The sequence below is a fragment of the Paenibacillus sp. FSL H7-0756 genome, assembly GCF_038006765.1.
In the GTDB taxonomy this organism is placed as follows: domain Bacteria; phylum Bacillota; class Bacilli; order Paenibacillales; family Paenibacillaceae; genus Paenibacillus_AQ.
In genome coordinates this window covers 518,816-576,486 of sequence record NZ_JBBOVT010000002.1, presented here as the reverse complement: position 1 = coordinate 576,486, position 57,671 = coordinate 518,816, and the positions used below count along the sequence as shown (strand labels likewise).

The window sequence follows — 57,671 nt, the reverse complement described above, 5'->3', positions numbered from 1 at the left end:
CTGAACGGACTCGGTTATGGCTTGGAGCAAGCCGGGTGGGATGAACGTCCGCTCTATATCGGTGCTTGGGACGCGCCATTCAGCGTTACGGAGGACGGCAAGCTGACCTATTTCTCAGCGGATATCACCCCGTCGGAATATTTGCGGCTGTTCACCCGTCTGTACGGGGAAGGGGCCGTAGAGTGGTATGATTACGGGGCCGAAAAGCTCATCAACCTGAAGAAGTTCCTGGAGGTCCTGCGGCGTCATCCGGAGCTTCCAGTTTTGGTACAGCTTGACCTGTTTCATATGCCTTATCAAAAAAGAACGTTTCAAACCATGCATCAGCCCCATTTTGTCATCGTACACGGAATGCGGGGCGATCAATTCATGGTATACGACCGCTATTTTGAATGGGAAGGGTTTGTGGCCGAGAGCCATGTACACGATGCTTTTCTTAGCAATGAGCTGGGCGGGGGACTGCTGCTTCATCCCGAATGGCTCCATGCGCCGGACGCTCACGAGGTGGCGAGAATCTTCGAGGATACGATAGAGGCCGATCCGGGGGAACGGTCGCTAACCGGCATGGTGAGGCGGAGGATTATGCAGACGGTGGAGTCGCCCGATAGGTATCCGCCCGGGGCCTTGAAGGATGCTGTATCCCAGCTCGGCATCCTCGCCAAACGCAAATACAGCTACGGGCTGCTGTATCAATATTTTTCGGAAGCGCTTAATCAAGGTACGGAGCTGTATCAGGAGCAGCTGGAAGGATTCATAAGAATGTGGAGTACGCTCGCATACCTGGCGATCCGTACGTCCATGCCGGGACGAACCGGGGAAATCGGACTGCTGGTCGATAAGGTGGAGCAGCTGCACAGGACGGAGCAACAGCTGAAGGAGGAATTGATCGATGTCTATCATCGCTGGAAACCCCGATTTGCATGCGGAGTGCAGACCTAGGGTGGGCTGCTTCGACGGCCATTCCCCCCGGTTGAACGAACGGGTGATTGATGACCAATGGACAGGGTATCTGGCTGAATATACGGAGCTCATCCGAATTCCGCCGGTACGCTTTGCCAAGATCTTCGGGGGTTCGCTTCGCCAGTTTTCCAAGCAGCCGATGTCTTCGCTTCCGCAAGCCTCGGAGCGGCTGGCCCGATTATGCGAGGAATACGGAATCGATACGCTGTATGTGAACGCTCCTTATTTCATGCCTTTCTTAATGCTGGTTCGGAGCTTCGCCAAGCTTCCGCTTCGCTTCATGGTTATCGCCCATTCCGTCGCATCCGCCCGTTGGCTGACAACCTGGCTGTCCTGTGCGCCTTGGATTACAGAACAGGATGTGCTGCTTGCCAGTACGGAATCTTGCAGACAGGCGCTGGTTAATCTCTCACCCCGGTATGCGAATGCCCATAAGATCCCGTTATGCATCGACACCTTGCTGGCTGCGGAGCCGGTTCAACCGCTTGCCGGTAACCGTCTGTTATCCATCGGCCGGCTGGAAGAGGTTAAGAACGTTCATGTGCTCTTAGAGGCTATGGCGGAAATAAAGCAGCGTGTCCCGGACACTGTATTGACGATTGCCGGAGAATATACGGGGTCTTTGCAGGAAGCGGACCGGTATAAAGAACGGCTTGAAGCCCTCGTAGCGGAATATAGACTGGAGCAAGCCGTGGAGTTTACAGGTCCCGTCCACGGGAGTGAGAAAGACCGCCTGTTCCGGGAATCCAGGCTTCTGGTCAACCTCTCCACCGATCCGGGAGAGACGTTTGGCTTCAACCTCCTGGAAGCGAAAGCCCACGGTCTTCCTGTGGTCTGCACCAACTGGGACGGTTTCCGGGAGCTGCTTGTTGACGGCGAGGACGGTTCCTTCGTCCAGGTTGATTGGTCCGGTGAACTTCCGAAGATCGATCTGGACGGGCTGGTCCGCAGCTGCACCGAGGTTCTGCTGGATGAGAAGCTTCACGGCAATCTCTCGCAAGGAGCGCGGCATGGCGTTCTAATGTACGACTATCGAACCATCATGCCGCAGATCAGGAGGCTCCTGAATGCTCCCCTTGGACAGATAGCGGGTGAGGCGGAGGAGACCGCCCTGCTGGAATCTTCTATGAGAACGCTTAACAAAATCTATCATTGCAGCTTATTGGAAGCGACAGGCTGTTTGAGTGAATCGCCGCTGTCGGTTCTGGATTGGCAGCCGCAGGGTGACACGGGGGAATGGATGCGCAGGGTGAAGCCGCTTATTCAACATTTTGCCGGGAGGAACCATCATGCACACGTTTAAACTGTTCCGACGTCTTGCTCCCTACGTGAAGATCAAATGGAATTTAACCTTGACCGCTTATGTTTGTACGTTCCTGCAATTGGGACTCGTCATGCTTCAGCCCTTAATCTTCGCTTATCTGATCGACCACGTGCTGATTGGCGGAAACCGTAAGCTGATTGTCCCGCTGCTTAGCCTTTCCTTGGGAATAGGCGTTCTCTCCATCGTGTTCCTGTTTATCCGGGTAGGTCTGTTCCGCTATCTGGGCATCTGTAATATGCTGGATATCCGGAACGAGCTGTTGAAGCATGTCCGGCAGATTCCCATTCCGGAAATTCAGAAGGAAGGACCCGGGAAATTCTCGGCCTTGCTCGGGATGGATACAGCTACGATGGGAAATTTCCTCAACCACATCCTGGTCGAGATTACCTCACAGCTGTTTATGATGCTGATATCCCTCGGAATCCTGTTCTATATGGACTGGCGGCTTGGCATCGTTGCGACGCTTAGCATCCCCTTCCTCTTATGGGTGCCAGGGCTGTTCCGCAAGCCCGTGGCGCGTTATTCGTCCGACGTTCGAACCCATAATGAAGAGATCGGAACCTATCTCTATGAAGCGATCGAAAGTTCGCAGGAAATCCGGGCTTTAGGACTAGAGGGATGGGAACAGAAGCGGAATGAAACGATGTACAAGGGGCTGGTGAAGGCCAGCACCCGGGAAACGCTATATGCTGTTATGTCGTTTCAAATCAGCGGTTTCGTGATTAGCCTGATCCTGGCTGCCATCTATTGGATCGGCAGCGATCAGGTGCTCCACCAAATGATGACCGTTGGCATGATGGTTGCTTCCGTAACCTATCTGCAGAACGCTCTGAATCCGGTACAGCAGATTAACAACTTTTTCAGAGAGCTTCAAGGCGCGGAAGTTGCCATGGGCAGAATCGAGCAATTTATCCAGACCCCGATCGATCCCTATTCGGAAAACGAGAGGAAGCAGGCTTCGCCTGCAAGGAAGCCTCAGCTTGAAGCAACGCCGTCCGATATCGAAGTGTGCAATCTGCGCGTCGGGTACGGTGGAACGGAAATCTTGAAGGATCTGTCACTGTCGCTGTCTCCGGGCAAGGTTTATGCTTTCGTCGGGCGAAGCGGGTCCGGGAAATCCACTCTTTTCCGGGCGCTTATTGGGATGATGCCCGTTCTCGAAGGTGAAATTCGAATCGGCGGACAGAATCTGGAGGAGATGACCCGCAGCGCGATCAGCCGCAAGGTTGGCATCGTGTTCCAGGAGCCTTACTTGTTCCGGGGTACCCTTATGGAAAATATTGCTGTCGGGAAGCTGGACGCAACGGAGGAGATGGTCAAGCAAGCAGCCCTGAATGCGCGGCTCGGATCTCTGCTGGATCAACTGCCGGAAGGACTCCACACGAAGATTGACCATAGAGGCTTCCAGCTATCCGGCGGACAGCGGCAGAGGCTGGCTATTGCGCGTGCCCTCTTGCACAATCCCGATATTCTTATCCTGGACGAACCGACCTCCGCCTTGGACCAGCTTACGGAGATTGAACTCATGGATTCCATACGCCAAGTCATGGCGGGAAAGACGGTTCTGGTAGCGACCCATCGCCTGCAAACCATTATGAACGCGGACCGTATTCTGTTGATGGAGAACGGTTGTCTGGTGGCGGAAGGCAACCACGAAGAGCTCATGAAGCAATCGGCGGAGTATTATGCTATGGCCTCGACCTTCGAGCGCGATACATCTGTGGCCGGACAGGCATATCATAAAGAGGAGGGGGTGCTTGCATGAAGGGCATAGGCACCCTCAGAGAATTGTTTCAACGTGCACGAAGGCATGACCGGGGAATCACCTACGCGGCACGAAGCGGCGAGTCCGATTGGACAAGCTATGCGGAACTCGGAAACCGCATGGACCTTCTCGCTGAACGGCTGAAGCAGGAGCAGCTGCGTCCGAATTTTATCGGGGCCGTCTGGATGGCTCCGACGCCGGAGTGTCTGGCTGTCATCGGGGCCGTCATTTTGGCGGGAGGCATTCCGCTCCCCATCCACAGCTACATGCCAGGACAGGATATGCTTCGCCTCATCCGCAAATTTGAACCCGAAGCGGTGTTCGTCTCTGAAGAGAAGCTTCCCATTCTTGAGGAATGGAACATGCAAGGGGAAGAGTTGCCATTCTGCCTGTATGCAGGTATGGTAAGCGGACCGGTTGCAGGAATTAGCACCGCTCCCCGGCCGGTACGCCGGTACACGCCGCCAGAGGCCGCGCGGATGATATTCCTCTCCTCCGGTTCGACGGGAGAGCCGAAGGGGATCATGCTGAGCGACCACAACATGCTGTCCAATGTGGACGCAATCCTGGCGTACACGACTCTGTGCGACGGGGACATCGTTCTGCTCTCGAAGTCACTGGGGTATTGCTCGACCATTGTTGGGGAATGGTTCGCCGCCATGGCCTCTGGAGCCAATCTTGTTCTAAGCGGGGGCTTCGTGCATCCCTTCGAGATGATCCAGTGCGTCCGTAAGAACAAGGTGACCTTCTTATGCACTGTGCCGTCTGCGATCCTGCCTCTAATCCATTCCGCCAAATGGGCGGCGGAGGATCTGCTCACGCTCCGGCAGATGCTCATTGTCGGCGGCCCGATGCCTGCCGTCATGCTGCTTCGTTTGGCTGACCGTCTGCCTCACGTGCGGCTGACGCCCTCCTATGGACTGACCGAAGCCTCTCCACGCGTCTCGTATTTGCCCTACGCTCAGTTGAGGACGAAACCGCAATCCGCCGGGATACCCATTAACGGCGTCGAGCTGGCCATCGTTCAGGACGGAAGGGAGGCGGCCACAGGGGAGAGTGGTGAGGTGGTCGTTCGGGGGCCGAATGTGATGATCGGCTATTATGACGATCCGGATCGCACACGTGAGATCCTAGGCCCCCTCGGCCTGCATACCCGGGATACCGGGTATCTGGACGAGGATGGATATTTGCACTTGACCGGGCGAACCGATAACGCTCTCCTTGTCGGGGGACACACGGTGTACCCGGAAGCGGTCGAAAGCGTCCTATTAAGCTTGCCTGGGGTGGCGGACGCTGCTGTGTCGGCCGTAGAAGATCTTCAATGGGGACATCGTCTGATTGCCGTGATAGTATCCGAAGCTTCCACAGAGCCTGTCAAGAGCCCGGAGCTGCATGCCTGGTGCGTAAAGCGGTTATCCCCGGCCTTGCGTCCCAGGGAATTCCGCTTCGTTACAGCTCTGCCCAGAACAGCCAGCGGAAAGCTGGATCGCAAAGCTCTGAAATCTATGGTGAAGGAGGAAGAACATGTCCATAGAGCATGAAGATCTATTCTTTAAGGTGAGAGAAACGATAGCCGCTGTGGCCAAGAGGCTAACAAGCGAGGTCGAGCTGGACGATGCTTTGGTAGATGATCTGGGAATCGACTCCATTCAAATCCTGGAGCTGCTGGCGGCTCTGGAGGATACATTCGGCTTTGAGCTGGAGGTGGACGATATTCGCCCGGAATCGTTTCGAAGCGTCCAGGCCGTATTGCATTTTGTAGAACGCAAGGTGGCTTCATGAAAGTGTTCACCCCGGGCCATTTGCAAGAGCTGACCGGCGAATTGCGCCAGACGTACCCGTTTTATAACCCTTATACGGAAGTTGATTTCCATCAGCTGCCAATTACAGACAAACACTTGATCGCAGGCAACCGCGTCCTTTTCGAACATCCCGATGCGGGGCGGGTGATCGAATCGTTCACCTCGGGAACTACCGGAGTGCCGTTCCGCTGCGTGAAAACCCCGGAGGAGATATGGAAACTCTCGCTGACCCTGTATAAGCATCGTAAAAAGTGGGGGCTGCCGCCCAGGCACCGGATGCTGCTGCTGAGCAACCGTCTGCTGGCGGAGCCCAGGTCCCTTAGACATTATGCAGAACGGATGATCAGGGAAGATCCTCATTTTATCCAGGGGAGAGCTTCCGCTCTCTGCGCGTTGGCCGAATATATGCGTGACGAGGGATATTCGCTGCCGTCTTCCCTCCTGTTTACCCAGAACTGGGGCGAAACGCTGCATGGCTCCCAGAAAGAAGTGATCGAGGAGGTATTCCGCGTTCCATGCGTAGACTATTACGGTTTGGAAGAGCTCTGGTGTATCGCGTTCGCAGGCCAGAGCGGCCAACTGGAAATCGATGAGTCCGCCGTATATGTGGAAATTATCGATCCGGCCTCCGGACTCCATGTAGAGGAGGGGGAATTCGGCGAAGTGCTGGTCACCTCGCTGATCATGAGGAGTCTGCCTTATGTCCGTTACCGGACAGGGGATATCGGAAGTATTCGCAGGGACCCTGAAACCGGCCGTCTCCTTCTTCAACTGCTTCCCGTTCGAACATCCCAGATTCGGCTGCCTGGAGCGCAGGTGCATTCCGCCGTCTTCCGGTATTTGGACAAGTTTTTTTGGGAGCTTGCTGCAGCCAGAGGAGTCCGCCAATTTCAGATCGTGCAGAACACATACACCTCTTTTTCTGTCCGGCTGGCGACTGAAGCCTCGCCAAGCGAGTTCGAGGACGTGCAGACCAAGCTATCCGCTTTTCTTCACCAAGCGGCGGGCAAGCCGGTGAAATTGTCTATAGAAACCGTCTCAAGGCTCGAAGCCGATCCTGTCAGCGGCAAAATACCGTCCTTTGTTTGCCGAATTTCCTCAAATGAAGAAGGAGAATGAAGAGATGACGTCTCATACGGATACGCCGGATGCCAAGCCGGAAATGATGAAGCTGGCGGCGATGGAATGTGCAGCTTCCTGCATCATGACCCACTTATACCGGTCCGGGGCCAACCCTGATCTGTTTCTGCTGGATTACTGGAATGTCAATTATGTTTCGCGCATTATTACGGCGAGCCAGCATGTGCGATTGAACAAAAGCTTGCCCTTCCTGTACGGCATCCATCTGGTTTACAAGGGAACTGGACCTGAGGCGCTAAAGCAGTCTGTTCAGTCAGGGAACCGTGCGGTAGTGAAATGCCGCCCAGCCGATCTGGATTTTTTCCCTCCCAATATGCTGAGCATGGCGGAGAGCGGATTCGAGCATTATATCCTCGCAGATAGCTTCGATGAAGCGCGTAACGCCTTCAGAGTATTCGATCCCATTGTCGGTTTCAACGGATTCCTGACCGGAGAAGAGCTTATGCGGGCATCGGCGGAGCCGGAAGAGGAGGACATCATTTTCTACGAGCTTCAGCCGGATCAAGCAGGGAAGGGGTTCGAGCCTCCCGGCAAGCGTGATATCTTCGCCTATGCAGCCAAGCGAAACTACGACATGTATGTCCGTTCTCAATACAGTTCGGGTACCGCCGCATTGGACAGCTTTGCCCGTGATTTGCAGGAATCTCTAGCTTTAAGCCCGGAACAAACCTCGAACTGGCTGAGCCAGAACTCGGTCGCCATTGCTTCCATAACCAAGCTCCGGTCTTCCATATGGAATAGCTTTGCCCGGCTGGGCGTGATGGACAAGGGGCAGGCGCTGGAAGGGACGAACCGGATCAGCGGGATCGTGAAGTTATGGACGGCACTGAATTTCCTGCTTGTGAAATACCGCAAGCACATCGGGGACGAAGCGCTGCTGTGCTCGGCTCTTGCCAGGCTGCGGGAAATTCGGGATGCGGAGCTTCAATTCCTGGCCTGGATGAATGGAATAGGCGGTGATCTGACTGCGGTATAATCTATGCACGATTTCTTTTCGGCACGAGCTGGTATCCATCCGGGAGTTGCTCCGTTATGCTCATGAAACGGGCTTCAACGGTATAGAACTGTGGGGCGTCCATGCCAAGGCTTTGCTTCGCCAACGGGGACAGGAGCTGGGAGGTATGCTGGACGAAATGTTCAGCTACGGGCTTGAAATCAACATGCTGAGTGATTATATCCCTCTCATGGCGAATATCCCAATGGACGTTCTGCTTCAGGAATGGCAGGAAACCGTACAGGCCGCCAAAGCGTTCCACACAGATAAGCTAAGGATTTTCGCCGGAAACCTGAGCAGCCAATCTCTTAATGAGAAGGACTGGGAGCTATGCAGCGGACGTCTAAATATCCTGTGCGCCGCAGCAGAGAGGGAAGGGGTCTATACAGTGGTTGAGACTCATCCGGGAACCGCTGCCGACGGCTTAGATTCCACACTTCAACTGCTCAGGCAAACCGGCCACCCTGCCTTGAAGCTGAATTTGGACTTTCTGCACATTTGGGAATCGGGCGCTGATCCCCTTGCCGCCTACGAACGCTTAAAGCCATGGATTGTCAATATCCATCTGAAGAATGTGGAATCCCGGCAATGGCTTGAAGTATTCTCTCCTGACAATATATATTCTCCGAGCGGCAGCCGCAGAGGTATCGTACCCTTGGCCGATGGAGAAATGGACTGCCAAGCCATAATGAAGCGCCTTATCTTGGACCCTACCCGAGCCCCGGTATCTCTGGAATGGTTCGGAGCCATACCCTTTCAAATCTTAAAGTCGGAGCTGGGCTGGCTTAAAGGGCTGGAGTCCGATCACAAGCCGGAGAAAGTGGAGGTGACGGGATATTGAATAACGCACCTTATGTGGAGCATCTGACCGGAACGCGGGCACCGAAGCTCTGGTACTCCAATATTAATTGGGAACAAGGAAAAGCCGCTCAAGAGATTCGCTTACCCCAAATTAACAATGCGTCCGGAGACCGGCTCGTCTCGCAAATGGATCTCTACCAAATTTATTTGGCTGACCGGGAGGATCTTGTTCTCCTGAAAGAGGCTCCGGATCCTGAATTCCTATCTTATTTGGAAGAAGAGAAGATAGCTATACCCTCAATCGCGACTGGCACACGTTCTGAATATACGGGTGAGTTTCGCAACCGGATTGCTGTTCCTTACTTGATGGACGAGCAGGAGGAGCAGTTTCTCAAGGAAAACGGAGGGAGGTGGATCGGCCCGCCAGCCCGATTGTCCGTGGAACTGAACAGCAAGATCGCAACGCGTAAATTATGCGAAGAAATCGGCTTTCCAGTCAGCGACGGTAGGATATGCGAGGGGCTTGACGCGATCCGCCGTACTTGCGCCGAGTTGGAGGGACGGCATCCTGGAGCCCGGCTGGTTGTAAAAACCGCTTACGGTTCTTCCGGTAAAGCGCTGTTCCATATCCATAGAGGCCCGGATTTGGAGATGCTGCTCGGATATTTAGAGAGGCAGATCTCGCGGGGAGGCGGGCAACCGGTTGTGACGGTGGAACGCTGGCATCAGGTCGAGCGCCATCTGACGGCACAACTCTGGCTGGGGGGAACAGATTGCGAGATCCTGGCTATGACCGAGCAGAGGATTACGGATGCAGGAGTGTACAGGGGGAGCCGTCTGCACCCGGACCTGCCTGAATCCTTGATCGCGGCTTATACCGAACAGCTGCAGCAGCTGGGTACATCTTTACATTCCCGGGGCTACGAGGGCTTTCTCGGGGTAGACTCCATACTGGATGAAGACGGAACTTTAATACCGGTTATTGAGATCAACGCCCGTCTTACCATGGTCACGTATTTGCTGAAGATTCGCAAGCATTTGCTCGAACGCGGGTTTCCTAGAATGGAGACTCAATCCTATGATTTCAAGCTCCACCCTGGGGCCAGATTTGCAGAATTTGCCGAAAAGGTGACATCGATAAGAATCTCTGCCGGACAAGGCGGGGCATTCGTGTATGGTTTCCACCAGGATGGGGAATCGGCAGACCGCATCCGGCCTTGCAGGGTCTCGGCTCTGAGCTGGGGTGTGGACGATGAAGCGGAGAAGCTTGCCCGTCAAGGGCTGGAGGAAGCAATCATGGAATGGAGGGGAGATGTCATATGACTATGGCTTCACAACGACTGTCTACTCAGCAGGAAGTGGGCCAACCCTTTTGGCTGGAAGCAGTCGAGCCATTTGGATCACCCGTTTATGTATATGACGAGGGAAAGCTGGCCTCCGATTATTTTTCGCTGCGGGACGCTTTACCCAAGGATGTGACGCTATATTATTCCATGAAAGTCAATCCCAATCCGGAGGTATGCCGTCTCATAAACGGCTGGGGTTCGCCGATCGAAGTCGCATCGGTAGGGGAATATGAGATTGCCCGCTCTAACGGGGTAAATCCGCACAGCATCGTGTTCACTGGACCGGGCAAAAGCGCGGACGAGATTCATCATGTGCTTCGCCATGGGATTTACGCGATTAATTCCGAGTCCATCCCGGAGCTATTCGTCATTCACGATGAAGCGGTTGCGCTTGGTATTGCCGCTCCCGTTATGTTAAGGGTCAATTTGTCTACTGGAGCCAAAGGCTCGCGGATGTCATCGGTCGGACATGCCTCCCAGTTTGGCATCGATGACAGTGAAATTAATGAAGCGGTGCAAACCGCCATTACCCTTGAAGGGCTAGAGCTGATCGGATTGCATACGTACCAGGGCACGCAAAATTTCCACCTCGACTTTTATAGGGAGAGCGTTCCGATGATGTTCGGTCTCACCCGGCAGGTGCGAGACCAATTCGGCCTGCAGCTTCGATGCGTAGGGCTCGGCGGCGGTTTCGGCGTTCCCATGTTTGAAGGCGATGAGCCGTTTCCTGTCGAAGCTTTCGGGGCGTATCTTGCCGGGGAGTTAGAGCGCAACCGGGATCTGGAATTGGAAATGGTATTCGTAGAATCAGGGCGGCGAATTGCCGCAACGATGGGGATTTATGCGGTCAGAGTGCTGTACACCAAGCTCTCCAAAGGCAAAGCCTTCGCCATTGTCGATGGGGGAACCCACCATCGGGCTTTTTCCAGCCTGATGGGACGAAGCTTCAAGCAGCCTCTGCCGCTTCAGCTTTGGAAGGCGGGGGAGCGCAAGCTATACGAATCCGGTGAAGGAGAAGGCCGAATCTCCTACAATGTTTGCGGTAAATTGTGCACTCCCGCAGATGTGCTGCAAGGCAGCGTCATGCTCCCCCCTCTAGAGCCGGGGGATTGGATCGCGTTTCCCCATATGGGGGCATATGGCTTAACCTGCGGCAATGTTCATTTTCTGTCTCATGCTCTTCCGAAGGAAGTTATGCTTCGCCCTGACGGTACGTTAAATGATGTGAGCTGGCTATCCACCTAATAAGTGAGTTCATCATAGGGAGTTGACCATGTGACGCCTACCCATCGAATTTTACCTTATAATGACATATGGCTTGATTGTGTCAATAATAACTTGATGTCGATTCTCATTAGTCATCATTCATCGTTCGAGAAGCTGCCGCTGACTTTTAAAACGCAGTACTGGAAAAAACTCATCAACCAGACATTCCCCGAAGATAATTTTGAAAGCTTGCTGCAACAAGGATTAATGCTGCCGAAGGTTCAATATGACACGGAACAGCTTTATCATTATCTTCGCTTTGAGGATCAGCTTCTTGAGCAATCTGATCTCCCTTTGCTGGATGAGATGATTCAAGGCGCTTTAGACAAGAAGAAATATGTCTTTTTCGATGTGGACCGCTTTTTTTATTCCAGTGGAAGAGAAGCCGGAAAAATACATTTTATCCATCCGACCTTTATTCATGGAAAATGTGCGAGTAGGGATGCATACACAGTAATTGAAGATTGCTTATCTCCAGGGCGAATGCACGATTATCAAACTCCGCTTGAAGTCATTATGGAATCTACCCAATATCTAATCACAAGCGGCAAAAAGGTTAGATTCATCATGGTTTCTGTGCATGAAGGATCGATAAGGAATTTTAACCATGAATTTTCAGTACCGGACTCGTTTATCTCAGAACTCAGAAGCAATCTATTGGATGATAAAGTCGTTTTTCTTGAGCAATATGGTCTTCAATATCAGTTGGGACTACAAGCGTTGACCGATTATGTAGAGGAATTCGAAGAAGTTGTAGGCAATTTGAACGAAACAAGCATATTTGCCTTAAGAAGCAGTTCTTTTGCACAGAATCATAAGAAGAATAACAGGCTTTTCAAGTTACTGGAAGATCAATCGTCCCGTACCAATCTCTATAAGAAGTTAGCTGAACAAAGCATGGAACTAAGCCATTTATGGGAAATTTATAGAACGACAGTTATTAAAATGATCGCATCGAATCGTGTTCGTGATCAAGCTATCGTAAAACTCGAAGAGATTGTGAAGAAAGAATATAACATGGTCCAGACGATGAAAATGGCAACTGAGGTTAGTAACTCTTAGAAAAATAACCCCACAAAGTGACCCCAAAACATATAAATTCTTATCTATAAAAAAGACCGCCAATTGGCGGCTTTTTTTAACTTACTCGTTATGATCGGGCAGCAGATACAAGGCAAAACATTTTATAACGTTGCCCAGCATAAATACTTCAACAAAGACGGCGGCCGTGTCATCTACTTCGAAGGAACCTATACGAATACATTCACGAGCCATGTCCCGACGCCGCGTTATAACTACAACCAGGTCATGTATAAGCTCGACTTGGCAAACCCGAAGCTTGGACTTGCGCCGGTTCAAGGAACAAGTGATAATGAAGTCAGACTAATGGATAATGACTGAAACTTCTGTTCATTGAGGGGGATTATGAAATGCTGAGAGGTTTGACCTTAAGCGGTCTGGGGGCAGTGGAAAGTGACGAGCGGTTCATCGAACTGGCCGGCAACGGCGGTTTTCAAGCGGTTGATCTGGATGCCAGAGGATTGATACAACGTCTGGGAGTAGACGGAGCCCGTGCCAAGCTTGAGCAGCACGGCGTCGTGATTGGTGCGATAGGTTTGCCCGTGGACTGGAGAGCTGATGAGGACCAGTTTCGGGCAGGGCTGACTGGCTTGACTGAAGCGGCGGCGCGTTCGCTCGGCTGCACACGCTGCTGTACTTACATCCTGCCATCAACCGACGCCAAACCTGCCCACTTTTTAGCAGTCGCCACCCGGCGCCTGCGGATCTGCGCGCTAATACTAGGTGCCTATGGTATCAGGCTGGGACTGGAATTTGTTGGACCGCATCATCTGCGGACGGCCTGGAAATACCCCTTCATCTGGACGATGGAAGAGACGCTGGACTGGATAGACGCGATCGGGGAACCGAATGTCGGTCTGCTGCTGGATGCGTTTCATTGGCACACGAATGGCCAGTCTCCAGATGACATTGAGCGGCTGCAGGCGCAGCAAGTCGTTCATGTGCACATTAATGACGCGCCGGATATACCTCTGGAGGCTGTGCGGGATAACGGGCGTCTGTACACCGGGGAAGGTGTCATCAATCTGGAAGGTTTTTTAAGAGGACTGCAGCATATTGGTTATGACGGAATCGTATCCCAGGAGGTTCTGACGGCAGAACAGCCGGAAGATAAGCCTGAGCAGCTGATTGTCCGCTCCAAGGCAGGGTTCGACCGCGTATTTACCGCTGCCGGAATCCCGGTGTAAGAAGATGAATCCAGTGAAGTGAGCAGCAGAACAAATAATGCCCCGTCATTCGGGGAACGAATAAGACCTTTCCGTAAAAGTTCCAGGCTTTTCGCGGAAAGGTCTTATTACGTCTTGAATACGCCTCCTGAATAACTTCCAAATCTAACGACGAAGTGAAGCGGCTGTGAGAAGTCAGCAGAAGCCATAGTGACCAGGAAGTTTTTTTCGCGGGAAGGGTCTAACAATCGTAAGTTTCGGATCCTTCATGGCCCATGACAATCTTGAAAGACTTTTGAAAGACTTCACGCCAGTAGCCTGCAGCGAGGCGTTCGCCACTGGTTTGCATGAGGGTAGCTGGCAGTTGAAATGCCGCGCTTGTAATAGCTTACAATGGTATGATGACCTTCTGCAACAACACTGAGATCTGATGCTTTCACGGCGATAGCGGGATGGTCAGCTACGTGAGCAATCGCTCAGGCTGACCCGGAAATGGTTCGCACTGCCACTCCACTGCAGCGCCGCCGAGCTGCCGCCGGATCGCCCAGGCCGCGCTACTAGGCTATGTTCAGCTCATGCTCCTGGTTCTCAAGAAGCTACGGGAACCAGCAGTTCCGGTTAAGACGGCTTGCAAGTTACTTCGCTTACTTCTTTCAAATACTTTAGTTACTTGGGACAGTGTATAAATGTACTAACTACAAACACTTCATTTTTATCGGAAAACAATTAGTGGACCTTCAAAGTCGTCATGATTATAAAAGTATCATCGAAGAGTCACAACACTATTGCCATTGACAACTACTAAATAATCCATCAATACTAAAAGCAGAACCGGTTTTGAACAAAACCTCCTGATTTCAACTTTTTCTAATAATCGAAATATAGGCATTATTTGAAAAATGCTTGTCTCGTGAAGATAGAGAAGGGTTAGAGACATTAGAAACATAAGCACAGAAATAGTGCCCTTACTGTAAATGGGTGCAACATCCGTCTCCTTAAGCTGTCCATTATTTAATAAGGATTAACGTATCCTAAGCACAAAAGTCCAGATTCGAAGGAGAGGGCTAGAAATGGAACGACAGTATCCATCAGATATTTCCCAACAATTAATTGATCAGGCATTAGAAAAAATAAAGGTAGTATTTACCTCGAAGTGGCTTAAAAATTCGTTAGAAAATCATATTATTGGGATATTGTGGAATAGAACGGATTTTATATCTACTTTAGAGTTGTATACTTTTGGGCGAGCATTAATAATTATGGATAATATTAATGCTCAGTGGTTAAAAGGGCAGATTAAACAAATTAAGGGCAATAATGAAAATAGACAAAGGGGGGCTTTTTTTGAAATAATAGCACTAAGCTATCTAGTGCACTCTTCATATACTATTATACCCGCACCAAACTCCCAAGCTGGCTTTGATGCATCGCTTAAACCTTCTTCTTCCAACTTTCCAGAGACTAAATTATCTATAAAAAACTACGGACGATCAATTCATGATCGAAAATTTGAAGAATATGGTTCAAAGTTAGAAAAAACAATTCAAGATTCAATGAAAAAAGTTGGTCTATATTATGCTGAGTTTTTTGTCGTATTCGATGGAAGTAGTTCACTTATGTCAGAAGATTGGGAGAATTTACTTTTGAAAATTCCTTCATTTATTAAAAAATTCAAGAACGCAAATAGAACCCATAACAAAATTCCTATCCCTATGAGATTTAGAATAAATAATTCTTGGTTTATAAATATACACCAGAGCTCCATTAAGCAGCTTGAGCTTCATCAGAGGGTAACATCGTATAGTCTTATTGTTTCTGCACCTTATCATCATAATGAATTTTTGAATTTATACGAAAAATTAGACAATGCTCATGCTAATTTTACAAAACACTCTACAAATTTAACTTCAAATCTAATTCTAATACATTTACCGCTGACTATTTCCATGACTCAATGCGAGAAATGGACTAAGCAATATTTCGAAGATAATCCTGGAGCTCTAGCGCAGATAGTTATTTTTTATCAATGCGCTGTAACCTCTAATCTAGAGGACTCGACTAGATACTTAACTCATACCTTCCATTTCGTCCAAAACCCTTACCAACCATTGTTCAAACAATTATTATATATATCAACACCAGTGGGTGTATATTCAACAGATTCAATACCTATACAATTAATAGACAGAAATAATTCTACACTGCTTGCTCCAGTGGAGAATTATTATATATATCAACGAGGTGCTTTTTACAATAAACTTGTTGAAATCGAGCCAGGAGTACATGAAATGGAAACAAAATTATTAGCTCCTGGAGTGCGTCAATTTACTATATTAGAAGAAAAGGGAAAGTTTTTAACTATAGGAGGTAATTTTGAATTGACTGATGAGTTACTAATTCTTTAATTTATATTTTGATCCTTGGGCAACAGCGGAGCGAGATGGTGCTTTCCCGACACGTGAGGTTTGCGCGACTGCTATCGTTCTTGACAGAGACTGATCCGGACATCGAGGGCCTGATCCAAGGCAATAGGACGTTCGCGTCGGTGGCCTACGGACCGGATAACCTGAAAGAACTGCAAGCGCGGGTAAAGGCGTTCACGGCGGAGTTTTGGTAGGACGAGCTGCGCGCGCTGGTCTAGCGCGAGATCGGGAGTGCGCAGTCCTCGTGACAACCTTTACACCCGAGCAGCCGCAACACGCCACGGCAGTGACCATGGGACCGGTCTGGAGTTGGGCGAAATGTACGGGTTCGATATCAACACGATGTCCTACGGAAGCCTGTTCGCTGTGCAGGTTGCGACCGAGATGGTAACCGAGAGCGGACCCAAGACACGGGCGGTCGGCGCGGACCGGCATTCTGGGATCATGGACGGGGGCGCTGTTTGGGGCCGGGAACGATCGTTCCGCACCTGCTTCGAAGGGCTCTGGCGGTGCCATCGGAGGCTATCTGCCGTCACCAGTAGAGGATGGTAGCACTTTCGCCACAGCGCCGTCGAGTTCACCCAGATCAGCTGCGGGGTGCTATTGGCGCAGGAAAACCCGGAAGGGCGGTGGGAGTCAGTTGGCGGTCCCACTTCTTCTCACCATTTCCAGCATCCAGCAGCTGATACCGGAAGAGGAGATTACATGGCCCCATTCGGCAGCCGCGGTTCTGAGTTGCAAGCAGATCTGTTGCCGGATCGAACGGAGAAGCATCAAGAGAAGTGAGCCTAGCCCGTCCTCCGATCCGGAGGGGCGGAGGATGGCCATATCCTTCCTCCGCAGCAACAAACGAACTACAGTTGATCAACAATAATATCAACAACGGCAATATTGACAACCCTTTAGTGTTTACAGTATTTATAAGAGGAGTAGAAGTTAATGATTTTGCAAAAGTTCAGTGATGCTGAAAGTAGCATTTATCTTCAAAATATGATTAACGATACTAATACTAATTTAGAGGGACTTATCTCCACCTCAACTTCTCCTAACCGTGCGAATTACAGGCAAATCAAAAAAGGTGGTAATATTGCTTTAGCATACTTTCATGATGTGAAACTAAATGCAATTAGAAGATTCATTGCACATAGCTCATTTAATGATAAACAGTATTTTCATTTAATTCAAAATATCCATGGTCCTACTTATACTGCTTGCTTTCGACCAAGCCTTGTTAATCGCACTAATCAATTCCAGACTTCGATTTATAATAGTAGATGCGATCAGTTATCAACAGCATGGCAAAGGTGGGACGATTCTGAGTCCAAGATTTTAGAAGAAATATATCATGCCAATACATCGTATACTGTTCAAAATAATGAGATTTTTTTATGGACTAAACTTTATCCTTGCCCGAGTTGTCGATGTGTCATTGAGAATTTTGAAAAGGCACTTGGATATACTGTTAAAGTTTACTACAATAACCGTGATTTGAATAACCCTTGCGATAAAGGAGATGGGTGCAGTGTCTGAAGCTTTAGAAAAATATCAGGACTTCACTTACTTGGTTAAAAGGAATTTTACTGAATGTATTAATAATGGTTATGACTTTTATGGAGCTGCAGAAAAGTTGAAATTTGAGCTAGAACCAATGATAGAAGATGACTTTGACGCAACAGTGTTGTACATTGAATTGGCCCACTTATATGCAGAAAAAAATCTCCTTGACCCATTTCTTTATGTATATGATAAACTAATTGCAATTTATAAAGTAAACAGTGTAGTTGAAATTCCTGCACAACTCAAAGATTTAAATGGCACTTTTGAACAAATCCAATTGAATTATAAGGCAAAAAAAATATCTAAATATTTCGAAGAAACCTTTAATGATAGGGATATCGGCTAATTTGCTTAATAATCTATAAAGTGCTTAAAATTTTACTCAATATTATTTGCGTGATAAGCAGCGGAAGAGACCATATGGTCACAAATCAGAATTATGTGGCGGGTCGCGGCCCTCGCCGAGACTCTTGCTGCGGCTGGATCACCGCCGGCTGAAACGTCCCTTGGAACATCAATGATAGTCCAGTCTCTATCCGCTAAAAGAATAAACCTTATGATTATTATGAGAATACAATCGACACAAAAATCGTTAAACATCATTACTCGAATCATTGCTTAAGAAAAAAGAGAGCTATATCAAAAATGAAATCCTATTACTGTCGGTAGACAAGAACATAGTCCCAAAAGAGCCCTCGCCCAGCGCGGGTTTTCTGCTTTATGGGACCAAGTTCTTGTCCTTTTCTTTGGACAAGAACTTGGTAGTATTGTCGATTTGATAATCAACTATAAAGTAAGTATCAAAAGTAAATATAGTATGAATTCCTGGCGCAGTCGGCGTGGGGTGACTAGGAAAGGTGGTGGGAGTTGACCGGCCGGGCGCTCAGTAAAAACCACCTTGTTCGTATCGTGAACGCAGGCTCCTCTAGCTTCTATGGTGGGTGAGGCCGAAGCGTTGGCCAAAGAAGTGTCCGAATAACAATATCAAGCAGGAAATGCGCGATATGCTGAGAGAGTTTTATCCTTAACTAGGATTTAATAAGCATCGTGTTAATGAAGGGATCGATTCCTCAGAGGGAAATAGTCCCTTTTTTACATGCCGCCATTCGTGGCTGTAATGATCATTGAAGGGAATGGAAGAGCGATCTACAAAAAGATTGAAATCCATAATTAGGTAGTTTACTGTTGAGGTGAAGAACTAATGTGTGGGAGGAATAGAAATGAGCGAGCAGCAGCGTACGATAGAATCATTCAATCAATGGCGTCCTCGACTGAAGCAATTGATCATTCGGAATTTTCGCGGAATAGGCAATTATCCAGTCACAATTGAACTGGATAAGATTGTCGTTTTAGTAGGGCCAAACAATGTTGGCAAAAGCTCGATTCTTCGGGCCTATGAGGTAGCAATGTCCGAGGGCTCCAATGAAGCAATTCTGCTGCAGGATGACTTTCCAGGTGGTGTTATAAATCACGAGTCTCTCCCCATGATCGAGCTTCATACAGTTGTTCAGGATCATGCTCCTGGAGCGAGATGGATACATACGGATTCACTTACCCAAGAGAAGGTAGTCAAGGAGAGATGGACGTGGGCCGCTCCAGGTGCACCCAAGCGTCAAGGCTTCGATGTTGAAAAAAACATTTGGGCTGAAGATGCGGTTCCATGGGGTGCACCCAATGTCGCCAACTATAATCGACCTAAGCCACATCGAGTTGATGCTTTTTCAGATCCTAAAGTACAAGCGGATGTCATCGTCAAACTGCTGAGCAATGTCATAAAAGAGAGAGTAAAAGATGTTCAAGAAGAAGCTGGGGAATCTCAATACAAACATTTGCTTCGTACGATCGCAACATTAAGACAGCAAGTAATAAATGAATCGATCGGGCATATCGAAAAAATTGAACTACAGGTCTCGCAGCTACTCAGTGAAGTTTTCCCTGGATACGTTGTTAAATTTGATCCTCGGGCAGAAGAGGAAGCGGAGAGTGACCTTAATCTATTTCAAAAAGTAAATAACGCACAGCTAAAAATGGGACATGGTGAAAATGGTCATTTAACCACACTGGATCGTCAAGGAAGTGGTGCAAGACGTACTTTATTGTGGAGTGCCTTACGAATGATTGCAGAGACGAATGTGAATAAAGGAGGAAAGAAAGGGGCGAAAAAAGAAACAATAGAAGGTGAGGAGAATCGGCCTCATGTCCTTCTATTGGACGAGCCGGAGCTATGTCTTCATCCAAATGCCGTAAGAGAGGCTTGCCGAGTATTATACGATTTACCGAATACGGGAAACTGGCAAGTGATTGTAACAACACACTCTCCTGCTTTTATTGACGTCTCTCGCGATAACACAACCATTATTCGAGTAGAACAGATTAATGGACAAATTTCCGGAACAACAGTATTTCGTCCAGAGAGAGTCAAATTAGATGATGAAGACCGCTCCCTTTTAAAGCTTATGAACATTTTTGACCCTTATGTTGCCGAATTCTTCTTTGGGGGACGCTGCATTATCGTAGAAGGGGACACGGAATATACGGCGTTTAAGCACATCATGGCAACAAAGCCGGGAATATATAAGGATGTGCATATTATTAGAGCAAGAGGAAAAGCTACCATTATTTCATTAGTCAAAATACTAAATCATTTCGGTTCTCGTTATTCTGTCCTGCATGATAGTGATACACCAACAACCCTTAGAAAAGGAAAAACAATAAAAAATCCGGCATGGGCACATAACGAAAAAATATATGCAGCGATAAGCGATACAGGATCGTCCGCATACTTCAAATGTTCGGTTACTAGCCTCACTGGGGAATTTTGAGAAAGCGTATTTTGCGCAGGAAGTAGGTAGTGAGAAACCCTACAATGCAATTATTCATTTGCAACACAATGAGCAACAATTCGAAAAGGTGGAACAACTGCTGGATGCTCTTCTGGATCATAGTAAAGTTCCGCCTGAAGGTGCTCTTGAATGGACGAGCATTGCTCAGTTAGAGGAGATGGTTGCTGCACAAGCCAGTATTGAACTAGTAGCTGCAGGAACTGAAGTTACGATAGATGAGGTGTTTTGAGGAGCGTAGTAGGTAGAAAGCGATTTTCATTTTATAGGACTTTATAACAAAAGTACGGTCTTATATATTGGGAATTGGAGCTTGTAATCCGTTCTTTATGTATTAGGTGAATTCAGGTAACGACTATAATGACCATAAAAAAACAACTCCTTAATGAGTTGTTTTTTTATGGTCAAGAGAGGCCTAGTCGGCAATGGGACCATGTTTTTGTCCTACAAGGGACTATGTTCTTGTCCACCGACAAGATAAAGACGACAAGAAGTCTTTATGTAAAAGGCATTTAATCTCCATACATACATATGTACAAAATACGGGTTTTGTGAATAAGTATGTTCAAATCATTTCAGGAATGTTCAAATTAGCTTATATGTTACATGTCCTGCAATCGACATCTTGATTGCAGGACTATTGTGTCATCTCTTATCAAACTAGGTTTTAGTCAGGATTTCCTTGCCAGAATCTATTTTTCGTAAATAATCGGTGCCTTGTGGATATATGCGCCGTTTTCCAATGCGTCTACGGCGAATTTCGCCACATTCATACGGCTAATCATCAGAGCAGGCTTAGGGCCTCCGACCTCTGTTACCTGCAATGTTTTCGATTTGTCGCTATTACTTAATCCCACAGCACGAACAAGCGTCCAATCGGTATCCGTATCGCGGATTTCTTGATCCACCCAATTATGATCATCATATGTCTTGCCCACATTGGTATATTTTTCCAACCAACGAAGGAGAATCGGAGCTGTGGAAAAGGAATCCCCTACCCCGAGCGCCGAGATGATTACAATACGCCGAAGTCCTCTTTTTTCCATAGCGATCACCGTGCCTTTTACTGCGTTTGCCATAAATCGCGGTGGGCTAACCTGCTTTGCCCACGGAAAATCGGAGGTACGCACATTGTTCAGCGCCACGAGCACTCCTTGCGTACCCTCCATAGCATGGTCAATATCTTCGGGATTTTCCGGCGTTCCTTTGAATAAGGTCAGACCTTCTCGTGGTTGTATTTTGTCCGGGTTGCGAACCAGTGCGTTCACTTTATAGCCTTTGCGCAAAGCGTAGTCCAGTATAAGGCGTCCGGTACGCCCGCTTGCGCCCAGGATGAGTATCTTTTTCATATTGCGCTCCTTGTATGTTTTCAGAAAAGTATCGTATATCTAACTGCAATACCTCACTTTTCTATCACCTATTGTTTTTACAACGGATGTTGTATATTTGGATTATATTATTATCCAAAGATTGTTCAACCAACGGTTTTAAACTTTTGTCGGATATCCGACAAATAAGTGAATATGTATAGAAAATTATAAATAGAAACGGGGATTTCCTATGGCTGAAGCAAAAATAGATCCACGTATTATTCGTACACGCAGATTAATCATGGATGCATTTATTCATCTTTCAACCAAAAAAGAATTTAAGGATATCACCATCCATGATATTACGGCAGAAGCAACAGTGAATCGTGCCACCTTCTATTATCACTTCACCGATAAACATGATTTAATGGAAAAAGCAATGAAAGAGGAATTCACGAACAATGTCTTTAATGAAATCAATGAGTACAAAGAACTGAATCAAACAACAATCATTAATGTTTTCCTGTCCGTCACAAATTTTCAGGTCGCTTTATCAAAACAGTGTCGATACAGCTTCGAGACCTTCAAAGCAACCCTTGAAGCAAATATACAAAAAGAACTGGAAAGGATTTTTTACCAATTGTTGTTAAATGAACATTCCTCTGTCAGCGATGAATCTCTAAGAATCGCAGCTGTCATATTAAGCTGGGGAATTTTGGGGGCTTCGGTTGATTGGCAACACAATAACACTGCGCCACCAGAAGAATATATAAAATTGGCTATTCCTTACGTTACGAACGGAATTAATTCCCTTCTTCCAAGATGAACGCCAACAAAATGAGTTCGAAATTAAGAAATTCTTAAGATTTTTCCTTTAATTTTCTTCAGAGTTTATCTCTATGATGGATACATTGATTATGCATTGAATCGATTATCGATTATCCATTTAGGAGTTGAGCGCTTGAAGCTTATGAAACCTTCCAACAAATCCGCTTATTTATCTTTGCTGTGGCTTGCAGCGATTCCAAGCCTGAATATATTTTACGGCATTCTAAATCGGCCTGGAGTTCATGTCTATAGTCTTGCCACAACGCTGGATTCCATGATTCCTTTTATACCAGCCTTTATCATTCCATATATCCTGTGGTATCCGTTCATTACAGGTGCATTGATCGCACTCGCTTTTATAGACAGAAAATCTTATTTCCAAACGCTGACTGCACTTTGCTGTGGTCTGGTGATTTCTTACATTTTCTTTTCATTGTTCCAGACAGGAATTAACCGTCCGGATCTTCAGGGTCACACCAGCTTTCTCTATACGATGGTATCTTACGTCTATAGTAATGATCAGCCCTATAACTGTTTTCCATCAATCCATGTATTAACCAGTTATGTGATTCTTCGGGGAACCCGCATCTTCGGACGAGCGATATGGGTGATGACCTCTGCCCTCTCCATTCTAATTATCGTCTCTACTGTGCTGGTGAAGCAGCATGTGGCGGCCGACATTGCCGGGGGAATTGTGGTTGGAGAGCTGTGCTTCAGGGTGACGGGTCAAGTGCTCCATTCCCTGTCATCCCGTACGCGATCGGCCGGCTTGGAGCGATGATGAAGATAATGACTCTTCTGTCCTCGCTCTCCCGCCGCCAGAGTATTCGCACTCATATCGTCGTTCGTGCCTGTGCAAGCTTTCTGATTGCGTTATTTGTAACCTTTCTGTGTGCCCTGCCGCTTGCTTATCTGGCTGACCCCAAGCTCATTCACTTCTATTTTGTGTTTCTTACTGGCATCTTTACCATTTTACTTGTAATCTCTTTAACGATTCTAACTCGTCCGTGGCCTGGAGAATTCTCCTGTATGGAGACGGCGATCAGACAAGAGATTCACGAACCGCTGGAAGAGGTTGTAAGAAAAATAAAGTGCATCCGCTCCAACTCTGCTACGAATCAGGAGGAACGGCTGATGATGATCCAGGATACCTGCGCAGAAATCATGCAAATTCAAGACCGGCTGAATGAATACATCCTAAAAACCCGCTGCTAATCAGAGACCGCTCATCCAATCACTGCAACAGCCTCCATCCGCTTTAAGCCTTGCCAACTAGTTGGTTAGGCTTTTTTTGTGAGATTTTTTATGAACATACTTATAGATTCTTTAGATTTTCTTCAGATTTATACTCATTAATTCCTAATTTTTATTCTTTATGCTTGCTATATCAACCACTGAGGAGGCAAAAACAATGATCAGTCACACCCTCTTAGAGCTGTTTCATCAGTATGGATATCTGATTTTTTTCGTTGCCTTCTCGTTAGGGCCATTTGGCATTCCTATTCCGAATGAGATCACGATCATCAGCGGTGCCATCTTGAGCAGCACCGGTGCTTTCAATTCATGGATCACCTACTTCTGTATTCTCGGCGGACTATTAACGGCCATTACAGTTGCTTATTTTGCAGGCAAGCTATTCGGTCCCCAGCTCCGCCGCAGATTTCAGCATCATAAGCACTTTGTTAAGGCTGAACAGCTTCTGAAGAAGTATGGCAAGTATGCCATGTGCATCGGGTTGTTTATCCCGCTTGTGCGGTACGTTCTTCCCATAGTCATTGGACTGAGCGGCATACGTTACCGGAGATTTGTGCTCGTCTCCTATTCCAGTGCTTTGCTATGGACCATCACCTATTTTACAGCCGGCACTTATTTCGGCGCTCCTATATTATCAGCGCTTCAATGATTTCATTTGCAACTGGTTATATTACCAATACACATACGGAGGAACCCTACATGAATACCAATGAACCTATCCTATTCCTAAGAAGCTTCCTGCAGAATCCCAAGCATGTGGGCAGTGTCATGCCCAGCTCCCGTTTTCTTGCGAACAAAATGGTGAAACAGGCATCTTGGCCGGAGACAAAAGCCGTAGCCGAACTCGGCTCAGGGACAGGTGCCATCACCCGTTATATTCATCAGCATGCACAAGACTCCACCAAAGTGTTATTGTTCGAGATGAACGACACGATGAGGAATAATCTGCGGACCGCATATCCGGACTTCGCCTGTTATCCCGATGCCTCACGATTAGTTGAAGCCATGAAGAAGGAGGGCGTTCAGCAGCTCGATTATGTTTTTAGCGGCTTACCCTTCTTTAACTTTGAATCTGAAGTAAGACATACGCTGGTCGATCAGATTCATAAGGCACTGAAACCTGGCGGAGTATTCATCGCCTTTCAATATTCACTTCAAATGAAGAAGACACTATCCGCACACTTTGTCATTGAAAAAATAAAAGTAGTACCCGTCAATCTCCCTCCTGCATTCGTTTATGTCTGCCGCAAAAAGGAAACAATTTAAACATCCCAGGCTATCGTTTACACTGGAGTTATCCGCTCAAGGAAACAAAGTCCAAAAGGAGTTATTGTAATGACTACCATACTTGTTGTCGATGATGAACCGGATATCCGGGATGTCATTCATGTCTATCTGCGGAACGAAGGTTATCAGGTCATTGAAGCAGCCAATGGAGAAGAAGCACTAAAGACGATCCAAACCACCCCGGTCCAGCTTGTGATCCTAGATGTCATGATGCCTGTGATGGATGGAATTAAGGCCTGCTTCAAAATAAGAGAAATATCCGCCGCCCCAATTATCATGCTGTCCGCCAAGGAAGAAGACATCGATAAAATCACGGGTCTGACTACCGGGGCTGACGATTATATGGTTAAACCATTCAATCCGCTAGAGTTACTGGCTCGGGTTAAGGCCCAGCTGCGGCGGCAAAGTCTGATGGGCAAGGCTGAACTAAACTCCCTGCTGTTGATTAAGGAACTTGTTATTGATACCAGCAAACATTCGGTGAAGCTCAGGGATAAGGATATTTCCCTTACACCTCTGGAATTCTCCATCCTGGTGCTGCTGGCGAGCCATCCCGGACAAGTATTCAGCTCGGAGAAAATATACGAAACCGTCTGGAAAGAGCCTTACGGCTATTCGGATAATACGGTGATGGTTCATATCCGGAATCTGCGGGATAAGCTGGAGGTGAACACACGAGAACCTCAGTACATCAAAACCGTATGGGGAGTAGGTTATAAAATTGACTAGAGCCTCTAAGCCTAAACCACGGGCCCGGAAGAAAAAAATTCAGGCGAATATCCTGAACCGGATTATTTTGAGCACGGTAGTGGCTGTCTTTTTGAATAATATCATCATCTTAATTTCGCTGGAGTATTTCAATATCCGTAACCAGGATTGGATAGATAAATGGTTTACATTCGTCATCACTCCTATCTTTATTATCAATTTCGTTCTTACCTTTCTCTTCTTAACACGGCGAATGGTAAAAGATATTATTCATCTGGAACAAGGGCTGCAGGTGATTGCGGAGGGTAATCTGGAATACCGGGTTGCAGTTGACCGGCAGGATGAGCTTGGGCGGGTAGCTTCCAGCATTAATCATATGACAGAACAATTGCAGCTGCAGATGCAAAAAGAGCGTGATCTGGAGAAATCCAAGATGGATTTGATCTCTGGAATCTCCCATGACCTCCGTACTCCGCTGACCAGTATCATCGGGTATATTGAGCTGCTGCGGACCGATTCTTTTCAAGACAAGGCAGAGTATGACCGCTTCATTCAGAACACCTATAACAAGGCAACGCATCTGAAGAAGCTGCTTGATGATTTATTTGAATACACCCGGCTTACCTCGGCTGACACCCGGCTGGAGCTGAATAAGATCGACTTGAACCAGTTGATGGGTCAGCTGCTGTTTGAGTTTGAGCCCATTGCGAAGGAGAATGATATTCACATTGAGCGAAGGCTCGGAGATTCCCCTGTCCCGGCTTACATCGACAGTAACAAGCTCGCCCGCGCCATCGACAATCTTCTGATGAATGCTCTGAAGTACTCCTTGAAGCCGGGTGTGATTACTGTCCGGATGAACATTTATCATGACTATATTACGGTCGAGGTCGAGAATAAAGGAAAACCGATCACAGGCGAGCAGATGGATAAACTGTTTGAGCGCTTCTATAAAGTGGATTATTCCCGAAGCAGCGAAGGCATCCAGTCAGGGTCCGGCCTCGGCCTCTCCATCGCCAGGAATATCGCCGAATTGCATCAAGGCACCTTAACGCTGCAACACGTGGATAACGTATTTACGTTTCAGTTAAAGCTGCCTCGCAGTGCCAAAGCATAATGAGTTATACTAAACATACCAAACCAAATTCGCTATGGGAGGCGCAATAAAAATGAGAAAACTCGTTCTATTTCTGCATGCTTCGCTTGACGGTTTTGTTGAAGGGCCGAACGGCCCAATGGATATTAGCTGGGTCGCCTATGATGCTGATCTGGAGAGACACGCGAGGGAAATTCTGAGTACTGCGGACACGGTCATTTGGGGTCGTGGAACTTATCAGATGATGCACAGTTACTGGCCTTCCGTACCTTCGGACCCAACCGCTTCACAGCACGAACGGGATCATGCAGAATGGATTGAGAAGACAGCCAAAGTGGTCTTTTCCACAACCCTGGAGAATGTTGAATGGAATAATTCCAGACTGGTCAAAGAGAACGTCGAGGAAGAGATCAAGCGCCTCAAAGAGCAGCCAGGCCAGGATATCGTCATTCTCGGCAGTCCCCGGTTCGCACACACTCTTATGCAGCTTGGCTTAATCGATGAATATAAAATTACGGTCTCCCCCGTCCTGATCGGCAGCGGCTTACCGTTATTCCAAGGTGTCCAGGAGAAAACTAATCTGAAGCTTATCGAAAATAAAACATTTGATTCTGGTGCCATAGGCCTCATATACCAGACCATTAAATGACCTCGTCACTATTCCGGTTCAGGCAAATGTACTGTCCAGCTTCACCAACCTCTCCACGAACACCTCATTCGCTCTGCTGGGAACATGACCGGTCAGCCGCACAATCGAGAAGTCTCTTTCAAGGCTCAGGCCTTGCACAGGAATTTCTATTAGCTTACCGGTCTCGATCTCCCTGCGGACCACCCACTTCGAGAGAATAGAAATCCCCAGTCCGTTAGCGACAGCCTCCTTCACTCCCTGACTGCTGTTGATCTCATACGAGCGCTTCATTCTTAGACCAGCCTGTGCCAAAAAATGATTGCTGAACGAACGCGTCCCCGAACCGCTCTCACGCAGCACCCATATCTGATCCTGGAGTACGCCCACCTCCACCGCGCCCGTTCGTGAGAGCGGGTGATTCTCAGCAGCGACGATTATCAGTTCGTCTTTCATAAAATGAACAACCTGCAGATCCGCCGCCTCGATGCTTCCTTCAATCAGCCCCACTTCAATCTTATTCTCCCGCAAGGCAGAGACAATCTCCGTTGAATTCGCAATCGTCATCCCCATGTCCACATCGGGATATTGCTTGGCGAAGGATGAGAACAGCCGGGGCAACACATATTCGCCAATCGTAAAGCTTGCCCCGATATGTAAGCTTCCGCTCACGGTATCATGCAGCCGGGCCAGATCGAGCTTAACAGACTCATAGAGATTCAGCATTTCCTTCGCCCGTCTATAGAACAGCTCCCCTGCTTCCGTCAGCTTCACCCATTTGGGCGAACGGTTCATGAGCTTTACGCCGAGTTCCTTCTCCAGATTACGGATCTGCAGACTGACCCCAGGCTGTGACAGATGCAGAAGCTCTGCCGCCCTGGAGAAGTTCCGCTGCTCCACAACCGTTACATAGACCACCAGGGATTCCAGCATGATGAATCGCTCACTCTCTCTCTTAAGATAAGTATTCGTTATGATATACATTTAAAATCCGTATTTCCCTAATCAATCATAACTGAATATAGTGTTTAAAGGAACTAAATTCAACCTATTGGACGTGACTTCGATGAATCTACACTTAGCTGTGCACATGGAAGAAAAGAAGAAGCTGGGCTTTGCGCTCGGTATCGCCTTGCCTCTAATGCTGGCCCTGTTCGCCAAATACGTATCCGCCTTCCCCTTCCTGTGCATTATGGGGCAATTAGTCATTGCTATTCTGCTCGGAATGATCTGGAGAGCCACGCTAGGCGTTCCAAGTTATTTAACACCCGGAATCTCTTTTACCTCCAAAAAGCTTTTGCGGTATGGCATCATTCTGCTGGGCATGAGACTTAGCCTGAAGGATATCCTTCAGGCTGGTCCCAAGGTGCTGCTGATCGCCTTGGTGTGTATTGGGTTCACAATCTGTACCGTGCTTGGTCTGGCCAGATGGTTCAAGGTAGAATCCAGACTGGGGCTGCTGACGGCATGCGGCACGGCGATCTGCGGAGCGGCAGCGGTTGTAGCCATCGCCCCACAGCTCAAAGCAAGCGACGAGGAGACGGCGGTCAGCGCGGCTACCGTTGCGATCTTGGGCACCCTTTTCACACTGGCGTACACCCTTCTCTACCCTATCCTTAACCTGACCCAACTGGGCTACGGTATATTCTCGGGAGCTACACTCCATGAAATCGCTCATGTCATTGCAGCAACCGGGCCAACCGGCAAGGAGGCCGTTGATCTGGCCGTCATCGTCAAATTAACCCGCGTCACCATGCTGGTACCGGTCGCTGTAATCATCGGAATTTGGGCTAACCGCAAGGAGCGGCAAGCGAACCCGGAGTCCGGACCCTCCAATTGGAGGGCTGTACCGGTTCCTTGGTTCATCCTGGGGTTCCTGCTGATGAGCACCATCAATACTTTGCAGATCATTCCTGAAGCAATCACGGATAAGCTTATACTTGCTGCGTATTTCCTCATTGCAATGGCTATGGCGGGCCTGGGTCTGAACGTAGATTTAGCTGCTTTTAGACGCATGGGCCTGGGGGCCTTCGGAGCCGGCTTGATCGGATCGGTCCTGCTATCCGGGTTGGGCTTCCTGCTGGTGAAGGTTTTGAACTTGGGTTAAGGTACTCAATCCCATTCAAAAGCTCCCGTATATAACTGATAATATATCCCCTTCTCTGAAATTAACTGCCGGTGATCGCCTTGCTCCTTAATCCGCCCCATGTCCATCACCATGATGGCATCGGAATTCCTTACGGTGGACAGACGATGGGCGATGACGAACACAGTTCTGTGATCCATTAGATTATCCATCCCCTTCTGTACCAGGGCTTCTGTCCGCGTATCGATGGATGAGGTCGCTTCATCGAGAATCATCACCGGCGGATTGGCAATGGCTGATCTGGCAATCGCCAGCAGCTGGCTTTGGCCCTGTGACAGTCCATTCCCGTTCCCGTCCAGCTGAGTCTGGTATCCGTCCGGCAAGCGTTCGATGAAGCTCGCGGCATAAGACAGCTTGGCGGCCTGCATAACCTCCTCGTCAGTGGCCTCCAGCCGGCCATAGCGGATATTATCGGCCACCGTGCCGGAGAACAGATGCGTGTCTTGCAGAACGATACCAAGGGACCGGCGCAGGTCCGCTTTGCGGATACGCTGTATATTGATGCCGTCATAGATGATCTCACCCTGCGTGATATCGTAGAAACGGTTCAGCAGGTTGGCCACGGTCGTTTTTCCGGCACCTGTAGCGCCTACAAAAGCAAGCTTTTGCCCAGGCTCCGCAGATAAAGTAATCTCCTGCAGCACCTGCTTCTTCCCGTCATACGTGAAGCTCACATCCTTGAACTCCACCTTCCCGGCAAGCGGCACTGTGGAACCATCCTCCAGCCTCCATGCCCATCCGGTGCCTTGCGGGTCTTGCTCCAGGCTAACGCGGCCCTGATCTTCTTCCGGCAGTTCGTCCAGCAAGTTGAAGATCCGCTGTGCGCCTGCAAGCGCCACCACGAACATATTGATCTGGGAGGATATTTCAGCAATCGGCATCGTGAAGTTACGGGACAGGCTCAGGAACGCCGCAATGCTTCCCAGCGTCAAGCCTTCATTCCAGCCGGAGATCGACATGGCCCCACCCGCTATTGCCACCAGTACATAGATTAGGGTAGCCAGATTGGCATTCACCGGCATCAGAATATTCGAATATTTGTTGGCTGTCGTGGAGCTATCGAACAATTCTCGGTTCAGGTGCGCGAACTGTTCGATGGATCGCTCTTCACGGCCGAACACCTGCACGACCTTTTGCCCGTGAATCATTTCTTCGATATATCCGTCCAGTGCGCCAATAGATTCCTGCTGCCGGAAAAAGTGGTGTGTCGCCTTCCCTCCAACCTTCTTGGTAATCCATAGCATCACCAGTGCGCCTAATACCACTACAATCGTCAGCGGGACATCCAGATACAGCATCGTGCCAAGCACCACTATAACCGTCACAACCGTAGAGAGCAATTGCGGCAATCCGTCTGTGAGCATCATATTGAGTGTATCTACGTCATTCGTGTAGTGACTCATAATGTCTCCGTGCTCCTTGCGGTCGAAGTACTTAACCGGCAGCTTCTGCATATGAGCGAACAGATGGTCACGGATTCTTTTCATAATGAGCTGTGAGACTGTAATCATCAGCCGCTTGGAGATGAATGTGCTGAGGACACCGGCGGCGTAAATGACAGCAAGAATGGCCAGTGCCTGGAACAAGGCATCAAATACCGGATGCTGATCGCCCAGCAGGGGCGTGATGAAGTCATCGATGAGCAATCTCAGGAACGTAGCGGAAGCTACAGATACCGCAGAACTTACCAGCACCAGCAGGAGGGCCAGTGAGGTTCTGAACTTGAAGAGCTTGAAGTAGGCCAGGAGCCGCTTAATCGTTCTGCCGTAATTAATGTTGTTCATGCTGTGCTTCCTCTCCCTTCGTCTGTGTGTTGTAAGCTTCCTGATAGATCGTACTCCGGCTCAAAAGCTCCTGATGCGTCCCGGTATCCGCCAGCTCCCCGTCATCCAGCACAATAATCTGATCTGCATCTTCGACAGACGCGATCCGCTGGGCAATAATGATCTTGGTCGTATCCGGAATACTCTCCTTGAATACAGTTCGGATTAGTGCATCTGTTCGTGTATCCACTGCACTGGTCGAGTCATCCAGAATAAGGATTTTGGGCTTCTTCAGCAAAGCTCTGGCAATACATAACCGCTGCTTCTGCCCGCCGGACACATTCGTCCCCCCTTGATCCAGCCGGGTATCATATCCGTCAGGGAAGGACGTGATGAACTCATGGGCCTGTGCGGCCTTGCAGGCTTCGATCAGCTCTTCATCGGTAGCCGCTTCATTCCCCCAGCGGAGATTGTCCTTGATGGAGCCGCCGAACAGTACATTTTTTTGGAGTACCATAGCAACCTGACTCCGCAGCACATGCAGATCATAGTCCTTCACATTCGTTCCGCTAACAAGCACCTCGCCTCCGGTAACATCATAGAGCCGCGGAATGAGCTGGACCAATGTGGACTTGGCACTGCCCGACCCGCCGATAATGCCAATTGTCTGCCCTGATGGAATATGAAGGTTGATCCCCGATAATGCATCCTTCTTGGCCTTACTGGAGTAACGGAAGGACACGTTGCGGAACTCCACCTCGCCTGTATGCAGTTCAGTGACCGGGGAATCGGGACTTGTGATGTCCGGCTGTTCATCCAGCAGGTCATGAATACGTCCGGCAGAAGCGCGGGCAATCGCCACCATCACGACCACGATCCCCAGCGTCATCAGACTCATCAAAATTTGCATGGAGTAGGCGAACACACTGGTCAGTTCTCCGGTTGTCATATTGCCGCCCACCACCAGCTTGGCTCCTACCCAGGAGATAATCAGCATCACCCCATACAGAATCACTTGCATAAGCGGCAGCTCAAATGCCAGGATGCGTTCAGCTTTGGCCATCTGTGCGAAGATCCTCAGCGACACTGCCTGGAACTTGGAGATCTCATGCTCCTCCCGCACGTAGGATTTGACCACCCGGATACCGCGGACATTCTCCTGTACGACCTTATTGAGCTCATCGTAACTGTCGAAAGCCCGTTCAAATACCGGGAAAGCAAATTTCAGAATCAGTATCATCCCTGCCGCAAGCACCGGAATAACGGCGACGAACCATGTAGCGATTGCGGGACTGACCCGGTAGGTCATAATCGTGGCAAATATAATCATCACCGGGCTGCGGAACGCAATCCGTATAATCATCAGAAATGCATTCTGCACATGCGTGATATCTGTAGTCAGCCGGGTGACGATGCCTGAAGTCGAGAATTTATCCATATTGGAAAAAGACAGCCGCTGCACATGACGGAACAGGTCTTCCCGCAGATTTCGCCCGAAGCCGGACATTGCGGTGGCTGAATGTTTACCGGCAAGAGCGCCGAATACCAGGGAGACCAGAGCGAACAGGATCAGAATCAGTCCATACTTCACGATCTGGTTCATCTGTCCCCCGGTGATGCCCTGGTCAATTAACTCAGCCATGAGCAAGGGAATCAGCACCTCCATGGCAACCTCTCCAAGCAAGAATATAGGAGTCAACCATGTATCCTTCTTATACTCCCGCACACTTTGCAGTAACTTCCTGATCATAAGCATTCTCCTTCTTTGTTGTGAACAAGTTGATTAACCGTAAGAACAGAGGTTATTATAAACTGTATAGTAACTATACAGTCAACCCGTCATTTAGAAGGAGATGAAGATGGCTAAACCTAAGACTGATTTGATGTCGATTAGCGCCTTTTCCAAGCTGTCCCGTGTACCGCGCAAGACGCTCATTTTCTATGATCAGATCGGCTTATTCAAGCCCGCCTTCGTGGCTGACAACGGCTACCGGTACTACATCCGCACCCAGTTGGATACCATTGGTGTGATTTATCTCTTCAAAGAGCTGGGCATGTCTCTGGAGGATATCCGGGAGTATCTGGAGCACCGTTCTCCGGCAAGCACCCTGGAGCTGCTGCGGAAGCAGGAGGAGATTGTGCAGCTACAGATTGCGAAGCTCACACAAGCCAGGCAGATGATTCTTCAGCGCGCGGGCAATATTGAACATACCTTGAATACCGACACCAGCCGTATGTCTGTTATCCACCAGGCCCGCAAGCCGATTCTGCGAAGCCGCCGTGTCCATGATTCGAGGCGGGAATTGAACGAGGAGCTGTGGGATGATTACCAGGAACGTCTGCATAAGGAGAATGCACCTGCCGGATATCCGGGCGGAGCGATTATCTGTAAGGAGGATCTGCTAAGGAGGGACGGAGATATAATCTCTTATATGTACAGCTATATGACTACACAGCATCACGAACAAGAATATATGCCGGAAGGCTACTATCTTGTGTCTTACACCCGGGCTGATTATGAGGATACCGAGAAGATTTATCCGCAGATTTTTGATTACATTGAGCAGAATCATTATGTCATTAAAGGAGATGCTTATGAGGAATTCCTGCTGGATGAGATCGTTATGAAGCATCCGGAGGACTATCTGGTGCGGGTGATGGTGCATATCGAGGAGCCGGTCAAGTCATAGCCTCTACTAAAAACGGCGACCCGCCCCGGTAGATCCAGGGCAACGTCGCCGTTTGTTTATTATATAGGATGAGTGATCGAATTAATTGCCAGTCATCTTCTGATAAGTGCTCTCAGAAATGGTTCTTCTGGCAGTAACATAGCGTTCCTTATAGTAACCTGATGACAGGCTGGTGATCGTAACGCCCTTATTGCTGGAGGAATGTGCAAATTTGTTGTCGCCCACATAGATGCCTGCATGCGAGATGCCGTTGCCCCCGGTTTCGAAAAAGACCAGATCTCCTGGACGTAAATCGGACTTGGCCACATATTCGCCTGCACTTGCCTGCGACTTGGATGTTCTCGGAAGATCTAAGTTGAACTTGCCAAATATGTATATTATAAATCCGGAACAGTCAAACCCTTCAGATGCCTTGGTGCCCCCCCATTTGTATGGAGTTCCCATCACATCATTAACCTCTTGGTCAAGCCTGGAGCTGTCATCCGCAGATGCTCTTTCAGATCCAAACGATAGCAATATCAGAATACTAAGCAGCCATACGATTCCTTTCTTCAAAAAGAACTCAGTCTCCTTTCTTGCCGGCTAATGCTGCCTGACAATTATTAATTTTTTGTAACTATTATGAATGATAGTGTAATATTCTCCGTTCGTCAACCCCTCCGGTGATTTTTGAAAGAGTTTACATCCCCAGGCGCAGGTTAATCTTCCGTATCTGCTCCAGTGCCACCTTCGGCTCGCGCTCCGCAGTCATTAACCCGTTGACCTCATCCTGAACGTCTGTAACCTGCGTATAACAGTACCCGGAGATGAAAGAAATGGCCTGAATCGCCCGGGTTAAGCTGCCGAACCGCTCCAGAAAAGCTTCCTCGCTATCCACCTGATGGCCATAGCCCCAGCCGTGCTCGCTCTTGAAGGCAATCCCCCCATACTCGCTGATGATGATCGGCTGCCCCTTATAGCTGTACCCTTCTGCAAAAGCAAACTTCCATTCGTTATACGTGCCGCTGCTGCCGGTAATAGAGTCTTTATCCTTGTAGGTTTCATATAGCGCTTCCCCCCGCTCCACATAATCATGCAGCGTCAGAATGTCGGACACGGTGTGCTCCCAGCCGTCATTCGTAATCACCGGACGATAGGGATCGATAGATTTGGTCAAATAATAGATCCCTTCCGTGAATGTCTGCTGCCGGACGTCATGAAGGATATTCTGTACCCCCCACGATTCGTTAAAAGGCACCCAGGTGATAATGCACGGATGATTATACTGCTGCTGCACGACCTCCAGCCACTCCCTGGTGAACCGCTCCAGCGCCTCGTCGTTATATTCATAAGCAGCCGCCATCTCTGACCAGACCAATAGCCCTTTGACATCGCACCAGTACAGGAAGCGGGCGTCCTCCACCTTCATATGCTTGCGGAGGCCGTTATAGCCCATCTCCATAATCGCTTCAATATCTTGAATCAGCGCTTCTTCTGACGGCGGAGTCAGATGAGTATCGGTCCAGTAGCCCTGGTCCAGGATCAGTCTTTGGTACAGGGGGATATTATTCAGCAGGATCTGGCTGCCCTTGATTGAGATATTGCGCATACCGACATACGAGCCGACCCGGTCAAGCTCCTGTTCACCCGCATACAGCACGAATTCGATGTCAAAAAGGTTCGGATTCCCCGGTGACCACAGGTTCTGCAGCCAAGGCCCGTTAATGCCTTCCATCATGCTGATTTCCACAGTCATGCTTGATCTGTCCACCGGCAGGCTAAGCTTATTTACTCTTTGGCCCTTTAACGTAATTTCGGTCTCCAGCCGGAGATTCCGGGCTTCGCTCAGGCCGTGTACACGGTAATCCAGGCGGAGCATTTGGCGGTTAATGTCGGGTGTCATCTTCACGGAATCCAGCCGGGTAGCGTGGACATGCTCCAGCCAGACGCTTTTCCAGATACCGGTGGTCTGCACATAGAATGAATCGTGGTTCCGGCCCGCCCAGCGCTGCTTCCCCCGGGGCTGCAGACAGCTGTCGCTGTCAGTCACCATCAGCACGATCTCATTCCCGCCCTCAGGGCGCAGCAGATCGGTAATATCGAAGGAGAACCGGGTATACGCCCCCTCATGCTCTCCGGCATAGCTGCCGTTCACCCAGCAGACCGTTTTATAGTCCACGCCTTCAAAATGCAGCACCGTCCGCTTCCCTTCTACCGCCGGGGACAGAGCCAAATGCTTGCGGTACCAGATCCGGGGGTGAAAGGTCTCATCGCCAATGCCGCTGGCCGCTGTCTCGTAGGAGAATGGAACATTGATGGTGTGCGTGGCCGGAAAATGGTCCATCCAGCGCGCCGCAACGCCTGCATTGTCATCATCGAAGCTAAAGTCCCATTCTCCGTTCAGATCCAGCCACTGGCTGCGGACAAATTGGGGTCTCGGGTAGTTAGGGGTATAGAATTTCGTAGCTGCTGCTCTAATCATATCGGTCGTTGCCCTCTCTCTCGTTACTGAAGTATTCTCCATATTCACTATCACAGAGTACTCCCTTGTCCCTTGAAAGAAAATGATTTATCCTATCTAATGACTGATCTATTATCTAAAAGGTGGAATTGTGTATGATCACTCTGAAGCGGTGCGGTGCGAATGTAATTCATCCGGAGGGCATGACCATAGACCGCCCGGAGGGCTCCGGCGATTACGTCTTCGTATTTTTTCGGAGCAAGATGGAGCTGAGGCTTCAGGCGCGGAGCGTGTATGCTGAACCGAATACTTACATTATCTATAACAGAGACAGCCACTACTTCTACAGAGACGCTGAGCTGCCGCTGGTGCATGACTGGTTCCATTTTGAGCTGGAGGGGGCGAATGCTTGGTTTGACCGCTTGAAGCTGCCGCTGGACACCTTAATGAAGGCCCATGATCCGCTCTATATCACCAGAAAAGTAAATGAGCTGCACTGGGAGAATCTGCAGAACGGCCCCTTCCGTCAGGAGATTATCGACTCCATTGTTCGCTGTCTGTTCATGAAGCTTAGCGATATGCGGCATCACGTGGAGGCCAGCCAACCGGTCAGCAAATACTATGATTCGTTCCTGAACCTGAGAAATGAACTGCTCAGCTCTCCCTCCACCTGGTATTCTGTCGAACAGCTGGCAGAGCGGATGAACATGAGCCCGTCCTATTTTCAGCAGATCTATAAGCAAATCTTCGGCATTCCGGCCGTCAGCGACATCATTCTTAATCGTGTGGGCCATGCCTCCTATTTACTGAAGAACACCACCTATACCGTCAGCCAGATCTCTGCGGGTTGCGGTTATGAGAACGATGTCCATTTCATGCGGCAGTTCAAGAAGTTCACCGGCCAGACGCCGAGTGAATATCGGGGGAAGGGCTGATCGCGAAGGAAGAGCGGACCGGGGTTATTGGCTTGGATGAGCGGGATTAAAGATTCCGTAATACACCAAATCTTCATAGGCGTTAATCTTATGTACTTGATCTTTCAAAGTGCCTTCGTAGGTCATTCCGCATTTCTGCATAATTCTTCCTGAGGCCGGATTAGAAGCGAAATGCCGGGCATTTAACAAAAAAGCAAAAGAAGCGGAGGGGAAATTTGGAACTGTAGGAGCGGTAGCGTCCGCCTTTGTATTTGGATTTCTACCGCGAAAAGCGGTTCTAATCAGGAAATCCAAATACAACAGCGGCCGGAGGGCCAAACATTCTCTGGAGTCACGGCAGTCCCATAACAGAAAAAATATAAGTTCAATCTATTCAGTTAAACAATCCACATGATCACAACAATAACCAAAGCAATAACACCCACCGCAATCAACAGATCAGAGATCTGCCGCCAGAATCCCAAAGGCCCTTCACGATGAAGCTTCTGTTCATTGACGTCATGATTGGCTTTGTGCCCGCCGGGGTCATTTGAATAGATAGAAGGGCCAGGGTGTCCACCGCCAGTAGGGAATTCAGTCATCAGAATCACCTCCCTTTTCATAATTATACACCATTTACTCTCATTTTTGGTAAACGGAATGGCTATGGTATAGCTGACATTTGAATTTTGGGCGGAAATATCCTATTTTAAAAAGACAGATATTCAGCAGTTAGCAGTTAACGGAAGAGGCGAACACAATATGGGTGAAATACATGAAATGATGTCAGCGGGAACCCGTGCTTTAATCGAGGATAACTTCCTCCAGCTCATGGAGCAGGAAGGATTCCACAAGGTGAGCGTACGCCAGCTGGCACTTAGAACACATATTAACAGGGGAACGTTCTATCTGCATTTTACAGATAAATACGATCTGCTGGAGCAGCTTCAGCGTGAAATATTGGCAGGTCTGGAGCAGGTGATGGTCGTCAAAATCGTACGTGAAGAAATGTCGGAGCATTATCTGAAAGGTCTGCCTTATCCGCCGCTGGTGCACATCTTGGAGTACCTGCAGCAGCACGGCGAGCGGCTCCGGTTATTTCTCGGGGCCAAAGGGGAGGCGGGATTTCCGGGGCAATTCAAGGAGGTTATCAAGCGCAGCTTCTACAGGAAGCTGGAGATGAACGGAGTATTTGAAGGCCACCCGGCGGTTCCTCCAGAGTATCTCGCTGCGCATTCCGCGTCTATTTTTCTCGGAATTACGGAAGAATGGTTGCACAGCGGAATGCCTTATACTCCGGAGGAGCTGGCGGTGATCTATAACGAGGTCTTATTCATGCAGACAACTCTAATCGCGAAGGCTTAAATGGTAATCAGCACCTTACCACGGAGCTTACCGGCCTCGCTCATGGCATGGGAGGCAGCCAGCTCGGCCAGCGGCAGACGCTCAGTAATCCAGAGCTTCAGCCTACCCGCATCCACCAGCTCTGCAACCCGAGTCAGCAGCGTACGATCCTCTCGTGCGAACAGCTGATGTACCTTAACACCAAGCTGCGCTGCCAGCGCTTCGTCTGCAGGATTCACCGCCGAGATCAGCGCTCCTCCCTCTTTTAGCAGCGGCAGCCAGGTATTAAGTACCTCTGAACTCTCAGGGGACAGATTGAGGATCAGATCTACCTTGTCCTTCAGCTTGTCCGTGACGCTCTCCTTGGTATAATCAATCATCTCGTCAATCCCCAGCTCCCGAAGCTTTGGCATACTGGCCGCAGAGGAAGTCCCTATGACATACGCCCCATGCTGTTTGGCGAAGTGCACCGCATAGCTGCCTACCCCGCCGGCGGCTCCGGCAATCAGCACACGCCCGCCATGCGGCAGGTTACCATGATCGAACAACCCCTGCCATGCAGTTAAGACTCCAATCGGCAGCGCGGCAGCATCGGATAACTCTATGGAGACTGGCGCCAGCGCAGCATACTGCGCTTGGGTGACCACATACTCTGCGGCAGCGCCGTCCCGGGACATATCAAGCGCAGCATAGACTCTGTCCCCCGGCTGAAAGTCTGTAACCTCAGCTCCTGCTGCCTCCACTGTACCCGACACCTCAATGTTAGGAATGTACGGGAATTCATGCGGGAAAACGGCTTGCAGGTAGCCCTTGCGGATTTTGACATCTGCAGAATTGAACGCAGTCCCTGCCACCTTAATCAGAATCTCGTCCGCTGCGGGAGAGGGAATCGGCGCATCCTCATACCTTAGCTCTTCTATCCCTCCAAACTGATGGATCCGAACCGCCTTCATATGTGTAGCTTCGTTCATTGCAATCACTCCTGTAGATGAATTGGGAATCCGCGTACCGTTGAAGCAATAGGTGTACTGTTCCTGTAACTCATTGTAGGCTCCCGCTTAAGGGGATACAATCAACAATCAGGTCTGAAGTGTTCATTCTTTCTTCTTACGGGTAGTAGATAATTAAGGAAGGAGCAATGCCTATGGAACATATGGATACGATCGATCTCATCGCCATTCTGGCTCTGGTGCTGGCACTATTGCTTATGCTCAGTGTGTTCAGTCTGAAGAGACGTGTGAACGAGCTGGAGTCCCGGTTAGCGCAAAGAGACGCTTACGGCGGAAAATACTCTCCCCCAGCAATCGGCAGAGCTGCCGACATCCCGGCTCCCCTGTTCGTGCAGAACCCTGAGCTGGCACCGGACCTCGAGCGGAGAATCCGCCTGCTGTTAGCCGAGGGCAAGAAAATCCAGGCAATCAAGGTCATGCGTGAAGCGCGGAATCTGGGCCTCAAGGAAGCCAAGGACTTCGTAGAGGACCTGGAGCAGGGCGGAACCTTCCGCTAAGTGTATTATGTACGAATAATCAAGAATGACCTCAGACTGCCACTGGACTGTGGAAGCTGAGGTCATTCTTGTGATGGCTTATACCGGTAATGAAGCTAGATATCCTTGTGCATATAAATCCGCAGAGAGACTAAATAAGAAGCATAGATAATCACGAGATAGGCCAGGACGCTGATGGCAACAAGCAAGACATTATCCAATCTGCCAGTGCTAATCCATTCGGCAAGTGCCGGAAACCGTTTAGACAAGCTGGTAATAGCCGTGAAATTCAGCATGATCACCATTATAAAGATGAAGTTGACGACCTGCATCCCTTTTTGTCCCAGCCAGTAATACAGCGGCAGATAACATGAGGCCAATAAAGGGAACGCGGCAATAGCTATTCCCAGCTCTCTCCAGCGCAGCGGTTCATCCAGCTTGCCCATCGTAAAAGCAGCCAGATACAGCAGAATCGTACAGGTCAGGCTGAACAAGGAGAATGGAATCAGCGTCATATATTTAGCCTGAATCAGCCGCTGTCTCGGGACCGGGAGCGTAACCAGAAACTTCTGATTGTTATGCTGCATATCGATGGTACAGGAGTTAATGAGCAGCAGCATAGCCGGAAACAGCGAGAACACCGTATAGGCTTCAGCGTTCATATAACCCATAATCAGATAATAGGGAATCAGCAGGAGGATAAACTTCCGGGTAAGCATGAAGTCTTTACGGATCAGAGCTATGGAGTTATACATGTGCTTCACTTCCTTTTACCGTATAGTACATAATCTCTTCCAGTGTAGGGGTCTCGCAGATTGCGGTGTCCCTGAAATAACGTTCCCCTTCCGCACGGTTGCTGATCAGCCCTTCGAAGCCCAGCCCGTTCTCCCGCAGCCCCACGAACCACCGCCGGACATCCCGGTCCAGCAGCTCCTTCCCGCCTTTGACCAGCAGATAGCGTTCGCTCAGACTCTCCTTCATCTCGTTGAACACAATCCGTCCCTCATTAATGAATACAATATAGTCGGCAATCCGGTCCAGATCTGTGGTGTTGTGGGTGGAGAACAGAATCGACTTCTTCTCATCCTGGATATGCTCGCTGAGCAGCTCCAGCATCTCCCGGCGGAAGATCGGATCAAGCCCCGAAGTAGGCTCATCCATAATCAGCAGATCGGCACTATGGGACAAGGCTACGGCGAGTGAGAATTTGATTTTCATCCCCTTCGACAGATCCTTAATCTTCTTACCCGGCGGAAGCTTGAACAGCTCCTGAAACTTCACATATGTATCATTATTCCATCCGGGATAGAACGGGGCGATAATACTCTTCATCTGCTTAACGGTCAAGTGCTCATAATAGATATTCTCATCCGAGACGTAACCGATACGCGCTTTAACGGCCGCCAGGTCCTGCTGGTTGTTCTGGCCGAACATCAGAATGTTGCCTTGGTCCGGGAAAATTAACCCCATCATCAACTTGATCATGGAGGTCTTGCCTGCACCATTCGGGCCGATCAGCCCTGTAATGTAGCCCTCCTTGATGGGGAGCGAAATATCCCGCAGCGCAAAACGGTCGTAGCACTTGGTCACATGGCCCAGCTCAATTACATTACTCATTCCTGTTCCTCCTCATAGAGCAGCTTCAGCATCTCCGCGAGTTCGGCGTATTCCATGCCCAGCTGCCTGCTCTCGTCAATAATCTCCCTCAGCTTGCCCTCCACCATCCGCAGCCGCTGTTCCCGGATATATTCCTGATCGGCCCCGGAGACAAAAGATCCCTTGCCGACAATCGAGTTGATCAGCCCTTCCCGCTCCAGCTCCTCATAAGCCCGCTTCGTGGTAATGACGCTAATCTGCAGCTCCTTCGCCAGTAAGCGGATCGATGGCAGCGGCGTACCCGAGACCAGCTCGCCTTGGAGAATCATCTGGCGGACCTGTCCCACAATCTGGGCGTAGATCGGTTCGCCAGATGTACTTGATATCACGATATTCATGCAGCAGCATCAGCTTCCTTTGTGTTTGTTGTAACTAGTGTATATATGTAATATATACACTATATTCAGTTGTGTCAATCCCTTAGTGTGATACCCTTAATTAGACGATCATCCCCTGAGATCGTAAAAAGTGGTAGACGATCTCGCTCTGCATTCTTACCCTGAAGGCATAATCCAGGCTCCAGCAGGTCTCTACGGTCACCGCCCGGGCACCGAGCAGGCGCTGGAAGGCCATCCGGGAAGTTCCTGCACGCTCCCTATGCCGTATGTTGAAGCGGTATGCTCTATTCGTGATCGTCTGATTCATCCGCATCACAATTTGCTTCGCCAGTCCATGCGCCCGGCTGACCGGGCTGATGATCAGGGTCTGGCCGACCCGCTTCGGATTCAGCTCGGACAGCCCGTTCGCCTCATGCAGATCCAGCACCCACGAGGGACGGTAGCGCAAGGCAAGCTGCCATACGGCTGCCGACAACGGATGACGGGCCGGGGCGCCTGGTCCGCGCGGGAAGGTACGGTTCAGGTCGGGCTGCCCGCGAATCCCCTTGCGCCGTGCGATTTGGTTCACCAGCGGGACGATAATCAGCTTCCCTGAGCGCAGCATCAGATCTCCCCGGCTGAACCTGCTCGCAATGCCCTGCGCTGCGCGGCTGCTCGCCGGCTCATTGCCGTGAACACCGGAGATGATCATGAATACAGGTCCGGGGACGCCGCTGCTAATGACATAATAAGGTGTGGCATAAGGCGTTCCCGCTGCCAGCGTATGCTTCTCTACAGACACTGTGGTTCACCTCGCTCTGGATGATATGGATCATGTGGTTGTTACTCTGTAATGTATGCGGATTACCTGCGGAGGATTGGACGAATAGGACAGCAAAATAACCCCACAAAGTGGAGCTTTAGCGTAAGTGATGACTCAGGTACTTTGCGGGGGCCCCAAAACATATAAATTCTCTCTAAAAAAGCCGGACAAGTCCCATATGGACTCATCCGGCTTCTGCTCTGGATGTGAGATGATGTTAGCAGGTGTTAATAAAATACGACTTGGTTCTTCCCGGCAGACTTCGCCTCATAGAGTGCCTTCTCCGCCTTGGCAATGAAGTCCGACGGGCGGTCAGAGGGAACTGGCACCTTCAACAGGCCGCCTATGCTTACAGTGACCACACCTTCCTCTTCAAACCGGTCACGGGGAATCTGCAGATCATAGACGCCTTGACGGACGGATTCGGCCAATTGCTCTGCCTGGGAAGAGGAGGCTCCCGCCATCGTAAGGATGAAGTTCGCCCCGCTGAACCGGGCCACGAACGTGCCGTGCGTGATGCTGATGATATTCAGCACATCGGCTACCGACTGGATGCAGAGATCGCCGCCCTTCAGCCCGTGTACCGCATTATAGGAATGGAAATCATCGATATCAATGGACAGCAGCAGCAGGGGTTCCCGGGTGTTCAGGGAATCCTCCCAGCGCTGATCCAGCTTATTCTCAAGCGCCTGCCGGTTCGGCAGATCGGTTAGTGAATCGGTCGTCAGATAGGTTTGCATCTGATTGGCCGCATCGGCATAAGCCTCGCCCTTCGCCTCTGTACCGGTTCCGGTGTTCAGCACCGCCATAATGGACGGTCTGCCGCCATGAATGACCGAGGCCAGACTCAGGCTTACCTCCAGGGGTTGCCCGTCTCCATTCATGAATTGGCCCTGATCGGATACGAACTGGGTGACATTCTGGCTCAGGTCTAAGAAGTGCTGCTTCAGAGCTGGCCGGTAGGATTCCTGCACATAGTCCAGGAACGGCTCCCCGATCAGCGATTTGCCGTTCTCTTCTCCCGTCAGCTCCACTGCGCGGTTATTGCAGTAGGCAATCACATCATCGGTAATCATGAAGAAGGCTACGGGCGACAGGTCCATCAATTGCAGATACCGCTGTTCATTATGACGCAGACTGCGGGCGTTCTGCAGGGCCTGCTCTTCCGCCTGACGCAGCTGGTTCTCGGTCTGTCCGCGCAGAATAGATTTGAGCTGCGGCAGAATGTTAAGATGCTGCTCTCTCCACGGAAGTGAGGTGGACTGAACCACCTGCCGCCATTTCTCAAAGGACTTGCGGGGAGACAATCGCAATCCGTCATTTTCCTGAATGACAGCCTTAGCCGGATCTCCGGCCCAGTCCACAATCTCGACCACTTCAGGCCTGAACCAGATCATATAATTCTGGTGTCCTGGAGTCAGGGCGAGATAGATGGCACCGGAGGCCTTGTTCTTGTAAGCTTTGGCTGATTCATATTCCAGACTGAGCTTGGAGGTGCAGTAGGTGTAATCCTTGGACTTCCCGGCCAGCCAGCCGGCAAGCTCCCGTACCTGCTCCTGGGAAGGCGTGGCTCCGAACAGCATCAACTTGTCCTGGTAGCACACGGCTGCACCGGAAGCCTCCATCATACCCAGCAGCGTCTGCTCTTCATCGCCGAGCTGCTCAATCACCCGGGAAGAGCTGACGTTACCTGTGAAAATATCGACAATTCTCATCGCCTTGGTCCGCAGCTCCAGCTCCGTCTGATAATTGTCGAGCTGCTGACGCTGGTACAGTTCACTGGAGAAGAAGGCGCCCAGGAAATTACACAGATTACGGATACGGTGCGGGACATACTTGGGGGAATGGTGATGACAGGTGATTAGTCCCCAAAGCTTGTTGTTGTTAATCAGGGAGATGGTCGTAGTCGCCCCCACTCCCATATTCTGCAAATACTCGATATGGAGCGGAGATACACTGCGGAGGATGGACAAGCTGAGGTTCAGGGGCTTACCCGTAAGGGGCTGCAGCACCGGGGTGATCGGAACCGGAAGATAGTTGACATCGACGATCGTCCGCAGCCAGTTACGCAGATACAGCTCACGCGCCTGCTTCGGAATGTCAGACGCAGGATAATGATGGCCAAGGAACGGCTCCAGCTCCGGTTCACGGGCTTCGGCAATCACCTTGCCATTCCACTGTTCATCGAACTCGTAGATCATAACCCGGTCATAGCCCAACATCTCCTTCACCTGCTCAGCGGCAGCCTGACTGGCCTCCAGCCGGTTCGCCGTATGCTTCAGCCGTCCGAAGAACGTGCGAATCCAGTCGAAGTCATTGGAGCTGTCGCTCTGATCGATGGAGGCAGGCTCCAGTTCAACGATCATCAGACCTTCACTTTCGTGAATGATGCAGAAGAAGTCCTGCGGCTCACCCGCGACTTCAATCTGTATCACAATATATTGCAAATCGGCAGTTTCTTTCGCATTCACGCTGCGAATAAGCAGCATCTCCAGCTGATCCGGGCCTACCAGGTCAGCCATAGGCGTGCCTAACAGTGCTTCGGCAGCTGTTCCCAGTAACTTATCCGTATTCAGACTGGCCTGGACAATCCTATGGGCTGTGTCCTGAGTTACAGCCAGCAATACGCCATGCGGTTGAATAAGCCCGGGAATATGGATGGGCTCCTTCTCACAGTTATTAAGATCCACAGGTTCCTTGGGGTCCAGCCCTGCTTCATTCAGCAAGGTGCGGTTCAGCGGCTGATTCTCATGTTCTGTATTAAAATCTGACATAGGTGTAAAGCCTCCATTGAAGTAAATGATTTCTAAGCTGTTATGGCGCAGATTCATTTTATCTTATTCTGGGCTGCAATAACAAACATAAGTTTAGTCTATACAGCCTGCCTTGGCTTGTATTCCAGTCTTGGAATAATTATGTATAATATGGATGAATAGAGCATAACCTGTGATGGCTAATCCATTTATAATCCGAGGTGACCATAATGCGGCGAACTAAACGTTCAGGTAGAGAGATTGTGTCTTTTCTGCTAAGCGCCTTCTCCATAATGATCATTGCCTTCTTCATCATCCGCTATGTGGTTCAGACCGTTTCATTCGCACCTTAACAGTCTGCCCACGCAAAAAGGAGCATTTGGGGGAAATGCTCCTCTTCGGCTTGCATATACCATGTATTAGGTTACACTTCCGGAAGAATTGTAATCCGAAAGTCTTACCAATAATTTACCTTAAAAACCTCAATAATACAAGTATTTCCTTCTATTCCAGTGAAAATGTGACTAATTCATAACAGCGCTTCGCCGCTTGGATGCGCATCCGGGGATTTGAGGCACAGCGGGCTTTGCCGCCTGATCTATACGCCCGTTATAATGAACCTACTCTGCGCAGAGAATAATGAACAAGAAGGAACATTCACATGGATGCTAATCCCCTGTTACAGCGCAAGACCGCACAATTTACACTTCTCGTTACCGAAGGCACTCATTATGAGGTCGGACGCACTTTGGGCGCCCATCATAAGAATAACTCCGCCATGCTATCCTTCTTGTCCTCCCCCTTCATGGGAGCCCCCCGGCTGACTCCTTATGCTGCGGACAAAGCCATGGAGAGCTTCGAGCGCTATTGCCCCGGCTTGAATGAAGAAATTCAGGGCTTCGCCGATGAGACCGGCGTAGAGGCTGCCCATGTCGTCTTCTATTATTCCTACTTTCAGGCACCGGGCCACTGCACACAGGCAGCCTACCGACCTGTAGCAAATGCGGGTCAGAGCGGACAGATTTATCATATGCGTAATTATGATTTTGGCTGGGAGGATGAACCGTATAATCAGCTGCTGCTCAGCACAACCAGGGTGAAGGGCAAACTGGCGCATACCGGCTTTGCGCTGCAGTTGTTCGGGCGTTATGACGGGATGAATGAGGCAGGTCTTACCGTAACCACCACCTCGGGGAGAGTCCGGCCGGAGATGACCGGGGAGGGATTTGTTTTTCCAGGCGTAGTCCGGGCCTTGCTGGATCAATGTACTACTGCGGAAGAAGCGGCTCAGCTCATGCGCAGCATACCGGTGGCTGACTACAGAAACTTCCTGATCTCTGACGCCCAAGGGAACATCGCCCTCGTAGAGACGGCTGGTACCGAAAAAGCGATCCAGTATCACCCGGCTGCTGACAGCTTAAGCGCAAGCCAGCTTGTACTCTCGGCGAACCATTACACCCTGCCCTCCATGCAGCTACATAATCAGCAAGTCATGGAGAACTCATGGACCAGATATGACGCGCTGCGGGCAGCACTTATGGACGATAACACCGCTATCCATCCTGTAGAAGCCATGAAAGCTGCCGCAGGACGCGAATATCCCGAAGGAATCTGCTGTCACCATTACAGCGAAGGCTTAGGCACCTTATGGTCCATGGTCTCTGACAACACAGCCCGCGAGCTGCATATCTGCTTCGGTTCCCCGCAGCTGAACGGCTGGAGAACCTTCGGGTTCCATGACCCGGCGGGAATGCGTGTATACGAGGCAGTGCTGCCGGACAAGCCGTCCGCAGAGGGATTCTGGCACCGTCCCAGGTAAGCTCCCTCTCACTCTTGCTGCTGTGACGCCCTCTGCAAAATAGACTGCACAAACGCAGTCTTCCCGTCACAATACGCATCAATGTCATAACGGTACTCTTCAGCCAGCCGCTGCTTCACCGCCTGATATTCCTCCCGGGCAGCGGGATGGCTGCGCAGATAATCCCGGAACAGAATATGCTCCAGGTAACCCTTGCCGTCCTTGGGACATACATACAGATGGTATTTCATGAATCCATCATCCTGGTTGCTCTTGAAGGCTTCCCGGCCCTCAATGCCCAGGTTGCCCTGATGCTCATAACCGTACGCCTGCAATCTGTGGATGATTTCCGGCAACTGGTCATAGCTCTCCATCACCAGATCGACATCAATCACGGGCTTGGCCCACAGCCCTTCAATCGAGGTGCTGCCCACATGCTCAGACCGGATAATCAGATCCCCGGCGATCTCCAGCATCCGCGCCTCAATTCTGCTATATTCCGCCTTCCAGGCCGGATCATACGGGACCACTTCAACAACCTTGGTCTTCTCAGCCATCATCCTTCTCCTCCTTCGACTATAACCTACACCCCACACTGGAATAAAATACAAACCGCAACCTCATACTAACCCGCAGAGACGGAGGTGAACAGTATGCCCAAGAATAGTGCAGACCCCAAGCATGACCGTGCAAATAACCGCGCCGATTCAAAAAACAACCAGCAGAATCACGCCAGTATCAGCGAAATCCCCCAGATGGTGACTCCTGATAAAGCAGCAGATGTCGTGCCGAGTCTGAACGGCGTTACTAAGAACGAGAGCTGATTTCCGCTTTGATATGCTCGCAGACCAGGCTTCACCCATGGTATGGGCGAACAGCCTGGTCTTTTGCCGGACAGAGCAGTTATACTATAAATCTAATGATAGAAATAGAATACCTTACAAGTATAATCTATGGAATAGAATCATCAAGAAAAGAGTGGAAGTATGCGAATTGGATTTTTTGACTCCGGCATTGGCGGGTTAACCGTGCTTCATCAGGCGCTTAAGCTCTTGCCGCAAGAGGACTACCTGTTCTATGCAGATACCGACCATGTGCCCTATGGGGAGAAGACGAAAGACGAAGTCAGGGAATACATCCTGCAAGCGGTGGATTTCATGGCCAGTCAGCATATAAAAGCGTTGGTGGTCGCTTGTAACACAGCCACCAGCATTGTGATTGAAGAACTTAGGCAGCGGTATGACTTTCCGGTCCTCGGGATCGAGCCGGCAGTGAAGCCTGCGGTTGAACAATCAGAAGGTAAGCAGAAGAAGGTGCTGGTACTCGCAACCCGCTTAACGCTACAGGAGAAGAAGTATCATGATTTGGTGCACCGGATCGATCACGGGGAGATTGTAGACAGTCTGCCGCTTCCCGGGCTGGTCCAGTTTGCGGAGCGTTTTGATTTTGACGAAGAGAGAATTATTCCCTATCTGACAAGTGAGCTGGCACATTTGGACCTTGAGCGGTACAGCACGGTGGTCCTTGGATGTACCCATTTCCCCTACTTCGAGGGGAGCCTGCAGAAGATATTCCCGGATACGGTTGATTTCATCTCCGGCAGTCTCGGAACCGCCAGACACCTGAAGCAGATTCTCCAAGCGGGGGGACGGATCAACGAGGGGACGGGCGATATCCTTTTTTACAGATCCGGTGTTCTGGTAGACGATCCCGCAATGTTATCCAAATACGACAGTCTGTTCAAGCGTCTGGATGAAATTGAACAATCTCTTAATCTGAGCACAAAGGAGTGATCTAACTTGAGTCACTATACAGCCATAATGGAAAGATTGCGCCGGAATCCGCTGAAGAATGTGACGCTGCTCAAAATGATGACGGCGTATCATGCTCAGATCGACAGCGTGCTGATTGAACAACAGGATCATTGGGGCGTGCTGCTGCTTATGCCGGCCGCTACCTTCGGCTATGATCACCGGACCTACCCGGAGGCTGACACCGTTGTACTGATGGACTATAGCAGTCCCGAGGTCTTCCCAGCCCTGCTCAAACGGGTGCCGCGGGACGCCAACCTGGTCTTCAAGCTTCAGGAGGATGCGTACCGGGAGGCGCTGGAACCGTATTTCACGCTGCGGCGGGTCCGTAGTCTCTACTCCTATTCTTCGGCCGAAGGCCAGAGGTTTAGCCCAGATGAGGCCTGCACGGTCAGTGAAGCTATCGATGAACGGCTGCTGCCGCTGTGGATGGCGAATGATTATTCGCTAGAGGAGATCACGCAGTATTTTGAAGACGGGGCATTCGCTGTGACGTTATTTGACGGGGATACGCCACTTAGTACATGTATGGTCTACCGCAATGAGGAGCGAATCTGGGAGATCGGCGGCGTACGTACCATAGAAGCTGCCAGACAACGTGGATTAGCGCAACGCGTAGTCCGCACAGCAGTCTTTCACACCCTCAAGCGGGGCTACATTCCCAGGTATCAGGTGCTGGAGAACAATCCCGCCTCCATCCGCCTCGCCGAATCCATTGGACTTACCCGCGCTGTCACGCTGGAGCATTGGGTTAATTATTGATGGTTAAATTGGAGCAATCACTCACTACCCATGAAGGAGTTTAGATGATGAATAATCCCACTCCACCCTATGGAGAACAGAATTATTACCAGCAGTACCCGAAGCCTCCGCAGGAGCGGACGAACAGCAAAGCGGTTGCAGCACTGGTGCTGGGTATTCTCTCCATCGTAATACCTTACGTCAGCATCCTCTTCGGGATTACCGCAATCATTCTGGCTTCGCTTGCCTTCAAGGAGATCCGTTACAGCTATGAGCAAGGCCGGGGACTCGCGACTGCCGGACTGGTCTGCGGAATAGTCTCCACCTTTATTTACACCATTCTCATCATCATGTTTGTTTTAACTGTTGTGTTATTCAATAGCGCACACACTGCGATGGGGGCGTTTGGCTTAGCGTAACGGACTGAGGCGCTCTTCTTTGGGAAAAAAGTCGCCTATTGGGCGAGTAACGGACTCCACAGGCCTTATCCCATAGCGAGACTATAAGGTCGCCTGAGTCCGTTACGCTGCAAAAAGTGGCGTTTTCGCGGGGATAAGCTCTCTCCAGTCCGTTAGATTTTGGGTGGATAGGGCTTAACAACCTTATCCATGCTTTTTAATCTGATGCTTTACTAGGAGGCCGACTATGCAAGCAAGCGAAAGGTACGTTTACCACATTGTAACCCGGAAGAAGATGGCCCTGAATCAAATCATTAATTTTGACAACCAGCAGAAAAACACCTTATATCGTTTCTTTTTCGAGCAAGAACAGTTGAACTCCAAAGGGGAAGACGTTATCCAGATCCTGCACGGCAATTATACGGAGGACGGTTTAAAACTGGATAAAGAAGATGCAGCAAAGAGCTATGAAGATGCCCTGATGTGGAAAAGCATATTCGATTCGTATCACCGGAAAGTGTTACAGATCGTTAAACTTAAGGTCGCTGGAGCTATTTTTGAAGGTGACGGCAGTCTGTTGCCCATGGAAGACGCGGCTCCATTCTCCCGTAAAATCGAACAAGCCAGAGAATACTGGAAAGGTAATATCAATAATGCGCTTCCAGAGCTGTTGATTAACGGAAGAATCGAAGTTGCCGACATCATCACAGAGTACCCCTGCTCCTAAGAATGCTGATGCTCTCCGCTTGGCGGTATTCGGTGGGGGTGAGCTGGTATTTCTTACGGAACATTTGGGTAAAATGGCGCATGTCCTGGTAGCCTACCCGCTCCGCGATCTCGGCCAGCTTCAGCCCCGGATTCAGCAGCAGCAGCTTCGCCTGCTCCAGCCGCAGCGAGGTGACGTATTCCTTATACCCCTGACCTGTCTTCTGCTTGAACAGCTGGCTGAAATACGCCGGATTCAGGAACACCACCGAAGCGATTCTTTCCAGCGACAGCTCCTCGTAGAAATGCTCCTTAATATAGTGCAGCGCCACTTCAATCGCCTTCTCCCCACTCCCTTTGAGCGGCTCAAGCGGCGGTCCCTGAAAGGCCGAAGCCTCACGCATCCGCTTCACGATCTGCGGCACCGTATGGAAGTCACAGCTCAGCCCGGAATGGATCATCTGAAAAGGGATTTTCAAATAATGCGTCAGATGCGTCTTCACCTCCTCCTGGAACTGCTCTATCCGCACACTCTCGCCCGGTGAGATCAAGCCCAGCAGGTGCTGGCGGTCATAGCTGACCACGAAGCCCCGACCATACCGCTCGATCAGCTCGGAGAGAACATTCTCGACAATGAAATGCTCCAGCCGGGCGCTCTGGTCTCCCGGCTCCAGCTGAATCATGACCAGATAGAAGGAATGATAATCCTCAATGAACGCATCGATGTCCAGATTCCCGATATCCAGCCCCGAGGCCAGCCGCTGAAAAACACCCTCGCGCAGGAATCGCAGGCTGGCCTTCAGCCGCTCGCCTTGCCGCGAGATTTGGTTATCCTGCTGGATTTCAGTCGTCAGGCTGTCGATCAGCCCGGTCAGCTTATGCTTGCCGATCGGCTTCAGCAGATAATCGCGCGCACCCAGCCGGACCGCTTCCTGGGCGTAGGAGAATTCGCTGTGGGCAGAGATGACAATCCATTTCACGTACGGATACCGGCGCTTCGAGATTTTCATGAATTCCAGCCCGTTCATGCCCGGCATCAGAATATCGGTCAGCACGATATGGATATGCTGCTCCTCCAGAATCTTCACCGCTTCCTCCGCCCGGCCGGCCACGAACACCTGATGCTCTGCACTGATCTGCTTAATCGTACGCTTGATGCCTTCACGGATGGCCCGTTCATCATCGGCTATAAGAATATTCACTTCAGCAGCTCTCCTTCCACTGGAATAGGCAGCACGATAGCCACCTGCGTTCCCTCACCGGGGAAGCTCTGAATCTGCAGACCATAGCCCTCTCCGAACATGAACCGCAGGCGGCGGTGCAGGTTCTGGAGTCCGATCCCGCTTTTGGCGCCTTCCTTGCCACTGGAGCCCGCGTTATCCGGACTATCCACATTCAGCGACGCCTGTAGCCTTGCAAGCTGCTCCCCGCTCATTCCGTCCCCGTTATCTTCCACAATCAGCTCAAGATGATCGCCCTCTTGCCGGGTGTAGACCTTGAGAATCCCCTGACGTGAGAGCGGCTCCAGTCCATGCTTGACTGCATTCTCAATGACCGGCTGCACCGTCATCTTCGGGACCCTGATGTTCAGCCAGCGTTCATCGACATTCGTCACGATTATAAGGCGGCCCTCCAGCCGGATGGAGATAATCTTCAGGTAATGCCCGATCTGCTCCAGCTCCTCGCTTAGGCTTACATCGGCCCCGTCTTCCCACTGACTGCTGTAACGGAACATTGAGGACAGGGAGAGTACCAGTTCCCCAAGCTGTTCATTGCCCTCCTCATCCAGCATCCAGTAGATCATATCCAGCGTATTGTAGAGAAAATGCGGGTTCACCTGGGACTGCAGGGCATGGAGCTCTGCATTCTTTTCGCTGACCGAAGACAGCTTAACCCGCTCGATCAGCTCCTCGATCCGCCGGACCATCCGGTTGAAGGAAGCGACCAGAATGTTAATCTCCTGATACGAAGAGACCTTGACCATGCCGCCGAAATTCCCCACCTCCACCTGCCGCATCTCGCGGATCAGCTTCTTCAGCGGCGAAGAGATGGTCTGCGATACGATCGACGCAATCAGCGTAGAGACCAGGATCAGCGCCGAGATCACGATCAAGAGATAACGCTTCAGCTCCACCAGCTCCACATTCAGATCCTGGTCCGGCGTAATACTCATCACCCACCAGCCCGAGAAAGACAGCTTGGACGCCACCACCAGCTGCCCGCGCTCCTGCTGAACCATCACATGCTCCGAAGCGGGGAGCTTGGGCAGACGGGCAGCGTCCGGCTGCGGATCTGTGGCCGAGGTGACAAACCGTCCATCCGGGGACATCAGGTAGACCTGACTGTGCGTGCCCAGCTTCAGATTCTCCAGCGCCTCCAGCACCGGCTGCGGGTCCGTCTCATACAGCACGATGCCTATCGGCTTATGCTCATTCAAGTCATAGAGCTGCCGCCCGAAGGCGAAGACCGGGCTGTCCTCCACTTGGTCGATCAGGGAGTGCGGATACACCCCGAGCCAGACCATTTTCCCCGAGGAAGCCTGCAATTGCCGGTACCAGTCCTCCTGTCTGTAATTCGGATCAACCACATTCATATAGTTGCCATAGTTATAGATCTTGCCGCGGTCTGTGATCACATGGATACCCACCAAATCATCCCGCGAATAAAAAATCGAGCCGATGATGTTCGTCACCGTCTGCTCATTGATATAGGCCACCGCCGGCCCGTCCGTCTTCTCATTAATCAAGCGGATCATCTCGAAGTTATTGCTGAGCGATTTGGACAAAGCGTCATACCCTTTATAGAGGAGCGTGAATAAGCCTGCGCTCTGGGCAACGTTTTTTTGCGACAAATCACCGATCTTCTCATGCAATTGGTCTGTAGTCCGGTTATAGTACAGCAGGCTGACAATAAGCAGAATACTGGACATGCAAAAAAGAAACAGCAAGAACAACCGATGATGAATGGAATGAAAGCCGATCTTCATAAGACTCTCCCCTTTACGCACCCGGTTCTGCCGTTTCTTATTATAAAACTTTACCATTTTTATGCAATGGGGTAATTCGGTATGCCATGCCTTATCCCTTAACCGCTCCTGCCACCATCCCTTTAGTAATCTGATTCGACAGGAAGAAGTAGATCAGAATCACCGGCAGCGCGCCCATCACCAGGAAGGCCCCGATATTGCCGTAGTTGACCGAATACTGGCTCACGAAGGTGTAGACCCCGAATGGAAGGGTTTTGAGCTTCTCTGACGAGATGAACGTGGCGGCCAGGATGTATTCGTTCCAGATGTTGATGAAGGTTAGGATACATACGGTCATGACAGGCGGAATGGACACCGGCAGGATGATGCTGCGGAAGATCCGGTACACACTCGCCCCGTCGATGAACGCCGATTCTTCGATCTCATGTGGAATAGCTCTCATGAAGCCGCTCAATATGAACACGGCGATAGGAGTTGAGAACGCGATATACGGCAGAATCAGCGACCAGTGGGTATTGAGGATATGCATATTTTTGAACATAATCATCAGCGGCAGCAGCGTGGCCTGCATCGGAATCATCATCCCCATCAGGAAAATGGTCATCACGACATTGCCGTACTTCCACCGGAACCGGGAGATTGCATAGGCTGCCATCGAAGCCAGCAGAATGACACAAATCATCGTAAGGCCAGTAACGAACACGCTGTTCGACAGGTACTTCAGATAGCTGCCCGAGGTGTAAGCCTCGTAGTAGTTATGCCACTGGAATTTATGGGGCAAAGAAAAGAAGCTCCCGTCCAGAATCTCCTCGTTCGTCTTCAGAGAGTACAGCAGCAGCCACAGCAGCGGGTAGAGCTGGGTAATGACAGGAATGGCAAAAAGAAGATACACGATTCCTTTTTTAAGCTTACGCATGGTCCGCGCACTCCTTTCCTATTCGAATTTTCGCTCAAGCCGGTTGAAGATCATATTAATGATGCCGGTAAAAATCAGACAGACCACCACGAGGAACGTCGCAATCGCGCTGCCATAGCCATACTTGAAGGACAAAAAGGAGCTGTTATACATATGGGTGGAGATGACATCCGTTGCATGCGCCGGACCGCCGCCAGTCATGACCATGACCAGATCGAAGGCTTGCAGGGACCCGATAAACGCCAGGATAATCGAGATTTTGAAAATCGGGATAATCAGCGGAAGCGTAATATAACGATCCGCCTTGAAGCCGTCTGCTCCGTCAATCCGGGCCGCTTCGTACAGCTCGTCAGGAATGTTCTGCACCCCGGTATACTGGATCAGCAGATGGTAACCGAAATACTGCCACAGGGATACCAGATACAGAGAATACATGGCGATATTAGGCTCGGTCAGCCAGTTATGCGTCCAGCTCTCCAGCCCCAGGGACACCAGCACACCGTTCAACATGCCCCCCATGGAAGTCGGGTTATAGATGGTCTTCCAGAGTTGTCCAATAATAACGACGGATAAGATGACCGGCGTGAAGTAGATCGACACCAGCGTGTTGGCTCTGCGCAGATAGCGGTTCAGCAGGATCGCCATCCCCAGACAGAGCGGGATTTCCAGCATGGAAGCCACAGCATACAGCAGCGTTCTCCGCACAGAGGGCCAGAACACCGGGTCATGCCAGAACATATTCTTGAAGTTGCCGAAGCCGACGAACTGAGAGGTCGTCAGACCGTCCCACTTCAATAAGCCCGTGTATAATGAGACCAGTATGGGTACGAATACCAGGCACACATAGAGCAGCAGACATGGCAGTATGAAGACGGCGATTGTGCGTGCCGGCACCTTAAGGACTTTCATCTTTCCCGCCTCCTAATCAAGCAGATTCTTCTTTATCTATTAATTTATAGTGTTAATGATTAATGTCATTAACTTATTAAAGTGCATGATAAACCCGATGCGAAGTAGCCTGATCGGCTTGCTTCGCATCGAGTAGAACAGCTTTCCATTTGCAGTGTCGATATGGCTTAAGTTACGCGAACATTTAAAACTAAGCGGCTTATTTGTTGGCTTCGAACGCAGCCTGATGTTCTTTGGCTACCGCCTTGGAATCCATCTTCTGGACGAACAGGTTCTGGATACTGCTGAGGTGGACCTGTGCGGTTGCAGGGTTCATGGTGTTATCGAACGCCAGGTCGCCGCCCTTCACTTGGTTGAACAGTCCGGCAATATTCACCGCCAGATCAGAATACCCTGCAGCCTTGAGGTCGCCGTCTACCTTTTGGCCGATCCCTACAGCGTTCTTCAGCTCAAATTGCTTCTTAGGATATTGGGTGCCGAAGAAGTTGAGGAAGTCCTTGGTTTCCTGCAGATGCTCACTGTTCGCGGATATGGCGAAGGCGCTGCCGGGGGCGAGCATGAATTCGTTGGGATCGCCTTTGCCGTTCACAGTCGGGAACTGGAAGGCCCCTACTTTACCGGCAACCGGGGAAGCATCAATCGCGCCAGTCTCCCAAGAACCGATGGACCACATAGCGGCTTTGCCTGTTTTGAAAATATTCCCGCCCGCATTTGCATCAATAGAGGTGGCACCGTCAGGGAAAGCGCCCGCTTGAACCAGAGCCTGGAAGGCGTCAACTGCTTCGATGAACGCAGGATCTTCAAAGGTCTTTTTGCCGTCCAGCACATCTTGCAGGAAGCCGGGGCCGCCGTTAGTGCGCAGCAGAATGTTCATGAACAGGAACGAGCCGGTCCAGGAATCCTTTTCGCCGATGGCCAGTGGTGTGATCCCCTTATCCTTCAGGATCTTCACATCCTTCAGCATCTCCTCGAAGGTAGTCGGAGGGGCAGCGATGCCGGCCTGGGCGAACAGGTCTTTATTGTAATAGACGACTTCAATGTTGTTACCGTCAGGGATGGCATACACATTATTGTCGAAGCTGTAATAGTCGAGGAGGCCCTTCTGGTACGTGTCCTTCAGGCCATTCTGATCGAGCATGTCATTCAGCGGAGCGAACAAGCCTGCATCGACGAACGGTTTCATTTGGGCCGCCGGGTTCACGATGGTGATGTCCGGCACTTCTTTGGAGGCAGCCTGTGTCTTCAGCTTGACCTTCTGCTGGTCCGTGTTCAGCGTGTCCAGTTCAATTTTCACATTGGGATGCTCTTTCATGTACGCGTCGGTCAGCTCACGGATCATTTTGTAATTGGGCGTTGCGGGATCGGGGTAGATGTTCTGGAAGGTAAGCGTTACCTTTTTATCGCTTGGTGCATCTGTAGCTGCGGCATTGCCGCTGCCTGTGGCGGCGTTCGGTGCGGCGGTGTCCTTAGCCTTGGAATTGGCGTTGTTGTCCGAGTTCCCGC

58 protein-coding genes (2 of these 58 running past the window's edge) are annotated in these 57,671 nt (G+C 50.1%); 38 read left to right on the top strand and 20 right to left on the bottom strand.

Annotated elements, in window-relative coordinates; genetic code table 11:
- The 18 genes from NST04_RS19345 to NST04_RS19260 all read left to right on the top strand — a co-directional run.
- Window positions 1-939 carry the 3' portion of a DUF6005 family protein gene (locus NST04_RS19345; protein ID WP_341185683.1) on the top strand. The gene continues 21 nt to the left of window position 1, outside the view, so only the last 939 of its 960 coding nucleotides appear in the window; the start codon falls outside the window, past its left edge; the stop codon is at window positions 937-939.
- Entirely contained in the window at window positions 890-2,263 is a 1,374-nt protein-coding gene (locus NST04_RS19340) for a glycosyltransferase family 4 protein (RefSeq protein WP_341185682.1), read from the top strand. Before NST04_RS19345 ends, NST04_RS19340 begins: the two co-directional genes overlap by 50 nt.
- Window positions 2,250-4,049: an ABC transporter ATP-binding protein gene (locus NST04_RS19335; RefSeq protein ID WP_341185681.1), complete on the top strand. Its 1,800-nt coding sequence runs from the start codon at window positions 2,250-2,252 to the stop codon at window positions 4,047-4,049. Before NST04_RS19340 ends, NST04_RS19335 begins: the two co-directional genes overlap by 14 nt.
- Complete coding sequence (locus NST04_RS19330) at window positions 4,046-5,590, top strand: class I adenylate-forming enzyme family protein (RefSeq protein ID WP_341185680.1); 1,545 nt, start codon at window positions 4,046-4,048, stop codon at window positions 5,588-5,590. Before NST04_RS19335 ends, NST04_RS19330 begins: the two co-directional genes overlap by 4 nt.
- Window positions 5,574-5,831 (top strand): acyl carrier protein, encoded by a 258-nt coding sequence (locus NST04_RS19325; RefSeq protein WP_341185679.1) that lies wholly within the window; start codon window positions 5,574-5,576, stop codon window positions 5,829-5,831. The genes NST04_RS19330 and NST04_RS19325 overlap by 17 nt, the downstream gene beginning before the upstream one ends.
- Window positions 5,828-6,970, top strand: a complete 1,143-nt coding sequence (locus tag NST04_RS19320) for a hypothetical protein (RefSeq protein WP_341185678.1) — start codon at window positions 5,828-5,830, stop codon at window positions 6,968-6,970. The genes NST04_RS19325 and NST04_RS19320 overlap by 4 nt, the downstream gene beginning before the upstream one ends.
- 4 nt (window positions 6,971-6,974) lie before the next feature.
- Entirely contained in the window at window positions 6,975-7,967 is a 993-nt protein-coding gene (locus NST04_RS19315; protein WP_341185677.1) for a hypothetical protein, read from the top strand.
- A gap of 46 nt (window positions 7,968-8,013) precedes the next feature.
- On the top strand, window positions 8,014-8,826 hold the full coding sequence (locus NST04_RS19310) for a sugar phosphate isomerase/epimerase family protein (protein WP_341185676.1): 813 nt from the start codon (window positions 8,014-8,016) through the stop codon (window positions 8,824-8,826).
- Window positions 8,823-10,109 (top strand): ATP-grasp domain-containing protein, encoded by a 1,287-nt coding sequence (locus NST04_RS19305; RefSeq protein WP_341185675.1) that lies wholly within the window; start codon window positions 8,823-8,825, stop codon window positions 10,107-10,109. The genes NST04_RS19310 and NST04_RS19305 overlap by 4 nt, the downstream gene beginning before the upstream one ends.
- Before the next feature lie 2 nt (window positions 10,110-10,111).
- On the top strand, window positions 10,112-11,377 hold the full coding sequence (locus NST04_RS19300; protein WP_341185674.1) for a hypothetical protein: 1,266 nt from the start codon (window positions 10,112-10,114) through the stop codon (window positions 11,375-11,377).
- A 30-nt stretch (window positions 11,378-11,407) separates the two neighbouring features.
- On the top strand, window positions 11,408-12,460 hold the full coding sequence (locus tag NST04_RS19295) for a hypothetical protein (protein WP_341185673.1): 1,053 nt from the start codon (window positions 11,408-11,410) through the stop codon (window positions 12,458-12,460).
- A 90-nt stretch (window positions 12,461-12,550) separates the two neighbouring features.
- A complete protein-coding gene (locus tag NST04_RS19290; protein WP_341185672.1) occupies window positions 12,551-12,799 on the top strand; it encodes a hypothetical protein in 249 nt (82 codons plus the stop codon).
- Between the two features lie 29 nt (window positions 12,800-12,828).
- Window positions 12,829-13,665, top strand: coding sequence for a sugar phosphate isomerase/epimerase family protein (locus NST04_RS19285; RefSeq protein WP_341185671.1), 837 nt, complete (start codon window positions 12,829-12,831; stop codon window positions 13,663-13,665).
- A 1,049-nt stretch (window positions 13,666-14,714) separates the two neighbouring features.
- The gene (locus NST04_RS19280; protein WP_341185670.1) at window positions 14,715-16,049 is read left to right on the top strand and encodes a hypothetical protein; all 1,335 of its coding nucleotides are present in this window, start codon (window positions 14,715-14,717) and stop codon (window positions 16,047-16,049) included.
- Between the two features lie 957 nt (window positions 16,050-17,006).
- A complete protein-coding gene (locus NST04_RS19275; protein WP_341185669.1) occupies window positions 17,007-17,597 on the top strand; it encodes a deaminase domain-containing protein in 591 nt (196 codons plus the stop codon).
- Window positions 17,590-17,970, top strand: coding sequence for a hypothetical protein (locus NST04_RS19270; RefSeq protein WP_341185668.1), 381 nt, complete (start codon window positions 17,590-17,592; stop codon window positions 17,968-17,970). Before NST04_RS19275 ends, NST04_RS19270 begins: the two co-directional genes overlap by 8 nt.
- 874 nt (window positions 17,971-18,844) lie before the next feature.
- Entirely contained in the window at window positions 18,845-20,446 is a 1,602-nt protein-coding gene (locus NST04_RS19265; protein WP_341185667.1) for an ATP-dependent nuclease, read from the top strand.
- An 88-nt stretch (window positions 20,447-20,534) separates the two neighbouring features.
- Entirely contained in the window at window positions 20,535-20,696 is a 162-nt protein-coding gene (locus NST04_RS19260; RefSeq protein ID WP_341185666.1) for a hypothetical protein, read from the top strand.
- Window positions 20,697-21,156: 460 nt separating this feature from the next.
- Here NST04_RS19260 and NST04_RS19255 read toward each other — a convergent pair whose 3' ends face one another.
- Window positions 21,157-21,813 carry an NAD(P)-dependent oxidoreductase gene (locus tag NST04_RS19255; RefSeq protein WP_341185665.1) on the bottom strand — a complete coding sequence of 219 codons (657 nt, stop codon included), beginning with the start codon at window positions 21,811-21,813 and terminating at the stop codon, window positions 21,157-21,159.
- Window positions 21,814-22,024: 211 nt separating this feature from the next.
- Between NST04_RS19255 and NST04_RS19250 the strand changes: the two genes are divergently transcribed.
- From NST04_RS19250 to NST04_RS19215, 8 genes are all read left to right on the top strand, one after another.
- The gene (locus tag NST04_RS19250; protein ID WP_341185664.1) at window positions 22,025-22,600 is read left to right on the top strand and encodes a TetR/AcrR family transcriptional regulator; all 576 of its coding nucleotides are present in this window, start codon (window positions 22,025-22,027) and stop codon (window positions 22,598-22,600) included.
- A 144-nt stretch (window positions 22,601-22,744) separates the two neighbouring features.
- On the top strand, window positions 22,745-23,383 hold the full coding sequence (locus NST04_RS19245; protein ID WP_341186798.1) for a phosphatase PAP2 family protein: 639 nt from the start codon (window positions 22,745-22,747) through the stop codon (window positions 23,381-23,383).
- A complete protein-coding gene (locus tag NST04_RS19240; protein WP_341185663.1) occupies window positions 23,380-23,817 on the top strand; it encodes a hypothetical protein in 438 nt (145 codons plus the stop codon). The genes NST04_RS19245 and NST04_RS19240 overlap by 4 nt, the downstream gene beginning before the upstream one ends.
- Before the next feature lie 196 nt (window positions 23,818-24,013).
- Entirely contained in the window at window positions 24,014-24,505 is a 492-nt protein-coding gene (locus tag NST04_RS19235) for a DedA family protein (RefSeq protein WP_341185662.1), read from the top strand.
- Window positions 24,506-24,555: 50 nt separating this feature from the next.
- Window positions 24,556-25,122: a class I SAM-dependent methyltransferase gene (locus NST04_RS19230; RefSeq protein ID WP_341185661.1), complete on the top strand. Its 567-nt coding sequence runs from the start codon at window positions 24,556-24,558 to the stop codon at window positions 25,120-25,122.
- Between the two features lie 69 nt (window positions 25,123-25,191).
- Entirely contained in the window at window positions 25,192-25,872 is a 681-nt protein-coding gene (locus NST04_RS19225) for a response regulator transcription factor (protein ID WP_341185660.1), read from the top strand.
- The gene (locus NST04_RS19220) at window positions 25,865-26,968 is read left to right on the top strand and encodes a sensor histidine kinase (protein ID WP_341185659.1); all 1,104 of its coding nucleotides are present in this window, start codon (window positions 25,865-25,867) and stop codon (window positions 26,966-26,968) included. Before NST04_RS19225 ends, NST04_RS19220 begins: the two co-directional genes overlap by 8 nt.
- Before the next feature lie 52 nt (window positions 26,969-27,020).
- Entirely contained in the window at window positions 27,021-27,596 is a 576-nt protein-coding gene (locus tag NST04_RS19215; RefSeq protein WP_341185658.1) for a dihydrofolate reductase family protein, read from the top strand.
- Between the two features lie 18 nt (window positions 27,597-27,614).
- Here the strand turns inward: NST04_RS19215 and NST04_RS19210 are convergent, their stop codons facing one another.
- Window positions 27,615-28,556 (bottom strand): LysR family transcriptional regulator, encoded by a 942-nt coding sequence (locus NST04_RS19210; protein ID WP_445667931.1) that lies wholly within the window; start codon window positions 28,554-28,556, stop codon window positions 27,615-27,617.
- A gap of 106 nt (window positions 28,557-28,662) precedes the next feature.
- On the opposite strand from NST04_RS19210, the gene NST04_RS19205 reads away from it, so the two are divergent.
- Window positions 28,663-29,679, top strand: a complete 1,017-nt coding sequence (locus NST04_RS19205) for a YeiH family protein (protein WP_445667930.1) — start codon at window positions 28,663-28,665, stop codon at window positions 29,677-29,679.
- A gap of 5 nt (window positions 29,680-29,684) precedes the next feature.
- Here NST04_RS19205 and NST04_RS19200 read toward each other — a convergent pair whose 3' ends face one another.
- Window positions 29,685-31,502 (bottom strand): ABC transporter ATP-binding protein, encoded by a 1,818-nt coding sequence (locus NST04_RS19200; protein WP_341185656.1) that lies wholly within the window; start codon window positions 31,500-31,502, stop codon window positions 29,685-29,687.
- Window positions 31,489-33,231 (bottom strand): ABC transporter ATP-binding protein, encoded by a 1,743-nt coding sequence (locus NST04_RS19195; RefSeq protein ID WP_341185655.1) that lies wholly within the window; start codon window positions 33,229-33,231, stop codon window positions 31,489-31,491. Before NST04_RS19195 ends, NST04_RS19200 begins: the two co-directional genes overlap by 14 nt.
- A gap of 109 nt (window positions 33,232-33,340) precedes the next feature.
- On the opposite strand from NST04_RS19195, the gene NST04_RS19190 reads away from it, so the two are divergent.
- On the top strand, window positions 33,341-34,171 hold the full coding sequence (locus tag NST04_RS19190; RefSeq protein ID WP_341185654.1) for a MerR family transcriptional regulator: 831 nt from the start codon (window positions 33,341-33,343) through the stop codon (window positions 34,169-34,171).
- Between the two features lie 81 nt (window positions 34,172-34,252).
- On the opposite strand, the gene NST04_RS19185 is transcribed toward NST04_RS19190, so the two are convergent.
- Both NST04_RS19185 and NST04_RS19180 read right to left on the bottom strand, forming a co-directional pair.
- Window positions 34,253-34,726: a C40 family peptidase gene (locus NST04_RS19185; RefSeq protein ID WP_341185653.1), complete on the bottom strand. Its 474-nt coding sequence runs from the start codon at window positions 34,724-34,726 to the stop codon at window positions 34,253-34,255.
- A 124-nt stretch (window positions 34,727-34,850) separates the two neighbouring features.
- A complete protein-coding gene (locus NST04_RS19180) occupies window positions 34,851-36,674 on the bottom strand; it encodes a glycoside hydrolase family 2 protein (protein ID WP_341185652.1) in 1,824 nt (607 codons plus the stop codon).
- A gap of 92 nt (window positions 36,675-36,766) precedes the next feature.
- On the opposite strand from NST04_RS19180, the gene NST04_RS19175 reads away from it, so the two are divergent.
- On the top strand, window positions 36,767-37,546 hold the full coding sequence (locus NST04_RS19175) for a helix-turn-helix domain-containing protein (RefSeq protein ID WP_341185651.1): 780 nt from the start codon (window positions 36,767-36,769) through the stop codon (window positions 37,544-37,546).
- Window positions 37,547-37,570: 24 nt separating this feature from the next.
- On the opposite strand, the gene NST04_RS19170 is transcribed toward NST04_RS19175, so the two are convergent.
- Both NST04_RS19170 and NST04_RS19165 read right to left on the bottom strand, forming a co-directional pair.
- Window positions 37,571-37,840 (bottom strand): GNAT family N-acetyltransferase, encoded by a 270-nt coding sequence (locus NST04_RS19170; protein WP_341185650.1) that lies wholly within the window; start codon window positions 37,838-37,840, stop codon window positions 37,571-37,573.
- Window positions 37,841-37,923: 83 nt separating this feature from the next.
- Window positions 37,924-38,127 carry a hypothetical protein gene (locus NST04_RS19165; RefSeq protein WP_341185649.1) on the bottom strand — a complete coding sequence of 68 codons (204 nt, stop codon included), beginning with the start codon at window positions 38,125-38,127 and terminating at the stop codon, window positions 37,924-37,926.
- A gap of 160 nt (window positions 38,128-38,287) precedes the next feature.
- On the opposite strand from NST04_RS19165, the gene NST04_RS19160 reads away from it, so the two are divergent.
- Window positions 38,288-38,890 (top strand): TetR/AcrR family transcriptional regulator, encoded by a 603-nt coding sequence (locus NST04_RS19160; RefSeq protein ID WP_341185648.1) that lies wholly within the window; start codon window positions 38,288-38,290, stop codon window positions 38,888-38,890.
- On the opposite strand, the gene NST04_RS19155 is transcribed toward NST04_RS19160, so the two are convergent.
- The gene (locus tag NST04_RS19155; protein WP_341185647.1) at window positions 38,887-39,840 is read right to left on the bottom strand and encodes an NADP-dependent oxidoreductase; all 954 of its coding nucleotides are present in this window, start codon (window positions 39,838-39,840) and stop codon (window positions 38,887-38,889) included. The genes NST04_RS19160 and NST04_RS19155 overlap by 4 nt on opposite strands.
- A gap of 173 nt (window positions 39,841-40,013) precedes the next feature.
- Between NST04_RS19155 and NST04_RS19150 the strand changes: the two genes are divergently transcribed.
- Window positions 40,014-40,376 (top strand): ribosomal protein L7/L12, encoded by a 363-nt coding sequence (locus NST04_RS19150; RefSeq protein ID WP_341185646.1) that lies wholly within the window; start codon window positions 40,014-40,016, stop codon window positions 40,374-40,376.
- Window positions 40,377-40,471: 95 nt separating this feature from the next.
- Here NST04_RS19150 and NST04_RS19145 read toward each other — a convergent pair whose 3' ends face one another.
- From NST04_RS19145 to NST04_RS19125, 5 genes are all read right to left on the bottom strand, one after another.
- Window positions 40,472-41,110: an ABC-2 transporter permease gene (locus NST04_RS19145; RefSeq protein ID WP_341185645.1), complete on the bottom strand. Its 639-nt coding sequence runs from the start codon at window positions 41,108-41,110 to the stop codon at window positions 40,472-40,474.
- Entirely contained in the window at window positions 41,103-41,972 is an 870-nt protein-coding gene (locus NST04_RS19140) for an ABC transporter ATP-binding protein (protein WP_341185644.1), read from the bottom strand. The genes NST04_RS19145 and NST04_RS19140 overlap by 8 nt, the downstream gene beginning before the upstream one ends.
- Window positions 41,969-42,349, bottom strand: coding sequence for a GntR family transcriptional regulator (locus NST04_RS19135; protein WP_341185643.1), 381 nt, complete (start codon window positions 42,347-42,349; stop codon window positions 41,969-41,971). The genes NST04_RS19140 and NST04_RS19135 overlap by 4 nt, the downstream gene beginning before the upstream one ends.
- Window positions 42,350-42,449: 100 nt before the next feature.
- Window positions 42,450-43,130: a succinylglutamate desuccinylase/aspartoacylase domain-containing protein gene (locus tag NST04_RS19130; RefSeq protein ID WP_341185642.1), complete on the bottom strand. Its 681-nt coding sequence runs from the start codon at window positions 43,128-43,130 to the stop codon at window positions 42,450-42,452.
- 248 nt (window positions 43,131-43,378) lie between these two features.
- Window positions 43,379-45,925 carry a diguanylate cyclase domain-containing protein gene (locus NST04_RS19125; RefSeq protein ID WP_341185641.1) on the bottom strand — a complete coding sequence of 849 codons (2,547 nt, stop codon included), beginning with the start codon at window positions 45,923-45,925 and terminating at the stop codon, window positions 43,379-43,381.
- 209 nt (window positions 45,926-46,134) lie between these two features.
- Between NST04_RS19125 and NST04_RS19120 the strand changes: the two genes are divergently transcribed.
- Together NST04_RS19120 and NST04_RS19115 are read left to right on the top strand one after the other, a co-directional pair.
- Window positions 46,135-46,257 (top strand): hypothetical protein, encoded by a 123-nt coding sequence (locus tag NST04_RS19120; RefSeq protein WP_341185640.1) that lies wholly within the window; start codon window positions 46,135-46,137, stop codon window positions 46,255-46,257.
- A gap of 308 nt (window positions 46,258-46,565) precedes the next feature.
- Complete coding sequence (locus NST04_RS19115; RefSeq protein WP_341185639.1) at window positions 46,566-47,723, top strand: C45 family peptidase; 1,158 nt, start codon at window positions 46,566-46,568, stop codon at window positions 47,721-47,723.
- An 8-nt stretch (window positions 47,724-47,731) separates the two neighbouring features.
- Here NST04_RS19115 and NST04_RS19110 read toward each other — a convergent pair whose 3' ends face one another.
- On the bottom strand, window positions 47,732-48,262 hold the full coding sequence (locus NST04_RS19110; protein ID WP_341185638.1) for a GrpB family protein: 531 nt from the start codon (window positions 48,260-48,262) through the stop codon (window positions 47,732-47,734).
- A 93-nt stretch (window positions 48,263-48,355) separates the two neighbouring features.
- Here NST04_RS19110 and NST04_RS19105 point away from each other — a divergent pair, with 93 nt between their 5' ends.
- The 5 genes from NST04_RS19105 to NST04_RS19085 all read left to right on the top strand — a co-directional run bounded on the left by NST04_RS19105 (window position 48,356) and on the right by NST04_RS19085 (window position 51,379).
- Entirely contained in the window at window positions 48,356-48,526 is a 171-nt protein-coding gene (locus NST04_RS19105; protein ID WP_340753466.1) for a hypothetical protein, read from the top strand.
- A gap of 162 nt (window positions 48,527-48,688) precedes the next feature.
- Window positions 48,689-49,495 (top strand): glutamate racemase, encoded by an 807-nt coding sequence (gene murI / locus NST04_RS19100; protein ID WP_341185637.1) that lies wholly within the window; start codon window positions 48,689-48,691, stop codon window positions 49,493-49,495.
- 6 nt (window positions 49,496-49,501) lie between these two features.
- Window positions 49,502-50,275, top strand: coding sequence for a GNAT family N-acetyltransferase (locus NST04_RS19095; protein ID WP_341185636.1), 774 nt, complete (start codon window positions 49,502-49,504; stop codon window positions 50,273-50,275).
- Window positions 50,276-50,322: 47 nt separating this feature from the next.
- The gene (locus NST04_RS19090; protein ID WP_341185635.1) at window positions 50,323-50,673 is read left to right on the top strand and encodes a DUF4190 domain-containing protein; all 351 of its coding nucleotides are present in this window, start codon (window positions 50,323-50,325) and stop codon (window positions 50,671-50,673) included.
- A gap of 226 nt (window positions 50,674-50,899) precedes the next feature.
- Window positions 50,900-51,379 (top strand): DUF2441 domain-containing protein, encoded by a 480-nt coding sequence (locus NST04_RS19085; protein ID WP_341185634.1) that lies wholly within the window; start codon window positions 50,900-50,902, stop codon window positions 51,377-51,379.
- On the opposite strand, the gene NST04_RS19080 is transcribed toward NST04_RS19085, so the two are convergent.
- The 5 genes from NST04_RS19080 to NST04_RS19060 form a co-directional block, all read right to left on the bottom strand.
- Entirely contained in the window at window positions 51,357-52,559 is a 1,203-nt protein-coding gene (locus tag NST04_RS19080; protein ID WP_341185633.1) for a response regulator, read from the bottom strand. The genes NST04_RS19085 and NST04_RS19080 overlap by 23 nt on opposite strands.
- The gene (locus tag NST04_RS19075) at window positions 52,556-54,343 is read right to left on the bottom strand and encodes a cache domain-containing sensor histidine kinase (RefSeq protein WP_341185632.1); all 1,788 of its coding nucleotides are present in this window, start codon (window positions 54,341-54,343) and stop codon (window positions 52,556-52,558) included. The genes NST04_RS19080 and NST04_RS19075 overlap by 4 nt, the downstream gene beginning before the upstream one ends.
- A 91-nt stretch (window positions 54,344-54,434) precedes the next feature.
- Window positions 54,435-55,259: a carbohydrate ABC transporter permease gene (locus NST04_RS19070; protein WP_341185631.1), complete on the bottom strand. Its 825-nt coding sequence runs from the start codon at window positions 55,257-55,259 to the stop codon at window positions 54,435-54,437.
- An 18-nt stretch (window positions 55,260-55,277) separates the two neighbouring features.
- Entirely contained in the window at window positions 55,278-56,168 is an 891-nt protein-coding gene (locus tag NST04_RS19065) for a carbohydrate ABC transporter permease (protein ID WP_209990069.1), read from the bottom strand.
- A gap of 199 nt (window positions 56,169-56,367) precedes the next feature.
- Window positions 56,368-57,671, bottom strand: the 3' portion of a protein-coding gene (locus tag NST04_RS19060) for an extracellular solute-binding protein (protein ID WP_341185630.1). It continues 73 nt past the right edge of the window; only the last 1,304 of its 1,377 coding nucleotides appear in the window; its start codon lies off the right edge, out of view; it ends in the stop codon at window positions 56,368-56,370.

What these genes read in the sequence shown, in the direction of transcription:
- NST04_RS19200 (WP_341185656.1), bottom strand. Translation starts at nt 31,502, where the DNA reads ATGAACAACATTAATTACGGCAGAACGATTAAGCGGCTCCTGGCCTAC.
- NST04_RS19175 (WP_341185651.1), top strand. Translation starts at nt 36,767, where the DNA reads ATGATCACTCTGAAGCGGTGCGGTGCGAATGTAATTCATCCGGAGGGC.
- NST04_RS19315 (WP_341185677.1), top strand. Translation starts at nt 6,975, where the DNA reads ATGACGTCTCATACGGATACGCCGGATGCCAAGCCGGAAATGATGAAG.
- NST04_RS19155 (WP_341185647.1), bottom strand. Translation starts at nt 39,840, where the DNA reads ATGAACGAAGCTACACATATGAAGGCGGTTCGGATCCATCAGTTTGGA.
- NST04_RS19320 (WP_341185678.1), top strand. Translation starts at nt 5,828, where the DNA reads ATGAAAGTGTTCACCCCGGGCCATTTGCAAGAGCTGACCGGCGAATTG.
- NST04_RS19065 (WP_209990069.1), bottom strand. Translation starts at nt 56,168, where the DNA reads ATGAAAGTCCTTAAGGTGCCGGCACGCACAATCGCCGTCTTCATACTG.
- NST04_RS19285 (WP_341185671.1), top strand. Translation starts at nt 12,829, where the DNA reads ATGCTGAGAGGTTTGACCTTAAGCGGTCTGGGGGCAGTGGAAAGTGAC.
- NST04_RS19180 (WP_341185652.1), bottom strand. Translation starts at nt 36,674, where the DNA reads ATGGAGAATACTTCAGTAACGAGAGAGAGGGCAACGACCGATATGATT.
- NST04_RS19255 (WP_341185665.1), bottom strand. Translation starts at nt 21,813, where the DNA reads ATGAAAAAGATACTCATCCTGGGCGCAAGCGGGCGTACCGGACGCCTT.
- NST04_RS19275 (WP_341185669.1), top strand. Translation starts at nt 17,007, where the DNA reads ATGATTTTGCAAAAGTTCAGTGATGCTGAAAGTAGCATTTATCTTCAA.
- NST04_RS19165 (WP_341185649.1), bottom strand. Translation starts at nt 38,127, where the DNA reads ATGACTGAATTCCCTACTGGCGGTGGACACCCTGGCCCTTCTATCTAT.
- NST04_RS19215 (WP_341185658.1), top strand. Translation starts at nt 27,021, where the DNA reads ATGAGAAAACTCGTTCTATTTCTGCATGCTTCGCTTGACGGTTTTGTT.
- NST04_RS19150 (WP_341185646.1), top strand. Translation starts at nt 40,014, where the DNA reads ATGGAACATATGGATACGATCGATCTCATCGCCATTCTGGCTCTGGTG.
- NST04_RS19250 (WP_341185664.1), top strand. Translation starts at nt 22,025, where the DNA reads ATGGCTGAAGCAAAAATAGATCCACGTATTATTCGTACACGCAGATTA.
- NST04_RS19115 (WP_341185639.1), top strand. Translation starts at nt 46,566, where the DNA reads ATGGATGCTAATCCCCTGTTACAGCGCAAGACCGCACAATTTACACTT.
- murI (WP_341185637.1), top strand. Translation starts at nt 48,689, where the DNA reads ATGCGAATTGGATTTTTTGACTCCGGCATTGGCGGGTTAACCGTGCTT.
- NST04_RS19075 (WP_341185632.1), bottom strand. Translation starts at nt 54,343, where the DNA reads ATGAAGATCGGCTTTCATTCCATTCATCATCGGTTGTTCTTGCTGTTT.
- NST04_RS19300 (WP_341185674.1), top strand. Translation starts at nt 10,112, where the DNA reads ATGGCTTCACAACGACTGTCTACTCAGCAGGAAGTGGGCCAACCCTTT.
- NST04_RS19160 (WP_341185648.1), top strand. Translation starts at nt 38,288, where the DNA reads ATGGGTGAAATACATGAAATGATGTCAGCGGGAACCCGTGCTTTAATC.
- NST04_RS19125 (WP_341185641.1), bottom strand. Translation starts at nt 45,925, where the DNA reads ATGTCAGATTTTAATACAGAACATGAGAATCAGCCGCTGAACCGCACC.
- NST04_RS19325 (WP_341185679.1), top strand. Translation starts at nt 5,574, where the DNA reads ATGTCCATAGAGCATGAAGATCTATTCTTTAAGGTGAGAGAAACGATA.
- NST04_RS19190 (WP_341185654.1), top strand. Translation starts at nt 33,341, where the DNA reads ATGGCTAAACCTAAGACTGATTTGATGTCGATTAGCGCCTTTTCCAAG.
- NST04_RS19280 (WP_341185670.1), top strand. Translation starts at nt 14,715, where the DNA reads ATGGAACGACAGTATCCATCAGATATTTCCCAACAATTAATTGATCAG.
- NST04_RS19230 (WP_341185661.1), top strand. Translation starts at nt 24,556, where the DNA reads ATGAATACCAATGAACCTATCCTATTCCTAAGAAGCTTCCTGCAGAAT.
- NST04_RS19120 (WP_341185640.1), top strand. Translation starts at nt 46,135, where the DNA reads ATGCGGCGAACTAAACGTTCAGGTAGAGAGATTGTGTCTTTTCTGCTA.
- NST04_RS19140 (WP_341185644.1), bottom strand. Translation starts at nt 41,972, where the DNA reads ATGAGTAATGTAATTGAGCTGGGCCATGTGACCAAGTGCTACGACCGT.
- NST04_RS19090 (WP_341185635.1), top strand. Translation starts at nt 50,323, where the DNA reads ATGAATAATCCCACTCCACCCTATGGAGAACAGAATTATTACCAGCAG.
- NST04_RS19210 (WP_445667931.1), bottom strand. Translation starts at nt 28,556, where the DNA reads ATGTATATCATAACGAATACTTATCTTAAGAGAGAGAGTGAGCGATTC.
- NST04_RS19245 (WP_341186798.1), top strand. Translation starts at nt 22,745, where the DNA reads ATGAAACCTTCCAACAAATCCGCTTATTTATCTTTGCTGTGGCTTGCA.
- NST04_RS19335 (WP_341185681.1), top strand. Translation starts at nt 2,250, where the DNA reads ATGCACACGTTTAAACTGTTCCGACGTCTTGCTCCCTACGTGAAGATC.
- NST04_RS19145 (WP_341185645.1), bottom strand. Translation starts at nt 41,110, where the DNA reads ATGTATAACTCCATAGCTCTGATCCGTAAAGACTTCATGCTTACCCGG.
- NST04_RS19085 (WP_341185634.1), top strand. Translation starts at nt 50,900, where the DNA reads ATGCAAGCAAGCGAAAGGTACGTTTACCACATTGTAACCCGGAAGAAG.
- NST04_RS19240 (WP_341185663.1), top strand. Translation starts at nt 23,380, where the DNA reads ATGATGAAGATAATGACTCTTCTGTCCTCGCTCTCCCGCCGCCAGAGT.
- NST04_RS19290 (WP_341185672.1), top strand. Translation starts at nt 12,551, where the DNA reads ATGATCGGGCAGCAGATACAAGGCAAAACATTTTATAACGTTGCCCAG.
- NST04_RS19205 (WP_445667930.1), top strand. Translation starts at nt 28,663, where the DNA reads ATGGAAGAAAAGAAGAAGCTGGGCTTTGCGCTCGGTATCGCCTTGCCT.
- NST04_RS19235 (WP_341185662.1), top strand. Translation starts at nt 24,014, where the DNA reads ATGATCAGTCACACCCTCTTAGAGCTGTTTCATCAGTATGGATATCTG.
- NST04_RS19340 (WP_341185682.1), top strand. Translation starts at nt 890, where the DNA reads ATGTCTATCATCGCTGGAAACCCCGATTTGCATGCGGAGTGCAGACCT.
- NST04_RS19330 (WP_341185680.1), top strand. Translation starts at nt 4,046, where the DNA reads ATGAAGGGCATAGGCACCCTCAGAGAATTGTTTCAACGTGCACGAAGG.
- NST04_RS19110 (WP_341185638.1), bottom strand. Translation starts at nt 48,262, where the DNA reads ATGATGGCTGAGAAGACCAAGGTTGTTGAAGTGGTCCCGTATGATCCG.
- NST04_RS19225 (WP_341185660.1), top strand. Translation starts at nt 25,192, where the DNA reads ATGACTACCATACTTGTTGTCGATGATGAACCGGATATCCGGGATGTC.
- NST04_RS19265 (WP_341185667.1), top strand. Translation starts at nt 18,845, where the DNA reads ATGAGCGAGCAGCAGCGTACGATAGAATCATTCAATCAATGGCGTCCT.
- NST04_RS19195 (WP_341185655.1), bottom strand. Translation starts at nt 33,231, where the DNA reads ATGATCAGGAAGTTACTGCAAAGTGTGCGGGAGTATAAGAAGGATACA.
- NST04_RS19135 (WP_341185643.1), bottom strand. Translation starts at nt 42,349, where the DNA reads ATGAATATCGTGATATCAAGTACATCTGGCGAACCGATCTACGCCCAG.
- NST04_RS19070 (WP_341185631.1), bottom strand. Translation starts at nt 55,259, where the DNA reads ATGCGTAAGCTTAAAAAAGGAATCGTGTATCTTCTTTTTGCCATTCCT.
- NST04_RS19105 (WP_340753466.1), top strand. Translation starts at nt 48,356, where the DNA reads ATGCCCAAGAATAGTGCAGACCCCAAGCATGACCGTGCAAATAACCGC.